The sequence below is a fragment of the Anabaena subtropica FACHB-260 genome (assembly GCF_014697105.1).
Classification (GTDB): domain Bacteria; phylum Cyanobacteriota; class Cyanobacteriia; order Cyanobacteriales; family Nostocaceae; genus Trichormus; species Trichormus subtropicus.
In genome coordinates this window covers 1-57671 of the sequence record NZ_JACJRF010000034.1, presented here as the reverse complement: position 1 = coordinate 57671, position 57671 = coordinate 1, and the positions used below count along the sequence as shown (strand labels likewise).

General features: G+C 40.6%; 56 protein-coding genes and 1 tRNA gene (1 of these 57 running past the window's edge). 23 read left to right on the top strand and 34 right to left on the bottom strand.

Features of this window, described 5'->3' with window-relative positions; translation table 11 throughout:
* A protein-coding gene (gene cas6 / locus H6G18_RS17915) for a type I-MYXAN CRISPR-associated protein Cas6/Cmx6 (protein ID WP_190408453.1) crosses the window boundary here: on the bottom strand, nucleotides 1-648 show its 5' portion. 15 nt of this gene lie to the left of the window's left edge; 648 of the gene's 663 nt are visible here — the first part of the coding sequence; it begins with the start codon at nucleotides 646-648; the stop codon falls past the left edge of the window.
* A 222-nt stretch (nucleotides 649-870) separates the two neighbouring features.
* On the opposite strand from cas6, the gene H6G18_RS17910 reads away from it, so the two are divergent.
* A complete protein-coding gene (locus tag H6G18_RS17910) occupies nucleotides 871-2178 on the top strand; it encodes a TniQ family protein (protein WP_190408452.1) in 1308 nt (435 codons plus the stop codon).
* 160 nt (nucleotides 2179-2338) lie between these two features.
* On the opposite strand, the gene H6G18_RS17905 is transcribed toward H6G18_RS17910, so the two are convergent.
* From H6G18_RS17905 to phnD, 3 genes are all read right to left on the bottom strand, one after another.
* A tRNA-Val gene (locus H6G18_RS17905) sits at nucleotides 2339-2412 on the bottom strand.
* Nucleotides 2413-2476: 64 nt separating this feature from the next.
* Nucleotides 2477-4321, bottom strand: coding sequence for a sensor histidine kinase (locus tag H6G18_RS17900; protein ID WP_190408451.1), 1845 nt, complete (start codon nucleotides 4319-4321; stop codon nucleotides 2477-2479).
* 13 nt (nucleotides 4322-4334) lie between these two features.
* Nucleotides 4335-5228 (bottom strand): phosphate/phosphite/phosphonate ABC transporter substrate-binding protein, encoded by an 894-nt coding sequence (gene phnD / locus H6G18_RS17895; protein WP_190408450.1) that lies wholly within the window; start codon nucleotides 5226-5228, stop codon nucleotides 4335-4337.
* Nucleotides 5229-5765: 537 nt separating this feature from the next.
* Here phnD and H6G18_RS17890 point away from each other — a divergent pair.
* The gene (locus H6G18_RS17890) at nucleotides 5766-6515 is read left to right on the top strand and encodes a DUF561 domain-containing protein (protein WP_190408449.1); all 750 of its coding nucleotides are present in this window, start codon (nucleotides 5766-5768) and stop codon (nucleotides 6513-6515) included.
* Between the two features lie 77 nt (nucleotides 6516-6592).
* On the opposite strand, the gene H6G18_RS17885 is transcribed toward H6G18_RS17890, so the two are convergent.
* On the bottom strand, nucleotides 6593-7741 hold the full coding sequence (locus H6G18_RS17885; RefSeq protein ID WP_190408448.1) for a DegT/DnrJ/EryC1/StrS family aminotransferase: 1149 nt from the start codon (nucleotides 7739-7741) through the stop codon (nucleotides 6593-6595).
* A gap of 259 nt (nucleotides 7742-8000) precedes the next feature.
* On the opposite strand from H6G18_RS17885, the gene H6G18_RS17880 reads away from it, so the two are divergent.
* The 8 genes from H6G18_RS17880 (at nucleotide 8001) to H6G18_RS17845 (ending at nucleotide 15472) form a co-directional block, all read left to right on the top strand.
* Complete coding sequence (locus tag H6G18_RS17880) at nucleotides 8001-8777, top strand: ABC transporter permease (RefSeq protein ID WP_190408447.1); 777 nt, start codon at nucleotides 8001-8003, stop codon at nucleotides 8775-8777.
* Between the two features lie 400 nt (nucleotides 8778-9177).
* Nucleotides 9178-10152 (top strand): peptidoglycan DD-metalloendopeptidase family protein, encoded by a 975-nt coding sequence (locus tag H6G18_RS17875; RefSeq protein WP_190408446.1) that lies wholly within the window; start codon nucleotides 9178-9180, stop codon nucleotides 10150-10152.
* A gap of 218 nt (nucleotides 10153-10370) precedes the next feature.
* Nucleotides 10371-11174, top strand: a complete 804-nt coding sequence (locus tag H6G18_RS17870) for a peptidoglycan-binding protein (protein WP_190408445.1) — start codon at nucleotides 10371-10373, stop codon at nucleotides 11172-11174.
* Nucleotides 11175-11346: 172 nt separating this feature from the next.
* Nucleotides 11347-11544 (top strand): 50S ribosomal protein L35, encoded by a 198-nt coding sequence (rpmI, locus tag H6G18_RS17865; RefSeq protein WP_190408444.1) that lies wholly within the window; start codon nucleotides 11347-11349, stop codon nucleotides 11542-11544.
* Between the two features lie 28 nt (nucleotides 11545-11572).
* The gene (gene rplT / locus H6G18_RS17860) at nucleotides 11573-11929 is read left to right on the top strand and encodes a 50S ribosomal protein L20 (RefSeq protein ID WP_190408443.1); all 357 of its coding nucleotides are present in this window, start codon (nucleotides 11573-11575) and stop codon (nucleotides 11927-11929) included.
* Nucleotides 11930-11941: 12 nt separating this feature from the next.
* Complete coding sequence (locus tag H6G18_RS17855; protein ID WP_190408442.1) at nucleotides 11942-12766, top strand: transporter substrate-binding domain-containing protein; 825 nt, start codon at nucleotides 11942-11944, stop codon at nucleotides 12764-12766.
* 86 nt (nucleotides 12767-12852) lie between these two features.
* A complete protein-coding gene (locus tag H6G18_RS17850; RefSeq protein WP_190408441.1) occupies nucleotides 12853-13377 on the top strand; it encodes a tetratricopeptide repeat protein in 525 nt (174 codons plus the stop codon).
* Between the two features lie 115 nt (nucleotides 13378-13492).
* Nucleotides 13493-15472, top strand: a complete 1980-nt coding sequence (locus H6G18_RS17845; protein WP_190408440.1) for a primary-amine oxidase — start codon at nucleotides 13493-13495, stop codon at nucleotides 15470-15472.
* Between the two features lie 62 nt (nucleotides 15473-15534).
* Here the strand turns inward: H6G18_RS17845 and mnmA are convergent, their stop codons facing one another.
* Nucleotides 15535-16590 carry a tRNA 2-thiouridine(34) synthase MnmA gene (mnmA, locus tag H6G18_RS17840; protein WP_190408439.1) on the bottom strand — a complete coding sequence of 352 codons (1056 nt, stop codon included), beginning with the start codon at nucleotides 16588-16590 and terminating at the stop codon, nucleotides 15535-15537.
* A 479-nt stretch (nucleotides 16591-17069) separates the two neighbouring features.
* Between mnmA and H6G18_RS17835 the strand changes: the two genes are divergently transcribed.
* A complete protein-coding gene (locus H6G18_RS17835) occupies nucleotides 17070-17795 on the top strand; it encodes a hypothetical protein (RefSeq protein ID WP_242040389.1) in 726 nt (241 codons plus the stop codon).
* A 92-nt stretch (nucleotides 17796-17887) separates the two neighbouring features.
* Here H6G18_RS17835 and H6G18_RS17830 read toward each other — a convergent pair whose 3' ends face one another.
* Nucleotides 17888-18334 carry a hypothetical protein gene (locus H6G18_RS17830; protein WP_190408437.1) on the bottom strand — a complete coding sequence of 149 codons (447 nt, stop codon included), beginning with the start codon at nucleotides 18332-18334 and terminating at the stop codon, nucleotides 17888-17890.
* A 105-nt stretch (nucleotides 18335-18439) separates the two neighbouring features.
* On the bottom strand, nucleotides 18440-20635 hold the full coding sequence (gene topA, locus H6G18_RS17825; protein ID WP_190408436.1) for a type I DNA topoisomerase: 2196 nt from the start codon (nucleotides 20633-20635) through the stop codon (nucleotides 18440-18442).
* 269 nt (nucleotides 20636-20904) lie between these two features.
* Between topA and H6G18_RS17820 the strand changes: the two genes are divergently transcribed.
* Complete coding sequence (locus tag H6G18_RS17820; RefSeq protein WP_190408435.1) at nucleotides 20905-21270, top strand: hypothetical protein; 366 nt, start codon at nucleotides 20905-20907, stop codon at nucleotides 21268-21270.
* An 82-nt stretch (nucleotides 21271-21352) separates the two neighbouring features.
* Here H6G18_RS17820 and H6G18_RS17815 read toward each other — a convergent pair whose 3' ends face one another.
* The gene (locus H6G18_RS17815; RefSeq protein ID WP_190408434.1) at nucleotides 21353-22150 is read right to left on the bottom strand and encodes a hypothetical protein; all 798 of its coding nucleotides are present in this window, start codon (nucleotides 22148-22150) and stop codon (nucleotides 21353-21355) included.
* Between the two features lie 188 nt (nucleotides 22151-22338).
* The gene (locus tag H6G18_RS17810) at nucleotides 22339-22701 is read right to left on the bottom strand and encodes a four-helix bundle copper-binding protein (protein WP_190408433.1); all 363 of its coding nucleotides are present in this window, start codon (nucleotides 22699-22701) and stop codon (nucleotides 22339-22341) included.
* Nucleotides 22702-23238: 537 nt separating this feature from the next.
* Here H6G18_RS17810 and H6G18_RS17805 point away from each other — a divergent pair.
* On the top strand, nucleotides 23239-23991 hold the full coding sequence (locus tag H6G18_RS17805) for a TspO/MBR family protein (protein WP_190408432.1): 753 nt from the start codon (nucleotides 23239-23241) through the stop codon (nucleotides 23989-23991).
* Nucleotides 23992-24124: 133 nt separating this feature from the next.
* Here H6G18_RS17805 and H6G18_RS17800 read toward each other — a convergent pair whose 3' ends face one another.
* The 10 genes from H6G18_RS17800 to rimI all read right to left on the bottom strand — a co-directional run bounded on the left by H6G18_RS17800 (nucleotide 24125) and on the right by rimI (nucleotide 33376).
* Nucleotides 24125-24331, bottom strand: a complete 207-nt coding sequence (locus tag H6G18_RS17800; RefSeq protein ID WP_242040388.1) for a hypothetical protein — start codon at nucleotides 24329-24331, stop codon at nucleotides 24125-24127.
* Nucleotides 24332-24490: 159 nt separating this feature from the next.
* A complete protein-coding gene (locus tag H6G18_RS17795; protein WP_190408431.1) occupies nucleotides 24491-24763 on the bottom strand; it encodes a hypothetical protein in 273 nt (90 codons plus the stop codon).
* Nucleotides 24764-25028: 265 nt separating this feature from the next.
* Nucleotides 25029-25346 (bottom strand): hypothetical protein, encoded by a 318-nt coding sequence (locus H6G18_RS17790; protein ID WP_190408430.1) that lies wholly within the window; start codon nucleotides 25344-25346, stop codon nucleotides 25029-25031.
* Between the two features lie 338 nt (nucleotides 25347-25684).
* A complete protein-coding gene (locus H6G18_RS24845; protein ID WP_242040387.1) occupies nucleotides 25685-25864 on the bottom strand; it encodes a hypothetical protein in 180 nt (59 codons plus the stop codon).
* A gap of 10 nt (nucleotides 25865-25874) precedes the next feature.
* The gene (locus H6G18_RS17785) at nucleotides 25875-26054 is read right to left on the bottom strand and encodes an Rpn family recombination-promoting nuclease/putative transposase (RefSeq protein ID WP_190408429.1); all 180 of its coding nucleotides are present in this window, start codon (nucleotides 26052-26054) and stop codon (nucleotides 25875-25877) included.
* 179 nt (nucleotides 26055-26233) lie between these two features.
* The gene (locus tag H6G18_RS24840) at nucleotides 26234-26416 is read right to left on the bottom strand and encodes a hypothetical protein (RefSeq protein WP_242040385.1); all 183 of its coding nucleotides are present in this window, start codon (nucleotides 26414-26416) and stop codon (nucleotides 26234-26236) included.
* Between the two features lie 121 nt (nucleotides 26417-26537).
* The gene (locus H6G18_RS17775) at nucleotides 26538-28796 is read right to left on the bottom strand and encodes a Piwi domain-containing protein (RefSeq protein ID WP_190408428.1); all 2259 of its coding nucleotides are present in this window, start codon (nucleotides 28794-28796) and stop codon (nucleotides 26538-26540) included.
* Between the two features lie 2 nt (nucleotides 28797-28798).
* Nucleotides 28799-29608, bottom strand: a complete 810-nt coding sequence (locus H6G18_RS17770; protein WP_190408427.1) for a PD-(D/E)XK nuclease family protein — start codon at nucleotides 29606-29608, stop codon at nucleotides 28799-28801.
* 291 nt (nucleotides 29609-29899) lie between these two features.
* Nucleotides 29900-32371 carry an ATP-dependent Clp protease ATP-binding subunit gene (locus H6G18_RS17765; RefSeq protein ID WP_190408426.1) on the bottom strand — a complete coding sequence of 824 codons (2472 nt, stop codon included), beginning with the start codon at nucleotides 32369-32371 and terminating at the stop codon, nucleotides 29900-29902.
* 450 nt (nucleotides 32372-32821) lie between these two features.
* Nucleotides 32822-33376 (bottom strand): ribosomal protein S18-alanine N-acetyltransferase, encoded by a 555-nt coding sequence (rimI, locus tag H6G18_RS17760; protein ID WP_190408425.1) that lies wholly within the window; start codon nucleotides 33374-33376, stop codon nucleotides 32822-32824.
* Nucleotides 33377-33469: 93 nt separating this feature from the next.
* Here rimI and lysA point away from each other — a divergent pair, with 93 nt between their 5' ends.
* From lysA to H6G18_RS17745, 3 genes are all read left to right on the top strand, one after another.
* Nucleotides 33470-34867, top strand: coding sequence for a diaminopimelate decarboxylase (lysA, locus tag H6G18_RS17755; protein ID WP_190408424.1), 1398 nt, complete (start codon nucleotides 33470-33472; stop codon nucleotides 34865-34867).
* Between the two features lie 119 nt (nucleotides 34868-34986).
* The gene (gene cdaA, locus H6G18_RS17750) at nucleotides 34987-35952 is read left to right on the top strand and encodes a diadenylate cyclase CdaA (RefSeq protein ID WP_190408423.1); all 966 of its coding nucleotides are present in this window, start codon (nucleotides 34987-34989) and stop codon (nucleotides 35950-35952) included.
* Nucleotides 35949-36698 (top strand): isoprenyl transferase, encoded by a 750-nt coding sequence (locus H6G18_RS17745; protein WP_190408422.1) that lies wholly within the window; start codon nucleotides 35949-35951, stop codon nucleotides 36696-36698. Before cdaA ends, H6G18_RS17745 begins: the two co-directional genes overlap by 4 nt.
* A gap of 58 nt (nucleotides 36699-36756) precedes the next feature.
* Here H6G18_RS17745 and H6G18_RS17740 read toward each other — a convergent pair whose 3' ends face one another.
* The 4 genes from H6G18_RS17740 to dnaK form a co-directional block, all read right to left on the bottom strand.
* On the bottom strand, nucleotides 36757-37029 hold the full coding sequence (locus H6G18_RS17740) for a DUF3143 domain-containing protein (RefSeq protein WP_190408421.1): 273 nt from the start codon (nucleotides 37027-37029) through the stop codon (nucleotides 36757-36759).
* Between the two features lie 6 nt (nucleotides 37030-37035).
* Nucleotides 37036-37539, bottom strand: a complete 504-nt coding sequence (locus tag H6G18_RS17735) for a J domain-containing protein (protein ID WP_190408455.1) — start codon at nucleotides 37537-37539, stop codon at nucleotides 37036-37038.
* A 355-nt stretch (nucleotides 37540-37894) separates the two neighbouring features.
* Nucleotides 37895-38890: a DnaJ C-terminal domain-containing protein gene (locus H6G18_RS17730; RefSeq protein WP_190408420.1), complete on the bottom strand. Its 996-nt coding sequence runs from the start codon at nucleotides 38888-38890 to the stop codon at nucleotides 37895-37897.
* Nucleotides 38891-39083: 193 nt separating this feature from the next.
* Complete coding sequence (gene dnaK / locus H6G18_RS17725) at nucleotides 39084-41141, bottom strand: molecular chaperone DnaK (protein ID WP_190408419.1); 2058 nt, start codon at nucleotides 41139-41141, stop codon at nucleotides 39084-39086.
* A gap of 319 nt (nucleotides 41142-41460) precedes the next feature.
* On the opposite strand from dnaK, the gene H6G18_RS17720 reads away from it, so the two are divergent.
* Complete coding sequence (locus tag H6G18_RS17720) at nucleotides 41461-42309, top strand: M28 family peptidase (protein ID WP_190408418.1); 849 nt, start codon at nucleotides 41461-41463, stop codon at nucleotides 42307-42309.
* A gap of 115 nt (nucleotides 42310-42424) precedes the next feature.
* Here the strand turns inward: H6G18_RS17720 and H6G18_RS17715 are convergent, their stop codons facing one another.
* The 4 genes from H6G18_RS17715 to tyrS form a co-directional block, all read right to left on the bottom strand.
* Nucleotides 42425-43348, bottom strand: coding sequence for a bestrophin family protein (locus H6G18_RS17715; RefSeq protein ID WP_190408417.1), 924 nt, complete (start codon nucleotides 43346-43348; stop codon nucleotides 42425-42427).
* Nucleotides 43349-43513: 165 nt separating this feature from the next.
* Nucleotides 43514-44263, bottom strand: a complete 750-nt coding sequence (locus tag H6G18_RS17710; protein WP_242040384.1) for a hypothetical protein — start codon at nucleotides 44261-44263, stop codon at nucleotides 43514-43516.
* Between the two features lie 8 nt (nucleotides 44264-44271).
* Nucleotides 44272-44988: an orotidine-5'-phosphate decarboxylase gene (pyrF, locus tag H6G18_RS17705; protein WP_190408416.1), complete on the bottom strand. Its 717-nt coding sequence runs from the start codon at nucleotides 44986-44988 to the stop codon at nucleotides 44272-44274.
* Between the two features lie 109 nt (nucleotides 44989-45097).
* On the bottom strand, nucleotides 45098-46294 hold the full coding sequence (tyrS, locus tag H6G18_RS17700; protein WP_190408415.1) for a tyrosine--tRNA ligase: 1197 nt from the start codon (nucleotides 46292-46294) through the stop codon (nucleotides 45098-45100).
* A gap of 174 nt (nucleotides 46295-46468) precedes the next feature.
* Here tyrS and H6G18_RS17695 point away from each other — a divergent pair, with 174 nt between their 5' ends.
* The gene (locus tag H6G18_RS17695) at nucleotides 46469-48391 is read left to right on the top strand and encodes a transglycosylase domain-containing protein (RefSeq protein ID WP_190408414.1); all 1923 of its coding nucleotides are present in this window, start codon (nucleotides 46469-46471) and stop codon (nucleotides 48389-48391) included.
* Between the two features lie 51 nt (nucleotides 48392-48442).
* Here the strand turns inward: H6G18_RS17695 and H6G18_RS17690 are convergent, their stop codons facing one another.
* Both H6G18_RS17690 and H6G18_RS17685 read right to left on the bottom strand, forming a co-directional pair.
* Nucleotides 48443-48766: a DUF1825 family protein gene (locus tag H6G18_RS17690; protein WP_190408413.1), complete on the bottom strand. Its 324-nt coding sequence runs from the start codon at nucleotides 48764-48766 to the stop codon at nucleotides 48443-48445.
* 112 nt (nucleotides 48767-48878) lie between these two features.
* Nucleotides 48879-49841, bottom strand: coding sequence for a J domain-containing protein (locus H6G18_RS17685; RefSeq protein WP_190408412.1), 963 nt, complete (start codon nucleotides 49839-49841; stop codon nucleotides 48879-48881).
* Between the two features lie 247 nt (nucleotides 49842-50088).
* Here H6G18_RS17685 and H6G18_RS17680 point away from each other — a divergent pair, with 247 nt between their 5' ends.
* The 3 genes from H6G18_RS17680 to H6G18_RS17670 all read left to right on the top strand — a co-directional run bounded on the left by H6G18_RS17680 (nucleotide 50089) and on the right by H6G18_RS17670 (nucleotide 51752).
* The gene (locus H6G18_RS17680) at nucleotides 50089-50463 is read left to right on the top strand and encodes an NINE protein (RefSeq protein WP_190408411.1); all 375 of its coding nucleotides are present in this window, start codon (nucleotides 50089-50091) and stop codon (nucleotides 50461-50463) included.
* 83 nt (nucleotides 50464-50546) lie between these two features.
* Nucleotides 50547-51080 carry a helix-hairpin-helix domain-containing protein gene (locus H6G18_RS17675; protein WP_190408410.1) on the top strand — a complete coding sequence of 178 codons (534 nt, stop codon included), beginning with the start codon at nucleotides 50547-50549 and terminating at the stop codon, nucleotides 51078-51080.
* 45 nt (nucleotides 51081-51125) lie between these two features.
* Complete coding sequence (locus tag H6G18_RS17670; protein WP_190408409.1) at nucleotides 51126-51752, top strand: Uma2 family endonuclease; 627 nt, start codon at nucleotides 51126-51128, stop codon at nucleotides 51750-51752.
* Nucleotides 51753-51812: 60 nt separating this feature from the next.
* On the opposite strand, the gene lepB is transcribed toward H6G18_RS17670, so the two are convergent.
* The 4 genes from lepB to H6G18_RS17650 all read right to left on the bottom strand — a co-directional run bounded on the left by lepB (nucleotide 51813) and on the right by H6G18_RS17650 (nucleotide 54941).
* Nucleotides 51813-52385, bottom strand: coding sequence for a signal peptidase I (gene lepB / locus H6G18_RS17665; RefSeq protein WP_190408408.1), 573 nt, complete (start codon nucleotides 52383-52385; stop codon nucleotides 51813-51815).
* 154 nt (nucleotides 52386-52539) lie between these two features.
* A complete protein-coding gene (locus tag H6G18_RS17660; protein WP_190408407.1) occupies nucleotides 52540-53163 on the bottom strand; it encodes a hypothetical protein in 624 nt (207 codons plus the stop codon).
* Nucleotides 53164-53208: 45 nt separating this feature from the next.
* A complete protein-coding gene (locus tag H6G18_RS17655; protein ID WP_190408406.1) occupies nucleotides 53209-54237 on the bottom strand; it encodes a glucokinase in 1029 nt (342 codons plus the stop codon).
* 56 nt (nucleotides 54238-54293) lie between these two features.
* Nucleotides 54294-54941 (bottom strand): histidine phosphatase family protein, encoded by a 648-nt coding sequence (locus H6G18_RS17650; RefSeq protein WP_190408405.1) that lies wholly within the window; start codon nucleotides 54939-54941, stop codon nucleotides 54294-54296.
* A 287-nt stretch (nucleotides 54942-55228) separates the two neighbouring features.
* On the opposite strand from H6G18_RS17650, the gene H6G18_RS17645 reads away from it, so the two are divergent.
* Together H6G18_RS17645 and H6G18_RS17640 are read left to right on the top strand one after the other, a co-directional pair.
* Nucleotides 55229-55546 carry a hypothetical protein gene (locus H6G18_RS17645; protein WP_190408404.1) on the top strand — a complete coding sequence of 106 codons (318 nt, stop codon included), beginning with the start codon at nucleotides 55229-55231 and terminating at the stop codon, nucleotides 55544-55546.
* Between the two features lie 144 nt (nucleotides 55547-55690).
* Nucleotides 55691-57418 (top strand): succinate dehydrogenase/fumarate reductase flavoprotein subunit, encoded by a 1728-nt coding sequence (locus tag H6G18_RS17640; protein WP_190408403.1) that lies wholly within the window; start codon nucleotides 55691-55693, stop codon nucleotides 57416-57418.
* Nucleotides 57419-57671 lie beyond the last annotated feature (253 nt).

Sequence of the window (57671 nt, the reverse complement as noted above, 5' to 3'; positions counted from 1 at the left end):
TTCCTTGCTGCGAGTTGCTGGGACAAATATTCCACACATCATCTTTCGTTTCCCGCCAATTCCCTGTTCTTGCAAAGTTAAGGAATCTTCTGGGTTGAGTTCGCTGATTTTTACGCCAAATCCTCTAATTTCAAACTGTTTCCCTTCTTTATTGATGGTTAATTGTCTTTTTTGAGGTGTTCCATCTTGTCGGGTAAGAAGTTCAATTTTCCCTTGTATTCCTATATTATCCAGTTGGCGTTGAACAGCTTCAATAAAGTTAGTAGTGTCTTGAAACCCTTTAATTATCACTAATCTGGAATAGACACTTTCTGAAGAAATTAACGGTTTGTAGTCGGGAATATCTAGTTGATAAGAATTTTGACCTATATGAAAAGCTTGACCCGCTAAATAAGGATAAATTAAAGGAATTTGTTGATGATGAATCCGAATTTTTAGACGAGATTGAGCAGTGAGTTCAAGCAAATTGTTCCTTGTTGGTATTCCAGCAATTGGATGAATACCAATATTTTTTAGTTCATGTAGTGGAGGACAAGTACGGGATAAAGCAGCATAGGTAATATAACCGTTGTCAAGAGGAATCGGTGCGCCTCTAAGTTTAAAGGTTAGGTCTAGGTAATCTTCGCTGTTTATACTTGTAGCTATCACGGTTAAGAATTTTTAGAAAATTTGATACTAAAGTTTGAAAGAATTACCAATGATTTAACTATAATAATACATTGTAAATTAAGCCGAAAGCTCAGGTCATCAAAGTATAATCTTTATTAAAAAGTTTAGGTTATTTAACAAAAAATTATCTTCATGGACATTGACATAATCCCAATTCAACCCTACTTTGAGAATGAGCTATGGAGTCCAGAGAAATTTCCAATGCTTGAGCGAAGTCGTTTACATCATTTGGAACCGATTGGTATAGGGACTCCTATGGTTGAGAGTTTAACCAGCTATGTGACACGGTTAGCTCATTCTCATGGAGTTGTTGTCAATACATTACTATCAAGAATAGTTAATCCACTCTTACAGCAAACCTTTATTAAAAATTCTAATAGTAGAGGATTAAAACCATTTTTTAACCGTTCTCATGCCTTAAATGGATATGGGATAATGGCTACTGATTTTGTTGAGGTTCTTAATAAATTAACTTTGCACAATCAGCTAGAGTTTTTAACATTGATACCCTTCTCAAACATTTTAGTTACAAAAGGCTTATTACGTTCTCATAAAGCTTGGTGTCCAATATGTTACCAACACTGGAAACAAAATAAACAAATTATTTATGAGCCATTACTATGGTCACTCAATGATGTCAAGATTTGTTTAGTACATCAACATACTCTTGTGCAAAATTGCCCTCATTGTCATAGTCAATTACTTTGGTTAAACTGGAAATCCACGTTAGGCTATTGTTGCCAATGTTTTCAGTGGTTAGGAGGATATTCTAAAAATTCAGTAGTTACTCAGGAGAGATGGGTAGTCGAAAATTTGGGAGAATTTCTTACCAATGCAAATCAGTTATCTTCTGCACTTACTCAAGAGCTTATACCAAAATCTTTCACCCATGTAGTGCATAAAGTTAGTGAAGACAATATAGCTGCTTTTGCTGCAATGCACAAAATCCCTAAAAATACTTTCTGGGGTTGGTATTCAGGTAAAACTCGTCCCTCTTTATTTGCTTTACTGCAAATCTGTTATAGTCTTCAAATATCTTTATCTCAGTTCTTGACACAAGATTTCAATCTATCAACAACCCATTGTCAAAATCTCAAGTTTGACATGAAATATTCTAAGAATATGCGTTCATATCCCAAAATACTGGACTTGGATCATATTGAAAATACCTTGACCAGCATTTTATCTCAAGCAAGAGATCCATTACCAACCATTGCAGAGATAGCCAAACAGTTAAAAATTAATAGACGAGTTATTTCAAGACATTTTCCCTTATTATCCCATCAAATTGTCGTTAAACGTCGCAATTATATGGGTATGTGTCACTTAGCTGCTATTGAGCAGTGTTGTCAAGAAATTATAGAAGCTATTGTCTCACTTCATCAATCAGGAGAATATCCAACTGAGTCTCGTGTGTGTGAGCTGATTCGTAACCCCGGCTATTTTCGTTATAAGAAGGTTCGACTATTCTATAAGAAAACAGTTCAATCTATTTTAAGTAGCTTATGAACTTTCAGGACGAATAGAGATGGTTGATAATTCACATTGATCTTTTTCAAAGTTTTTCAGGCATGATTTTGCCGTTACTGTTTTCAAGCATAGCTTTGCCGTTGCGGCAAACTCAAACTTTAAATCACAAACAAATAATTAGTCACTGTACAACATTCAATGGACGTAACTGGATTCGAACCAGTGACCTCTACGATGTCAACGTAGCGCTCTAACCAACTGAGCTATACGTCCTTAACCACACGATTTATAATCTTAACATACATTCTGTATTAGAGCAAGGTTTTATTATACAAACTCATTCATGGCTAATGTTTGTACTGATAGGCAAAGTGATTAAAAACTCAGTACCTTGGCTCAGTTCTGAGAATAATTCTATTTTACCTTTGTGTTTTTCCATAATTTGGTAAGAAATGCTCAAACCTAAGCCTGTACCTTTGCCTACTGGTTTAGTTGTAAAAAAGGGATCAAATAACTTTTGTCGAATTTCCTTTGGAATTCCTGGGCCATTATCACAAATACTAACTTTAATATAATCTTGCTCTACTCTAGTAGATATAAAAAGACTTTTACTAGTTTGATTATTGCTGTGATCTAATAACGCATCGATGGCATTATTAATAATATTCATAAAGACTTGGTTAAGTTGGGCTGGATAGCATTCAATCATAGGTAAATGTCCATAGTTCTTAATTAATTCAATTCCTAGTTTAAGTCGGTGGTTCAAAATTAGTAGTGTATTGTCAATCCCTTCATGAATATCGACTTCTTTGATATCAGCTTCATCTAGTCGGGAGAAATTACGCAAAGATAAGACAATTTCCCGAATACGTTGAGCGCCTATTTTCATAGAAGACAGTAAATTGACTAAATCTTGACTAACAAAGTTAAAATCAATTTCTTCTATTGTTTCTGCAATAATATGGTGGGGTGTAGGATATTGTTGTTGATATAAATTTATGATGTGAAGTAAATCTTGAATATAATTGTCAGCACATTCAATATTTCCGTAAATGAAATTTACAGGGTTATTAATTTCGTGTGCGATACCTGCTACCATTTGACCAAGTGATGACATTTTTTCAGTTTGAATTAACTGTCCTTGAGTTTCTTGCAATTCCTGTAATGCTTTTTGCAATTCTTGAGTTCGTTCTTCTACTCGTATTTCTAAAGTGTGATGAGCTTGTTTCAGTTCTTGAGTTCGTTCTTCTACTCGTATTTCTAAAGTTTGACGAGATAGTTCTAATTCTTGAGTATAAACTTCTACCCAATTTACTAATTGATTTAAGGATTTAGCTAGTGTTCCTACTTCGTCATTACTAGTAACATTAGCTCTCAATTTAAAATTTGATTCTTGAGTAATTTTTCTAGCAACGTTAGTAACTGTTTGTAAAGGACGGGCAATTAACTTACTAGTTAATAATGCAACTACTATGGCGATCGCCGTAGATAACAATATACCAATACTAATAAGTTTTAAACGCAATTTTCGAGCGTTAATAAAATTATCTTTTGCTTTATTTTTTTGTATTTCTGCATGACTGATCATCAGAATTAATTCGTCTGAAAGCTTTTCAAAACTAATGTCAATATTGGTACTATCTTTCTGTTGTAGTAAAATTGCTAATTGATTTAATGGTAAATTAATAGACTCGATTTTATCCCAAAAAGATTTAATTTTATCACTGTATTGAATTACTATAGATTGATAACCATTTAACAACTTCTCATATTCTTGATAATTTAAGGCTAAATCATGAGGATGAGTCTTGACAAAACTATTGATTTCTGAAATTTGTTGATTAATTTGTTGAATATCTTCTAAAAATCTATTTTTTTCCAATTCTAGCCAAATAGAATCGTTTAAAATCGGAACTAATCTTTGAGGATGCAATCTTGCTTTGCTGACTGCATTTTCTAAATCTTTCAGAAGATATTGTTGTTCGTAAGATAAATTTAATTGTTTATAAGCATTTATCTCGTAGTAATATGCAATTAATGACCCACTGGCTGTACCTATTAAGGTAGTGCTAATGGCAATAGCATAACCATAACTAATTTTTCTGGCAATGCTCCAGTTATAGCTACAATAAATGAGCCGAGCAACAGTTTTTCTAAATTTACTTGGCTTAATACCTATCATTAATTCAATATTATTACTGTTTTAAAAAATTGTCTTGACCAATTTTCTGATAAACTTCACGAATCATATTGTAATCAGAATCTTTGGCTGGTATTAATTCTGAACCTCGATATTTTTGGTTTTCTTTAGCTGTCAACATACTGGAAATGAGTTTTTCTTGATGTTGAATCATGCGCGATCGCATATCAGTAATAAAGTCAGATGTCAATTGATTACTAGCAACAAAGATATCATGAGGAAGCAGAGAACTTTTGAAAATTACCTTAAAATCTTCTTCAGATAAACCTTGGCTTTCTATAACATTTTTATATCTGTCAGATGATACTGTCCAAGCATCTACTTTACCTTGTTTTAAAGCTGATGCTCCATCATCATCTAACATGACAATTTTTACATTAGTTGTTGGATCTAATCCAGCATCTAATAAAAGCTTTGTAGGTACAAGATGACCAGAGGTTGAACCGATTTTTCGCATAGCAACTGTTTTTCCTTTCAATTGTGCCAGTGAATCAATTTTATTATCTGCACTTACAACAAAGATGGAATGGTAATCTTTACGCTTAATAGCAATTATGGGGACGGCTTTTGCTCTAGCATTTAAGATTAGATATTCTGAAGGCCCGGCAAACACTATATCTACTTTCCCTGATAAAAGTGCTGGTACTGCTGCTGTGGGATTATCTACAGGATAAAGTTCTATTTTTATATTTAAAACTTCTTCTAATGTATTACAAAAGTATCCAAAGTCCCGTTTTAAATCCTCAATTCCAGCAACATCAGTAACTGCAAAACTTAGTTTTTTGGGTGATATTATTTTTGATTGTCCTCTAGTATTATCAGCATTTAATTTGGCATTACAACCAGCAATAAATAGTAATGAATATCTGATTAAATTACGCCGTTTCATATTATTAAATGAGAGAGTGTAAGTCAGCGCGTTGAATATATTTATTACTATAAACACAAGTTTAAGCAAACTTGCAACTTTTTTACTTCTGTAAAACTACGTAATTTATATTTTTTATATTAAGATTATATTAAATTTACTAGAAGCAAGGTTAAAGAAAGATTATCAAAAAATAATAAATCAAGATACTAATTGGAAACCAAGTTGATGAAACTAAATTCTTAATTCCTAAGAAGGATGTAAAAATACAGAAATATTAAAATTAAAGAAAGAGATTAATTACTTAATGAATAAAAATGGATTGCATTAGGAATATGGGCAATATTTTAAGTAGGAAAATATATTAATATAATTACACTAAATAACTCTGGAGCGATAAGCTCGCTACTCCAGAGGCTATGGTTTCCAACCGACCGGAGGTCATGGCAGATATTTCAGCTACAATAATCTTCTACTCTTTTTTTAGATGAATTAGTTCTGTCATCATCTGAGGGGCGGTAGAATAAACCTAATTTTCGTAGCTTCAACAGAATAATTATGGCAATGCCTTCTACACTACAACGAGCATTTACCAACCGCCGTGTACTGAAAGTAATTAGCGGTTTGAACAACTTTGACGCTGATCGCGTTGCAGCTATTGTTAAAGCTGCTGAACTTGGTGGTGCGACTTTTGTGGATATCGCTGCCGATCCTGCTTTGGTTCAGCTAGCTAAAAAATTGATCAATTTACCAGTTTGTGTGTCAGCAGTAGAACCAGAGAAATTTGTCTCAGCAGTAGAAGCTGGTGCAGATTTGATTGAAATCGGTAATTTTGATGCTTTTTACGCTCAAGGACGCAGATTTGAAGCTGAGGAAGTATTGGCGCTGACTAAGCAAACTCGCGCTCTCTTACCAGAAATTACCTTATCTGTGACTGTTCCTCACATCCTAGAACTAGATCAACAGGTACACCTAGCAGAAGAACTAGTGAAAGCGGGAGCAGATATTATCCAAACCGAAGGTGGTACTAGCAGCCAGCCTACTCACTCTGGAAGCCTGGGATTGATTGAAAAAGCTGCTCCCACCTTGGCAGCAGCTTATGAAATTTCTCGTGCGGTGTCAGTACCAGTATTGTGTGCTTCCGGTATTTCTAACGTTACCGCACCACTGGCGATCGCCAGTGGTGCTTGTGGTGTTGGCGTCGGTTCTGCCATCAACCAACTCAATAGTGAAGTAGCCATGATTGCTGCTGTGCGCGGCTTAGTGGAAGCTTTGACAGCTACTACAAGAGTGCTAAGTGCTGAGTAGGGAGTGCTGAGTGCTGAGTGGGGAATAGTGAAAAGATTTCCTATTCCCCATTCCTAATTACGAATTACTCACTCTCTTTACACAAGAATATCCTTCAACGCATAAATCACCTGATCTTGCTGTTGGGTTGTCAGTTCAGGAAACATGGGTAAGGATAAAACCTCATTGCAAGCTTGTTCTGCAACTGGTAATTGTCCTGGCTGATAACCGAGATATTGATAAACTGGTTGCAAATGTAAAGGGTAGGGATAGTAAACCATCGAACCTACTTTCTTTTCTTGCAAGCCACTACGTACAGCCTCCCGGTGTGTAGCGCTAGCGCCATTCCGTCCTTCGGTGATAACGCGAATAGTGTATTGATTCCACACACTAATGCCACCTGCTAATTCTTGGGGGGGAATGATACCTGGAATCTGACTAAGGAATTTTTGGTAATAAGCGGCGATCGCTTGTCTTTGCTGATTCCAATGATCGAGATAACGTAGTTTAATCTGCAATATCACTGCTTGGATGGCATCTAAGCGGCTATTAACACCGATTTCCTCATATTGATAACGATGTTTCTGTCCATGTTCCTTGATGATCCGCACCTTAGCAGCAATTTCAGGATCATTAGTGGTAATTGCTCCCCCATCACCACAAGCACCTAGATTTTTCGTGGGGTAGAAGCTAAAACAGCCAATATGTCCGATACTACCAACCTTTTTGCTATCCCAACTCGCCCCTGTAGACTGAGCGCAGTCTTCAATTACTGCTACATTGTGAGCCTCGGCGATCGCCATTAGCACCGTCATATCCACAGGTTGTCCAAATAGATGCACCGGGATAATCGCTTTGGTTTTGGCTGTAATCGCCGCCGCTACTTGCTGTAAATCAAGGTTAAAGGTTGTCGCGTCTATATCAACAAACACTGGCTTTGCACCTACGGAACTGATAACTTCAGCTGTAGCGACGAAGGTGAAGGGTGTAGTGATTACTTCATCGCCTGCACCAATTCCTAAGGCGCGTAAAGCGAGAAATAGAGCATCTGTACCAGAATTACAAGCTACACAATCAGTCACGCCATGATAAGCAGCAAACTGTTGCTCAAAGCTTTCCACTGGGGGTCCGCCAATATAACGCCCAGAAGCCAGTAACTCTACAACTGCTGTACTGACTTCGGATTCTATGGAAGCATATTGCTGCTTGATATCAAAGGCTGGGATAGAACTTAGGCTTTGGATCATGAGTTTTCATTTTGTCTGAAGATACAAAGAATACACTCCGACTGTCAATTTTGACTGGGAAAATTTTCTTGAAAGAAATTTTAAAAGACTGTTGTTCTAGATACGCATTAAACAAGAATTATTACTGAAGTAATTTTATGGGTAAGACTTACAGCAGTGGTAAGTTATGAGTGCCTGTTCGACAACTGACATAGTGGTGGTCAGTTGTCATTTGTCAAAAGAGTTTTGGACTGTTGGCTAATTAGGGGGTAAAGAAGGGATGGAAAATTTGATTAGGTTAGATTTGGTGGATTTGGTGATGGCGGTGGGATTGATGGCGATCGCTATTGGTTTATCTGCCTGGGAAAGACTGGGACTAGAATTCAATTTAGCGATCGCCACTGGCAGAACCATCCTACAATTACTGGTTTTGGGGTATGTTTTAGATTTCATCTTTGCTTTAGACAATCCTTGGGCAGTTTTGGCGATTTTAGGGGTGATACTGACAATTACGGCGATTGTCGCACGAAATCGGATCAGCCAGAAAATTCCTTATGTCTTGCCTTTGGTATGGGGAGCAATTTGCATAAGTACTGCCCTGACAGTGTTTTACACCACCTTCTTAATCATTCAACCAGATAGATGGTACGAACCGCGTTATGTAATTCCCCTGACTGGGATAGTGTTGGGTAATGCGATGAATGCTGCGACGATCGCAGGCGAACGGCTGGTTAGTGCAATGAACACTTTTCCCACAGAAATAGAAACTCATTTGAGTTTAGGTGCAACTCCAGCCCAAGCAGTTAGTCAGTACCGCAAAGAAGCGATTAGAGCCGCCTTACTTCCTACCCTGAATCAAATGATGATTGTGGGTATGGTAGCCATACCAGGAATCACCACTGGACAGTTACTAGCTGGGGTTAACGCCCTTGACGCTGTATCTTATGAGATTTTGATTATTTTCATGGTTGCGATCGCCAATTTGCTAACAACAGTTGTTATCACCAAAGGATTGTGTCGGCAGTTTTTTAACTCTGCCGCACAGTTGGTGAGGTGAGGGATAAAAACTCCATCCCTTTTTGGGTAGATTTTTGTCAGTAGTCAGTAGCAAAAGATGTTTTAAAATTGCTACGCTATTTACCTTTTTTTAGTATAAAGAAATACTTTAGTAAATCTACAAAGAAGCTATGAAACCAGGGTCAAAAACATCTGACAACTGACACTCATTCGCGTAACCTCCTGTAGGGAAGCACAATCAATTATTTTTTGGCAATTCCTCAGCGTGATTTTTAGCTCTTTCTGCCTAATTTAATTTACCGTGACACTTTCAGAATAAGATGTCCGTCTATTTTATGTAAGACATCCATTAAAGTTATAAATTTGACCAAAATCTTTCCTGATAATCTCAGCACAATAATGAAATAGCGAATATCCATAAAGTATCTGACCAATTTTTTATGCTTTTAAAACTAGCCAAAAAAATTACTCTACTTAGCTGTTGTACTTATAGCTGCATTGGTTTAGCCTCTTTAAGTGCAGTACTCAGTACAAATACTAGTGCCTTGACTCAGGTTGTCGGAAATTCTTCAATTCAAAAAAAACCTATTGCAATTCCCATTCCCAGTCCTAGTCCTGTTACTAGTAGCAAATTGATTTGGCCGACACAAGGATATATTTCTCAAGGCTTTCGCCAATATCGACATGAGGGAATTGATATTGCAGGTGCATCAGGAACGCCAATTTTGGCGGCGGCGGGGGGGAAAGTGGTCAAAGCCGGATGGGATGAATGGGGACTAGGCAATGCTATTGAAATTAAACATCCCAACGGTAGCGCCACTGTCTATGGACATAATCGCCGTTTGTTAGTTAGCAAAGATCAACAGGTGAAACAAGGACAAATAATTGCTGAGATGGGATCTACAGGTAACAGTACCGCACCTCATTTACACTTTGAATATTATCCAAATGGGCGAGTAGCTGTTAATCCTACAAGTTTCTTTGCATCTTCAACAGCCAACAAAAATCCATCACAATCTGTTGCTAGTAATGCTGCCAAAGCTCCTCAAGCCACTACTCCCAACATCCCAGTAGCCAAACCCCTAGTAGAACAGGCAGTTTCACCTTCACAACAAATTCCAGTAGCTTTTGCACCCACTATCAATGAGACGAAATGCACTGGTTCCACACTTCTTGAAGGTGAGACCGCAAATGTGTTAGTGAGAGTCTGTGATGAAAATGGGCGGTTATTTTATATCGGTGAGTTAAAACAAAACCCAAACGAGCCAGTCAAAATACCAGCTTGGAGCATTGGACAAAACAGGTATCAAGCAGATAATGGCACTTTCTCTTACGTGGTTAGTCCGGAACAAGTGGAAATTTGGCGTAATGGTAGTCAGCTACGGACTGATAGCTTTTATACTTTTAATAAATAAAAAGCTTCAGACTGACTGTGAGTTTAAAAATGATAGTTTGCTGACTTTTAACTAAAATTTAATCAATAATCAAAATCGGATAACAATCATTTTTATAACTTTTTTTACTTTTTGCTGATACTAAAAAGGAAAACACTTTATGATTATTTAGGAGCCAAAAATAAACAAATCTAGTATTTATTGTCATCTTTTAACTTCTACACATAAGGTGTTTACCAATGGAATTTATTGCTTATTCCTCTATGGTCATTGCCAATAAAGAGGCAAATGGTCAAGCTGAATATCTCGAATATGAACTGCCCAAGTTTAATTTTAGTTGGGGTAAATTATTCAAATCTTCTGCTTGGTTGTCTGTAGCAGGCTTGATGGTATTATTTACAACACTGACCCAAGTTAATGCCGCCTTAGGAGCCTATGTCCGCACTAATGGTAGTTGTCTAAATGTGCGTACCTCTCCCAGCACCAACGCCAGAGTTATAGACTGTATCCCTAACGGGACTCAAATCAACACGATGGGGAGTGTCAATGGTTTTACTCGCCTGTCTAGAAACAGATACGTAGCTGCTAGATGGGTTAGTGGAACATCCGGTGGTCGTCCCATCAACCCTGGCCCTGGCGTTGGCGGTACTGTGACACTGAGCTTTGGTTCTCGCGGCCCAGCTGTTTCAGCCGTGCAAAGAGCGCTTGGTGTTCAACCTACAGGATATTATGGGGCGGTGACAGTTCGTCGTGTACGCCAGTTTCAGGCTAATAATGGTTTACGCACAGATGGTGTAGTTGGGCCACAAACTCGTAATGCTTTGTTTAGAGGCAGTCAACAACCGATTGGCGGCCCCGTAACACTAAGTTTTGGTTCTCGCGGTTCAGCAGTATCAGCAGTGCAGAGAGCGCTTGGTGTCGAACCCACCGGATATTATGGTGAGGTGACAGTCCGCCGAGTGCGCGAGTTTCAAGCTAATAATGGTTTACGTGTAGATGGTGTAGTTGGGCCACAAACTCGCAGCGCCATCTTTAGAAGCTAGTTAGTTGCAACAACCACCTCAAATTAATTCTGGAAACTTAATGATGGGTAATGGGTAATCAGCTCATTACCTTTTATTTATCAGAAAAGTGGCGGGATAAATTTGCCTAACTCTATAGCCAGAGTAACCTAATAGTATATAATGAGGGATTGTGTCGAATTAGAGCCAATCCATGCCTAAACTGAAAACACGCAAAGCCGCATCAAAGCGATTCCGCGCTACAGGTAGCGGCAAAATCGTGCGTCGCAAAGCGTTCAAAAACCACCTTTTAGAACACAAGACCACTGGCAAAAAGCGTAAATTGTCCAAGATGGCAATTGTCAACGAACGCGACGAAGAAAATGTACGTTTGATGTTGCCTTATTTGTAAATTTGTAGGTTTTTTAGGAATTTAAGATATGACTCGCGTAAAACGCGGTAACGTTGCTCGTAAACGCCGCAATAAAATTCTCAAACTAGCTAAAGGTTTTCGTGGTTCTCACTCCACTTTGTTTAGAACCGCCAACCAACAAGTAATGAAGGCACTCCGCAGTGCTTACCGCGATCGCAAAAAGAAAAAGCGCGATTTCCGCCGCCTGTGGATTACCCGCATCAATGCTGCCTCTAGACAACATGGATTGAGCTACAGTCAGCTAATTGGTAACTTGAAAAAAGCCAACATCCAACTCAACCGGAAAATGTTGGCACAACTAGCAGTCCTCGATCCTGCTAGCTTCAGCAAAGTGGCTGAGTTGGCAATTCAAGCTAAAGGTTAAGGGTGGTAACGGATGAATAACGGATGTAACAGATGGCAAATAATTAATCGGTTACATCTGGTATTATCCGCCACTATTATTTGCATTTTCTGCTTGGTGATTTTGGCAACAGGACTCGTTGCATCTGCCGCAGAACTGCCAGAAATTCAACGACGAGGCTATTTAACTGTAGCTGTTAAAGATAACTTGCCTTTATTGGGGTTCAAAGATGCTAACGGCAAGCTTCAAGGTTTAGAAATTGACTTAGCACAACGTTTAGCAACTGATTTATTGGGTAAAGCAGACGCTGTAAAGTTGCAACCTGTAAGTAATAGTGATCGCCTATCTGTAGTATTCAATCATCAAGTTGATATAGCGATCGCTAGGGTGACAGCAACCGAATCACGCTCACGCTTGGTAAGTTTCAGTGTTCCCTATTACATGGATGGCACTTATTTAGTTACTAAAGAGGCTGCTGTACAGCAACTGAGTGATTTAGCAAACCGGAAAATTGCCGTCCTCAATAATTCCAGCACCATTGCCGAAGTACGTTACTACATCCCCAACGCCCAGTTAGTGGGAATTAATTCTTACCAGGAAGGGCAAGCCGCATTAGAAAATAATACCATCGCCGCCTTTGCCGCCGATGGTAGCGTCTTGAGTAGTTGGGTACAACAAAACCCTCAATATCGCCTACTCCCAACAAAATTATCAACAGTACCCTTATCTGTAGTCATGCCCAAGGGATTGCAGTACGATGAACTTAGAAGAGAAGTTAACGAAGCGATCGCCCGTTACATCGCTCAAGGTTGGCTCAAAGAACGTATTAAATATTGGCAACTAGTCAATAGTCAATAGTCATTGGTTACTCACTCAGCACTCCCAACTCCCCAAAAGACTGATAATAGAGATTGAAGCAACTATAATAATTTGATTTGAAGGCAATGGACAACAGTCTAGCGGTTGTTTATCTCTCTGTTTTGGTGGGTTTACTAGCATTCGCAGTTGTGAGTGTGTTCCGCCAGCTGTTTAAAACTCGCAAGCGGGAAAGCTCTTTATCACGACTGCGTAACAAGTTGAGTAAAGACAAGGGTACAGCTCAAGAATATTATGAGTTAGCCTGTATTTATTCAGAAAAAAAAGTATACACACAGGCAATACCTTTGTTTCAAAAGGCTCTCAAAGCAGCAGAGGAAGAAGGAGAAGAAAATACTGCTCCTATTTACAATGGTTTGGGATATGCTTATTTTGCCCAAGAGCAATATGATTTAGCAATTCGTCAGTATAAGGAAGCGCTAAAGTTTAAACCGGATTATGTCGTGGCGCTGAACAATTTGGGTCATGCTTATGAGAGAAAAAAACTGAATGCTCAGGCTTTACAAATGTACGAAGAGGCACTCAAGTTTGCACCCAATAATGCTACAGCTAAACGTCGTGCTGAATCTTTACGGCGCTTAGTTACTGCGTAATACAACGAAATCCCCGACTTCTTCAAGAAGTTGGGGATTTGATTTAACTTTAATTCGGTTTTGGATCTGATTTTGGGAAATAAATAACTATAAATTTATTTCCAGATTTTCCAGAATGATTAAGCAGTTAAGGCTATTTTTTTTGTTAGCTATTACTATCATAGTCTGCTGTGCTATCTCACTTAGATTAATGGGAACAGTATTGGCTCAACAGCCAGTAATTTCTCATCCCCTAACAGCATTGACAGAAGCAGAAATTAAAACGGCTGTGGCTGTGATTAAAAAGGAAAAGCCTCTATCTGACATGGCATTTCCCTTGATTGCTTTGGCAGAACCGGATAAAACCGCAGTTGTGAATTTTACACCTGGTAAAATATTTGAGCGCAAAGCTTTTTTGGTAGTATATGAGCGATCGCAAAATAAAACCTATGAAGCTATTTTTGACTTAAAAAAGCAAAAACTAGCTTCCTGGCAAGAGATACTGAATGTGCAACCTGCAATTTTTAACTCAGAATATCAACTAGCAAGGCAGGTAGTTAAATCTGATACCCGATGGCAAGAAGCGATGCAAAAGCGGGGAATTACAGATTTTAACCAAGTTCAAATTAGTTGCTGGGCTGCGGGAATTTTGAGCGAGGAAGAAGCAGCAAGCGGTAGTCGTCTTTGTCGGACTTTATTATTTTATCAGGGCGATCGCTGGAATTATTACGGCAGTCCCATTGAAGGTGTATTAGCAACGGTTAATTTAAACAAAGGTACAGTTACTAATTTTATCGACCAGGGGATAGTTCCTATCTCCAAGGAAAATTGGAACTATGATTTAGAGTCTTTAGGTAAATTGCTTTCATCACCAAAACTCTTACAGATATTGCAACCCAATGGGAAGAGTTTCCAAATCAAGGATAATGAAATTAGCTGGCAAGGTTGGAAATTTCGTTATTTGATGCACCCGCGTGATGGTTTGGTACTGTATCAAGTAACTTACAACGACGGCGAAAACGTCAGACCCGTATTATACCGCGCCAGCCTATCGGAGATGGTTGTGCCTTACGGTGATCCTGATCCCACTTGGTCGTTTAGAAATGCTTTTGATGTAGGTGAATATAACCTGGGTTTACTGGCAAGCACAATGGAGTTAGGCAAGGAAATCCCTAACAATGGGGTTTTACTTGATGCCGTGTTTGCCAACGAAGAGGGAGAACCCTATCTTATGCCTGGGGTTGTCGGTATTTACGAACGCGATAACGGCATACTTTGGAAACATTATGAGTATAATACTCAACGCAACGATGTGCGGCGCGATCGCCAATTAGTTATGACTATAACTGCCGCAGTTGATAATTATGATTACGCCATCAACTGGATTTTTCACCAAGATGGCACTTTAGAAGTAGAGAATGACTTAACAGGGATTGTCTTAGTCAAGGGAACAGAAGCACAAACCCAAGCTGAAGATAATTCCTATGGAAGGTTGTTAGCCAAAAACATTTTTGGTGTAAATCACCAGCACTTTTTTAACTACCGCCTAGATATGGATGTAGACGGACAAGCTAATACTGTCATGGAAATGAATGTGCAGAGTTTGCCAATGGATAAGAATAATCCTCTAGGAAATGCCATAACAGTTGAAGATACTCCTCTTAAAACCGAAAAAGCTGCTGTGCGTGATTTGGATATGAAACACAGTCGGGAATGGATGATTGCTAGTGCAGATAAAAAGAATAGTTTAGGAGTTGCACCTGCATATATGCTGATGCCAGGAGGTAACACAGTCTTTTTCCCGGTGGAGGGTGGAAAAATTCGTCAGAAGGCAGAGTTTGCCACACACCATGTTTGGGTGACTAAATATAACCCAAGGGAATTATATGCAGGCGGTGATTATCCCAATCAAGCGCCAGCAGGACAGGGTTTACCTCAATACATTGCTGATGATGAATCTTTGACGGCTCAAGATATTGTTTTGTGGTACACAATGGGTATTACTCATGTGCCTAAACCGGAAGATTGGCCTGTAATGCCAGTTCATAAAATTGGGTTTAAGCTTTCTCCTAGAGGCTTTTTCAGCCGCAATCCGGCGATTAATTTAGCTGAATAGAATAAGAATCAATCGTTTTTGGGACATTGCTGAATCATGTCCCTTCATCAATTCTCAGCAGTTCAACTAAACTGTTCAATAATCCCACCACCTAATACTTTGTCGCCGTCATACCACACCGCCGCTTGTCCGGGTGTAATGCTAAACTGTGGTTCATCAAATACTAGGCGGACGCGGGAATTTTCCAGAGGAATTACTGTTACTGGTTCGGGGGAGGAACGATAGCGAATCTGCACGGCTGCGCGAATTGGGGTTGATGGTTCAGCAATGGAAACCCAGTTTACTTGGTTAATTGTACATTCTGGTTGAGTGGCTTTAGTGCGATCGCCTACCACTACCTTATTATTCAGCGCATCTAATTCAACTACATATAGTGGTTCAGCCGCCGCGATACCCAAGCCTTTACGTTGCCCAATTGTGTAATGATGAACACCATCATGTTGTCCCAAAATTTTGCCTGTGGTATCGACAATATCACCTTTTTTGGGAGTGATATATTTATCTAGAAAAGCTCGCATGGAACCGTTACTTTCCACTAAGCATAAGTCTTGGCTTTCTGGCTTATCGGCGGTTTTCAGCCCATGTTCGGCGGCGATGCGGCGAGTATCTGCTTTTTCCATTTCCCCTAGAGGAAACAGAGAAGCCGCAAGTAAATCTTGAGACAAATCATACAGGAAATATGACTGGTCTTTGTTGCGGTCAACAGCCCTTAATAATTGGTAACGTCCAGTTGCTTCATCGTAGCTAATACGGGCATAATGACCAGTAGCGATGCGATCGCATCCTAATTTTTCACGGGCATATTGTACCATTGGGCCGAACTTTACCGTTTTATTGCACTGAGAGCAAGGTAACGGTGTGATTCCAGCACTATAACCAGTCACTAAAAAATCGACAATATTAGATTGAAACACATCCCTCATATCTACAACTTCATGGGGAATGCCCAACTGTTCACAAATATAACCCGCGTCGATCATACCTTCAGAGCAACATTGACCCTTACCTTTCATTAGCCAAAGGGTCAAACCAATTACTTCATAGCCCTGATAATGGAGGATAGCGGCGGCTGTAGAACTGTCAACACCACCAGAAAGACCAACGACAACTTTGTTCATATTTCTAAATTTTGCGCGAGATACCGCTTTGCGGAATTCCAAATTTAAAAATCTACGCTATATAATAATTTTGGCTTGTTTATCTAATAGATTAGTTAGCACCGCACTGTAATCATGGCTATTCCTGAACGGTATTTAAACCAATTTATACAGTTTTACTTTCTACCCGTAGTTTTATAAATTTTTAACTGATCAATTGTAGCATATCTCTCTTCAAAGCCTTATTAGTAAAGCACTTCAGTACCAACAAAACCAACCAAAAACAAAGAATTAGCATAGAGAAGAAAGAATTTCCCCTATCTACAATATCTTTCATCGCTCACAGCAACTGCATATTTTTTCCATGTATCCATTGCCACCTGAGCATACTCCCTTTAAGCTATCACTATAAAGTGCTACTAATTAGTGCCTCAAGGCAATAGTCCATAAATCCTACTATGTCCATTCAGATAACGGGTAAATATATTGCATTGCCTATAATGCCCTTATTATTAGGCAGTTGGTTCACACTAGTTGCTGGTATTAGTCCAGCCCAAGGACAAATCAAAAATAGTGATAGGGTTTTGCTAACTCAAGCTGTATTTGAGAATTTACCGCCACCACCTAACGTCCCAACACAGGGAATAGAATTTAACCAATATCAATATCAACCGAATTATCAGCCTTCTCAACCAGTCCAATATCAATATCAACCTGGGCAAAACTTCCAACGATATTTTGTGTATGTAGAAAATACTGATTCCCAGACTCTGCAACGAGTCAGGCGCATTGAACCGGGTGCTTACATCCGCCAGTACAACGGTCGTTCTGTAATTCAGTCGGGAGTATTTAATCAGCAATCAAATGCCCAACTACGAGTTAGAGAATTAGAGTCATTGGGTATTTATGGTGTCAGAATTGCTGGTGGTGGACAAGAAATACCTAACTATCCGGGTGAAGTCCCTAACTATCCTGGTGGGGGCAATTTTGGTAGTGAACGTTCCAGGTATTATGTAACTATTCCCGCGAAACCAGAAGAGGTTTCTTCAATCGCCAACCGAATTAGGCTAACTGTGAGCAGATATGGTTTAGTAACGGAAAGAAGACAACCACTAGGGCCACACGTAGCCGTCGGGCCTTTTGTGCAACGGACGGAAGCAGAACAATGGAACAATTATCTGCGAAATATGGGATTTAGTAACGCTAGGGTTTACTACGGTAAGTAATTGGGTTCGTAGTGAGGACTTCAGTCCTAAAAGAACAACTAAAGTCCTTACTAATTATTTACATCTAGCTATTTACTAAAAATTCCTCATACCTAACCGTTGGAAAATAAGTCGGGAACATCAAGAATTTTCCACTGAATTAATGCAACAATTATTAAAGTATAGACCGTTGAAGATATAAGTCCAGATAATAATTCTTTTTTGAGATTACGCTCTTTAGGTTCTTTTTGAAAAATATCCTGAGAACCAAATTGCATCATGAGGATGCCGACTACGTTTGATATCCAATAACCGATGATAGAACCAGGCATCAACCAATTAGCCGAAAATAAACTACATACATAACCAAAACCATAGGCAATGGGCAGATTAAATACTAAATCATTCCACCAACATAAAGGAGATAACAGGTATCCCAATATTACAAAGAATCCGCCTCTAAATTTTTTAAAAATATCTGTGTTATCTTCTTGTAACTGCTGTTCGGTGTTTTCTGCTGCGCTGTTTAATTCTTGATTTACTTTTTGGGAGCTTTCCATGAAATTTATTGTTGCTACCAAGTTAGTCTAACGTGGTTTATAAATCATCTACAAGTCTTCACCGACTCAGTTTGATGAATCAATTCAAAATTCAAAATAAATTATTTATAATTCTCCAAACTTAGGACTCCACCAACCTTTTGCTGTGTGGAAATAAGCGACATCTTTATGTTTTTTGTCAGTGCGAGATGGGGAAGAAGAACAACGTAGCATTGTTTTATTTTGTCCATCTTTATTGTAGTGGTACTCTTCCAAAGGCTGTTTACAAACTGGGCAGGGGTACTTAGTCAACTTAGTTGGAGACTTTGCAGAAGTCTTAGTTGCAGAAGGTGCAGAAATAGTATCTTCTGTCTTTTCTGAAATTTTGGCATCTTTCGTTCTAGGGGGTTGCCAATTTTTATTAAATTCATTCCAAAATAAGACGGTATTTTCACAACCGCTAGTGCATTTAAGAAAGTATTTTTTCTTTAGCTTGGTGCTAGGAATTTTGCTGAGAAAATTATTGCAGTCAGGACAACGAGTCCGGCTTTTATCATATTGACGTGCGGTAAAAATTTGCGTCGTCTTGGAGGAATCGACAACTACAGTTTTGGCTTTTGCTAAAGCTGGGGCAAAATAATTTTGATTCCAAGTGGTTAAGTATTGCTGCCAAGCTTGTTTACCTTCAGCGATCGCATCCAGGGCATTCTCCATTTTGGCAGTAAACTCTGCCTCTAGTAAATCCGGTAGGGCTTTTTGTAAAAAATCGTCAACTTCTAACCCTAAATTTGTCGGGTGTAAGTTGTCTTTTGTCAGTTCGATATAGCCCCGTTTCTTGAGGGTGGCAATGGTGGGAGAATAGGTACTGGGACGACCAATGCCTTTACGCTCCATGAGTTGGACTAATTTTGGTTCACTGTAGCGTGGTGGGGGTTGAGTTTGTTTCTTCTCATGACCTGCATTTTCGAGAGTTAGCATTTGCCCTTGTTGCAAGGCTGGTAGAATTGAATCTTTGCTGAGGTTAGGCCAGTAGCGAGTATAACCGAGAAACTCTACTACTTGTCCTCGCGCTTGCCAAAGAATTTGTCCAGACTGGGTAATCACCACAGTTTTCCGCAGTTGGGCTGGACGACATTGAGAAGCGATCGCCCGTTTCCAAATCATCACATACAAGTTAAACTCATCTGTAGACAGTTCTATTCGCAACTGGGCAGAAGGTCGAAATATATCAGTTGGACGAATCGCTTCATGGGCTTGTTGTGCTGTTTTACTACTACGATGTCTAGCAACCTGGGTGGGGACATTTTGGGGGTCATTCTGTTCCAGCCATTGACGCGCACTCTCACAAAACTCTGGACTCAACATTACTGAATCTGTCCGCATATATGTAATCAACCCAGCCTCATATAACTTTTGGGCTACAACCATTGTCTTGTCTGGTGCAAACTTCAACTTTGAACCAGCCGCTTGTTGGAGAGTTGAGGTAATAAATGGTGGAGGTGGTTGACGGTTAACGATTTTCCCCTCATACTGGACAATCTTATGTGGATGATTGCGTGCTTCCCCAACTAAGCGATTGGCTTCTGCTTCCGTCAGTACGCGGGTAGACTCGGTTGCAGTGGTGCTATTTCCCGCCGCATCATCATGAAGCTCAAGTTCTTGTTCTGGAGAGTCTGAACGATTGTTGACTGCACCTTTGTAAAAAGCCCGAAACCCTTCTTGATAGTCAACCCAAACACTCCAATAATCTTGAGGAACAAAGGTTTGAATTTCTCGTTCCCGTTGACAAATCAGGTGGAGTGTAGAACTTTGCACCCTCCCCACACTTTTCGCCCCATTATTTAAGGCCCAAACTAGGGGACTACCCTTATACCCTACCAATTTATCTAGACAATCTCGACACAACCCCGCCCCTACTAAATTGAGGTCAAGTTTGCGAGGATTAGCGATCGCACTCCGTACCGCCGATGCTGTAATCTCTGTATAAACGACTCGTTTCGGTTCTCTCAAACCTAGCACTTCCTTGAGATGCCAAGCAATAGTTTCTCCTTCCCTATCTGGGTCAGTTGCTAACACAACTTCACTCACCTGCTTGGCTGTAGTCTTTAACTGCTGGATAGTTTCTTTTGAACGTTGGTCACGTGGTACATAGTTGCATCGCACACTACTACCATCTATGCTGAACCCCAACGAATCCTCACCTTCATCGCTGAGTTCTCGAATGTGTCCACAAGATGCACGCACAATCCACTCTGAACCCAAAATTTGACTGAGCTTTTTAACTTTACCCGGAGATTCAACCACTAGCAGGCGTTTTGTCATAAACAGTTCAACACACCCTACGGTATCTTGCTAGAAAATTAAAAATTAGTTAACTGAAATTTCAAATTAGCACTGTCAAATACAGTATATTTTAGTATTTGTGTACTATAAAAAATATTTTATCATCTCAAATAACTTCCCCAGGACTACTTTTTGCTTAGTTCTTGATTCTTTCTAGAGAAAGTAGTCTAATTTCTGACAAAAGTTTACTATGTGACTACTGATATAGATGTAATGTATACCGTAGAGGAGCATATAGGTGAGAGCAAATGATGAAAAATCAACAAATTACCTACCCACTGGCTCAAATAAATCTCAATACAAATGAGTTAAGGATTATTCGTCATCGCCGCACAGTTAAGCGTTTGACAAAAGAGCATGATTTTGCATCATGGCTTTTTAGAACTATTACAATTTCCTCGATCATCAGTGCTATTTTGTTCGGCATAGGTGCAATGACTTTTTGGCAGTTAGAGATAAATAGCCAACCAATTCCCACCATCAATAACAAACAAACTTGGCAAACCAAAAAGCATATATGTTTGGGTTGGATGCTAATTGCGTTTTCTAGTTTTCTGGGAAGTGCTTCGTTAGCGAAAAAGCCTGATGGTTTCAAAGTAGTGGAAAAGTCTTGATAGCTGGCTGAAAAATAGAAATCCACAGCCAAAATTTATATGAAAATAAAATATCTTCATATAATCTTACATAGTCCCTAATTCACTCTATCTCTTCACAATGAATTAGTAGCTTTTCCATAGCCTCTGCTAAAGAAATTAAATCAGTCCAAGAAGAACCACTAACTAAACTTTGGGCGTGAGCTAATCGGTTGCGTAATTGTTCAGCAGATTTTAAAAACCGTTCGCCAGAGCGTTTGGATTTTAGTTCTAGTTGTTCCAGTAGTTCTGGTTGATGTAAAACTAATTCTCGCTTATCACAAAACTGGAGATAATCTAATAAATCTGTAGCTTCATTTCTTTCTTGACTTTCTTTCCATAACCTCCGCGCCACCTCTAAACGCTCAGGTTTAAGAATTTTTTGCCAGGAATCTTGAGGATAATAAAGCCGTACTAACCTAAGTAGATTCATTTCCAGTAGAGTAACTAAACCAAATAACAACATTCTCACTGGTGCTTTCTGTAAATCCCCATAGGTAATAATCCCACTTACCTGATTACAATCGAGGACAAACAAACGTGGAATTTGTTGCAAAATGGGTAGTAACTTCATCAGTGGTGTAGAAATGGCAATCAGTTCCTTGGGATGAAACACTCGCTGATAGTCACCACACTTACCAGACTTAACTTGGATTAAACTAGAGCGTTCAACATAGCCAGTAATAGTATCTCCCATTTCCACACCAACAACATCAAAATCTTGCGATCGCATCCAGCCCAAAACCTCTAATACTTCCGCCTCTGCTGGTACAGCTTTCAGGGATTCTGCCACATATTCAATTGTGATATTGTTCTCAAACAAGCCCCGCAAGTCTTGGGAACGGGATTTTAAATGTTTCATCTACCCTTAGCCACAGACATAATTCGTAATTATAGAATTTAACCTGAATTGATAATTATCGTGGCTATTTAAATAACACTCTTGCGTCTGTGGGGAAATTTCCACAATTTCAAACTTCAAACGCCCAGACTAAACAGCCTGAGCGCTTGAATATTAGGTTGCAGAGAAACTTCTGCTAAGTTATGGAATTAAGCAGGCATCATTTGCATGGATCTGCAAGCTTCTGCACATCTGCGACAAGCCATTGCACAGTCCATCATCATTTGATCATCGCTCATTTGCTCACAAGCCATAGCAGTGCGATCGCACATTTCCGCACACAGCATACAAGTGCGTCCCATAAATTCGGAACCACCCATCATCATATTCACGCACATCATGCACATTTCTGAGCAGTCGCGCATCATACCCATCATACTCATGTCCATCTGCATACCGCCCTTGCTCATGCAGTAAGTCATAGTTTCCATGCACATTTTATGACAATCCATACAAGCTTTCATACAGGCTTGCATTTCGGCAGTCATAGATTCAGCCATCATCATCATCATAGGAAATACCTCTTGATTTTTTGATGTACAAATAGCCTTTTACAAGGACTACTCATAACAGTAACCACATCCTTTTAAGGAGTCAATAGTACTTTCAACATAGGGATTTATAAGCCTAGTTTCCCGATAGAATTACTGGTATTTTAAATTTAATCTACAAGGATTTTGGGTGATTCTTGCAGAAGTTCTTACCAATCAAGCCTTGCAAACACCTATAACCAAGTGGAGTTTATTGAAGCTAGTCAAAATTTTCAACCAGAATCAAACATTGAAGTAAAAAATTACTCAAATTAAAGCCATATTTTTTTGACAAAAATATTGAAAAAGCTTTATTAATTTATATGAAGACGGATTTTATTAATTTATATCACCCTTAAGCTAGATGTTAAAAGATATAAATTACACAAAGTTAATCAATTACCCAATTCAAAACTTGATAAAATCTTTTAAATTAGTAATAAATATTATTTTCAGATATCACATTATTATATAATAAATCATTGTTAATAGTTATAGACTATCCGTAATTTATTAATTATGAATCAATCCAACAACAGTGGAATACTTGAACAGTTTGTCAACATAGTAATGGGGATAAAAACTGGTAATCAACAACAATCTCTAAATACATCAACAGCCACTACACAAGAACTAGATATCAAAGCTGTCTTAGTTTATAAACTAGGGACTATCCTCCAAATAGGAGTCATGATTATTGCGTTATTGGGAATGGAAAAATTAATCATGTTGATAGATAAAAATTCTTCTTTTCCCAGTTGGTTTAGCACTTTATTGACTGCATTATTTTTTGCTCTATTAAGTATCCGTTCCCGAATTTTTTCTCTTTTAGATAATACCCGTTCTCGTCAGACATACGACCAAGTAATCAGACCAAGATGGTCTCCTCCACCTTTAGCATTTCCCATAGTTTGGATGATAATTGCAGTTTTGCGGGTAATTTCTTCTGTGTTGGTTTGGCAACAAATGAATCACCAATTTTTAGTACTACCTTTCATTGTGTTTGTAGTACATCTGGCTTTAGGCGATACTTGGAATACGATTTTTACCGTAGAACGGAGACTAGGCGCGGCTGTTCCTGTAGTGATTTTAGGCCCCTGGTTATCTGCTTTAGTTGTGACAGCAATTTATTGGCAAACTAGCCCTGTAGCGGGAATGATTTTATCTTTTTCTTGTGTATGGCTAACCGTAGCAGCTGCATTGGTATTTAGAATTTGGCAGTTAAACGGATCTGAGCCATTGTATCCTGTAAAACTAACACCTGTGGAGTAATAAATCCTCAGAATACACCTTAATCAGGTTTCGCTTCACACATTCAACAAATATTAAAAAGGGTAGGGAAGAATTAATTCTCTACCACTTAATTTATGAAATTAAAACTCTAATATATTACTGTTATATTTAACTATAATTCTTCAATTTCTACTAAACCACCTTCTGTAAATTGGATCGATAGTTCATAGCCATCAAGTAAAGCAGTTTCTAATAATGGCAGCCTTCCTGTTGCCAGCACATGAATTTCTCTTTCTTCTCCATTCCAAATAATGGAGGCTTGATGGACGGGTAAAAGCACTCGGCTATTATCTGCTAAATTTGCATATATATATATCATAAACAAAAGGAAAACCCAAGAGATTAACTGCTGCTGGAGGTAAGGAGAGAAACTCGGTAAAGCCTGTATCAATCACAAATTCAATTGTAAAGTCAGGTTGATTTGGCAATCGAAATATGACATTGACAGTTGCACGCCCATTTTTGATAATACCAGTGATCACCGATAATCACGCTCCATTTCTCCACTAAAGGATGCAGCAACTTTATAACCAATGCGAATTCCAAAAAGTCGAGCAAATCTGTTTTTACTTCGTAGATATTTTGCTGATTCTATCCCCGTTTTATCAACTGCATACTCACCTGTTTCTATGTCAATAATTACCATCTTACCGATGTTTTCTTCTGTCTCTACTTGTTGACGAATGTTATTGTCATATAATTCTTTGGCACGTTTAGCAACTTCTTCGCTGCTTAATAGAATAGCTTGCACTTGTTAATCCTTTTGCGTGATTATGTATTTATTGTCTTGATTACAAGTATAGTTTATTCCTTCTCAAGCCATTGCTCATAACCACACACCAGCAATCTTTCCTTTACATTAGCAATAGCATCAGGTTGGAGAACATCAATAAATTAACAGTAATTGCCGACTTGTGTTTATAGTAGCTTATCAAAATGTCGCGTGCGATCGCACTACTCCAATAACAGCGATAGCTACAGTCAGCTAACACCAATATCATCAAACTTTCCTGAAATCATATCCCTCCACAAGAACCTTTTTCATTGAGACGGAAAGTAACAAGCCAATCAGTAGGATATTTTTGGCGTGCTTTTTTGTCAGCTATATTTTCATCTGGATCAATAAAATAATCACCACTGTTTGGTTCAATCACAATAAACCAGTTGTAATGTTCATCTATTAATTGTGGACACACTTGGTCAAAAACAACACGCGCTTTTTGTCCACGAGTATTTTTTTCAGCTTCCCGTCTAGCTAATTCTTCCGGTGAAATTGTAAATTCTGGAAATATTCTCCCTAGTTGACGAAGGCGAACAGGTTTTGTATTAATCATAGTTACTTTACTCTTCTCAATCGTGTTGGTAATTTATTAATAAGTTTAGCTTACTGTAGGTATCACCTTCTGTAGAGCATAATGAATAACTTCAGTTAAAATAATTCTATAGCTAACAGCCTACCTTCAACTGGCTCATACTCATCTTCTAGTAACCATAACTTAGCTACTTCATAATTATGGCTCTCCTAGACTAGCTATAACAAATTAATACTTAATATCAGGTTAAATCCTTACATAGTCTGGGATTCAAGAGTAATAAAGTAAATTTTTATTAAATCCTTGATTTTATTTTAGCGAAACCTTGTTATATCAGTCGTTTGAGCCATTTTTTAGTGTTAATTTATCAACCCAAGTCTGGGAGAGCCATAATTATTGCTAGAAAATACAACCTTATCACCCTGTTTTGGATCATAAATTTGACAGTTTTTCTTATTATCACAGAGTAATAAAAGAAGGTATGGTGGTGATAACATCGGATCAATCCATACTTCTGTAAATTCCCAGTTATTTGTCATCTTACAAAGACTAGCTCCTTGCTGCTTCTCTGACTACATCTGTATCTAGTTTTAATTTTTCTGCTATTTGCTGAATACTTAATCCTAATTCCAGCAAAATTGGTACTATTTTCAACTTAGCCTGTAGTTCGCCTTCTTCAAATGCTTCTTGATAAACTTTGGTTTCCCGAATCAGGTCTACATTTAACATGGCTTCTACGTCCTCTCGACTAAAATTAAGAAACTTGTAGATAATCTCTTTATCCTCTCCGCGTCTCTGCGTGAGACAAAAACAAAAAAACGGCAGAGAACCGAAATTATAAACCACTGTAAATTCAAAAGAGCTTCAGTAATTTCATCTTCAGCGAAAACAGGAATAGTCCACATTAATTATGAGGATAATTCATCAATCCAATCCTGATAACCACAACTAAGTAAAACTTTCTTTAAATTATTAATAGCTTCAGCTTTGGGAATATCAATTGACTGTACTCGGTATATATTACTGAGTACAACACTATAGTCTTTGCCAATGTAATAGGCGATAACTGCTGCTAAGTTCCTATCTGACATTTCCTCACTTAGTAGTGCTAAAAGCGATTCATAATTTTCTGCTTCAATACCATCAGGAAACGCGCATTTGACTAATTTATAGGTACTTTGTAGATGAGGTGGAATATTTATTTGTATTCTATTATAGCCAAAACTCAGTATCTCCCTCTAACTTACTTGCAGGATATATTCCTCTCAATCGTAATTTTGCTATTTTATGTGAGCCATAAACTGGTTTTGGCAAACGCGGTATCTTTAATGCTCCATAATGTAACAAAGTAAGTTTTAAAGTTGTTTCAACAACTTGTTCTATAGGAGGAGATATTAAAGCTGAGTGGTTTTCACAAATCACTGTTAAGCGTAAAGGTAGAGCAAGTCCCATTTTCTCTGGAACTTGAGTTGTCACTAGAACTGCTTCGCTAGAAGAAATACGTAAAGCCAAACCTTTTTCTGGGGTATTTATGAATTTACCAGCTACAGTATATAGTCTAGGAATACCAGATTTCTTACACTCTACTAATATCAACTTACAGCCAATTGCTTCAGCCCACTCCAACAGATTAAAAATTTCTTGTCCACAAAATTTTCCATCACGATAAATCAGTACTGTTTTTCCTTCGAGTTCATTTTTCGGTAACAATCTTTCTAAAAAGTTTTTAGGAATTTCTTCTCCTTGAATTAAACCATCTTTTAGTCGATAGCGAATAAACTCTCCTTGTTTTCCGTACAGACGAGTACTCGCGCAAGCATTCATAGTCCCAGACAATCTTGTTTTGGACTCTCTCGAAATATCCAAACCAATAAAATTGTCAGCAATCTGTAAAGTCTCTTGCAATACAAAAGGTACATTACCCAACTTAGCCAAAATTCCCGGAACTACCTGTTGAAGTATATTTTTGTAATTAGAAGAATTTTTTAATGTATCTTCATAAATCATTTGGCTAGCTATTTGTTGTTGCAGCAATAGGTCATATATTTTATGATAAAGGCTACCACCATCATCATCATCAGCATTACGATCACTTTGTGGCAGAAAAGTTAAGACTATGTCAGGTGGTGTATTAATTAATTCGTTAACTACTTCTTCTACTTTGGCTCTTGCTTGAGTTCCACTTAAATTTTTTAATGAAGTTGTTTGGGGAGAAACTATACTATTAAATTTATAGTTTTTTAGATGTTGCTTAAGTTGGGAAAAAAAAGTTTCTAAATTCAATTCACAAAGATTAAGGGCAGTAATACGAATTGGTCTTGATATGTCACCAAATTTATTATGACGACGGTAAACACCACCTTGGGACAGTCCTTTCAAAATTCTATTTTGGGTACTAATAGTTCCGTTACCAAACAGCAAAGATGTGTTTTCAATCGCTGTTGCAGGTTGCCAAAATATGTTTTGATAATCACGGCTATTAATACTTCTGCCTAACTGTAATCCATATGTAATTAAAGCATTGTCAGCATTACTTTTATAAGTAATTAACAATTCTGTGCGTTCTTTATAAGAAATTTTAGTTTCTTTAAGCAACTCGCCCCAATCTAATCCAAACCGAGTAACTGTTTCCGAAGTTATGCAAGGACGTAAAGCACTCAGTCCATATTCATATAACTTTTTGTTTTTACCAAATTTTACTGCTACTAGCAGTTCATTTGATAAATCATCTTTTAGAGCTTGTTTACTAACTTCAGTTTTGGCAAGTTCAATTAATTTTTGCCTGTGTTCTAACGATGGTTGTCTAATAATTTTGGTAATAGTGCCGTTACCTTGTACATCATCACGAGAAATAGCGCGAACACTTAGATTAATTAAAAGCTTTTCTGGGTTACTTTTATCTGTATGATTGAGATAAAAATTAGCTAAATTCTTAATTAATAAAAATTTACTTTTAGTAGTTAAAGTAATAGCTGGCTGTAGAACACCATCTATTTCTATAGTTTCTGCCCAAAATTCCGCATTACGTCTCACTTGGACACCATTTTTCGATAACTTGGTTATAGGTAAAAACGGATACGGTTTCGATGTTTTTAAAACTTGAAAAGCCAGTAGGGAAATAACATTTGCTGGTACTGCTTCTGTAAGTGTAACTTCTTGAAGCTGCAAAGTACGATCACTTAAATCTGTCAGCCCTTCTTCAACAACCTGTGCAAGAATATCTTTCCATTCTTGTACTAGAAGACCGAAGGGGTAATTAGGAAGTGCTAAAGCATAAAAATATGGCTTATTCCAAATAACAAATATATGTGGTAAAGTCCGACTCAGGTGGAAACTTAAGCGAATTGCATCTTCCGTTTCTAAATGAGGGTTAAGCTGAAAACATATTATATTTAAGTCTGAGAAATTTAAGGGAAAAATTTCACTAGAGAAAATGATTTGTGGTTGACTCACACTGGCGGTAGTAATCACCTCTAAACCTCACTAACAGAAAATTCACAAATGTAACTAAATTCACAAGAATTACAAGCAACACCAGGATTAGGGGGATATATTTCAGCAAAGTTGCTTATTTCTTGGTAATATCGCTTTTTCTCTAGCTCATGCTGTTTAGCTATATCTGATAACTCTATTTGCAAGAATTTTAGACGCTCTTCACTTGCTGTAATTACGTCAGATGCAGAACAAGTTTCTAAGTTGTAAAATGAAGCAACTAATGGCTGTTGTGGATAGAGATAGCTGGAAGCTAATAAATATACGTAAGCTTGTCGTCGGTCAAAATCTGATTTACCAGTTTTAAAATCCAAAATATGAATAGTACCATCTGGATCTTTAAAAATGCAGTCAGTTGGTGCATAGAGATTGAAACAATAACTACCCTCTTGGATAGTAATAGGCTTAGGATATCCCTCATTACCTTTGCTTAACTGAACAATTTCCTTATTCACTAAAATAGGATTTTTATAATAGTTGTTCAGAATAGAAATTACTCGCTTTTGAATTTCCTCTGAGGTTTGATTTAATTCAATAATCTTGGAAACTTTTTCTACACCTTCATATTGGTACAAAAGTTCAGGATATTTATGAAATTCATAAACTCCACTTTGCGCGAGTTTGCCAATAAGCTGATTCGTGTTGTCTTGTGCCAACAAAGCCTTAACTTTAGGTTCGTAATTGCGAACCTTTTTAAAACCTCGCTTCATATCACAAAACCAGTATTGTTTACCAGCTTGTGCTTTGAATAAAGACCAAAGATTGTAACTGACAGATGGTAATTTGCTCATCAATTACATTGCTGTTTATATTTCTTATAACTCGCTAAAATCTAGAATCATGGGCAAAGTTTCTTGATTTTAGTTAAAAAGAGACTATACACTATCTCAGCAGCAGTAGTCAAAGCTTTATTTAGATAAAAATATCTGGAGCGATCGCTATCTTCTAATTCTTCAAAGTAAGCATAAATAAATATCTTGATCACCCATATCAACAGCAACGGAGAGAGAAACAAAAGCGGTAGAGAAATTTATCCTCTACCGCTTGCTAATTTTTATTTGAGACTCAATCTCAAACTTTAACTATGACTCAACACCTTGGGGTAATAATTCCCGGCGCTGTTGAGAAGTAACTTGCACATTGCCGTTTTCATCAATATCAATGAGGGCGACATCGCCATCCTTGATGCGACCAGACAGAATTTCTTCTGCTAGGCTATCTTCTAACAAGCGCATAATTGCCCGGCGTAACGGTCTTGCACCGTAGCTGGGACTGTAACCTTCTTCGATGAGGCGTTCTTTGAAGCGATCGCTTACTTCTAAAGTTATACCTTTTTCCGTTAGGCGACCAAACACTTCTTTGAGCATGATGTCCGCAATTTCGGTAACTTCCAGCTTGCTCAATTGACGGAAGACGATAATCTCATCTAGACGGTTGAGGAATTCAGGACGGAAGTATTGCTTCAGTTCTTCGTTCACCAAGGAGCGAATGCGGTTGTATTGTGTTTCGGTTTGATCTTCGGAGAACTCGAAGCCGATACCGCCACCACCTTTTTCAATTACCTTGGAACCGATGTTGGATGTCAAAATCAGCAAGGTGTTCTTGAAGTCAACGGTGCGTCCTTTGGCATCTGTTAACCGACCATCTTCCAAAATTTGCAGCAGCATATTGAAGACATCGGGGTGGGCTTTTTCGATTTCGTCGAACAGCACCACGGTGTAAGGACGACGGCGCACAGCTTCGGTTAATTGACCACCTTCGTTATAACCAACATAACCTGGAGGTGAACCAATCAACTTGCTGACGGTGTGGCGTTCCATGTACTCGGACATATCCAAGCGGATCATTGCTTCTTCGGAACCGAAGAAGTAGGAAGCCAAGGATTTTGCCAACTCAGTTTTACCTACACCAGTCGGCCCGGAGAAGACAAAGCTAGCAATTGGTCGGTTGGGATTCTTCAAACCGACACGGGCGCGACGAATTGCTCGTGACACTGCTTTCACCGCGTCTTCTTGTCCGATTAAGCGCTGGTGCAAGGTGTCTTCCATGTGCAGCAGCTTTTCGGATTCAGATTCGGTGAGCTTGTTGACGGGAACCCCTGTCCACGAAGCCACGATGTGAGCAATGTCTTCTTCGGTAACTACAGGTTCTTCACCTTCTGTACCAGAAGCATTGGTCTTGCTTTGGGCGATCGCACGGATTTCGGCTTTGATTTCCATTTCCCGATCGCGCAGTTCCCCAGCTCTATCGAAGTCTTGGGAACGGACTGCATCATCTTTTTCTTTTAAGATTTGGCGCAGTTCTTTATCTAACTCTTTGGCTGCGGGGGGCAGTTGGGAGTTGATTAACCGCACGCGCGAACCTGCTTCATCAACCAAGTCGATGGCTTTGTCTGGCAGATAGCGATCGCTAATATAACGATCAGATAATTTCGCTGCCGCAACTAAAGCTTCATCGGAGATTTTCAGCTTGTGGTGTTGCTCGTAGCGATCGCGCAAACCATATAAAATTTCTATTGTTTCATCGACGGAGGGTTCACCGACCATCACTGGCTGGAAGCGGCGCTCTAACGCTGCGTCCCGTTCGATGTGCTTGCGGTACTCATCTAAGGTTGTCGCACCGATACACTGCAATTCGCCTCTAGCCAAGGCCGGCTTGAGGATATTTGCTGCATCAATCGCACCTTCGGCAGCACCTGCACCGATGAGGGTGTGTACTTCGTCTATTACAAGAATTACATTACCCGCTTGACGAATCTCATCCATGATTTTCTTCAAGCGTTCTTCAAATTCACCCCGGTACTTGGTGCCGGCGACCAATAGACCGATATCCAGTGTCACTACACGCTTATCTTCCAGGATGTCGGGGACATCTTTGTTAGCGATACGTGATGCTAGACCTTCGGCGATCGCGGTTTTACCAACCCCAGGTTCACCAATCAATACTGGGTTATTTTTTGTCCGGCGACCCAAAATCTGAATTACACGCTCGATTTCCTTGGCGCGTCCCACCACAGGATCGAGTTTGTTATCCGTTGCCATTTGGGTCAGGTTCGATCCAAATTCATCCAGAGTAGGTGTTTTGGTGCGTCCCGATTGCCCGGTCGCGGAAACCTCTGCTGTTTCTCCCAGCATTCGGATGACTTGGGTTCTGACTTTAGATAGATCCACCCCAAGATTTTCTAGCACCCTGGCTGCCACACCTTCCCCTTCCCGGATCAGGCCCAACAGCAGATGCTCGGTGCCAATGTAGTTATGCCCTAATTGGCGCGCTTCTTCTAGGGATAGTTCCAGAACCCGCTTTGCCCGTGGCGTAAACGGAATTTCCACAGCCACAAAGCCTGAACCCCGGCCTATGATTTTTTCTACCTCAATGCGGGCATCTTTGAGATTGACACCCATCGATTTCAGCACCTTGGCCGCAACTCCCGTACCTTCCCCGATCAGACCCAAGAGGATCTGCTCGGTTCCGACGAAGTTGTGACCTAAACGGCGGGCCTCTTCTTGGGCCAGCATGATTACCTTAATGGCTTTTTCTGTGAAGCGTTCAAACATGGCATTTTTCCCATCACCTGCGTCGTGCCGGTACGCTGATTTTAGCACAGGCTAAGAGTTTGGATGTCTGTATCTAAAGATAATCAACATCCAAGAGCTATCACACAAGTTGACGGCCTGATTATTATTTGTTTATTACTGTTGCCCTGCCAACTTTACTGAGGAGTTTGAGTTTATCAGCATTTTTGGGCTTGAATAAAATACAGTCGAAGATTAAAACTGTTATTTTAATTAACGATCACAAATATTTATTATTAGCACAGTTGGCATACTACAATCAAGATTATTGTTTGATTAATAATATATTTAAAACGAATAATATTTTTTTATTAAATATTCTGATAAATTAATTTCAGCAAAAATAGATTTTTTCTCATTAACTTAGTTGTTTTCCATATCGACAACCAAGCCAGGGTATGTATTGGGGAGAAGAGAACTGTTGACTATTGACTATTGACTATTAACTATTGACCAAGAATATTTTTCAAGGTCATCCCGAATAATAGTTTCCCAATGTGACAATTTCTCTTGAAATTGGGGATATTGTAAATCTGGAAGCCAGAGAATCAGGGCATCTTCACCGTTATCTTGGTAATAGCCACGCCGCCTTCCTGCTGTTTGGAACCCAAATTTTTGGTATAGAGATATGGCTGCTAAATTAGAAGCTCGAACTTCGAGGGTCGCTCGCTCTAAGCCGCGATCGCCAGCTGTTTTCAAGAGGAAATATAATAAAGCCTGTCCCAAACCTTGACGGTGATATTGGGGATGAACAGCAACAATGGTGATGTGGGCTTCTCCCACAATTGACCAAAAACATCCCATACCCAGCAGTTTGATAGGGGAATTGAGGGAAAATAGACCGAGTAAATCACTGTTGGGACTCTCCAACTCTCTTTGGTAGCCCTCCATAGTCCAAAGTCCACCAAAACAGGCTTGATCCAGTTCGAGGATTGCACTTAAATCCTTTGAGGTGAGGGATTTGAGTTTTAAGTTAGATAAGATCACTTTTATCTTGGATAAGATTACAAACCCTTTGTAAACTGGGATCGGGACAATTAATTCACGCCCGTAATTTGAACAAGGACAACTTATATAGTTATGGTATCGACTCACCCGGCTGGGGTTCAAAATGCTGGTACTCAGTATTTACCTCAAAGGCGCACCACAAGTACAAATATTTCGCCCAACCAGGAACTTTTACCTTTAACTGCTCAAGCTAACAGTCAGGGAAACCTGGAAATTGGTGGGTGTGATGTCACAACTCTAGTTGAGCAGTTTGGTTCACCTCTATATATATTAGATGAAGAAACCCTCAGAACAGCTTGTCAGCAATATCGAGATAGTTTTGCCAAATATTATCCCGGAGAATCTCAGGTATTATATGCTTCCAAAGCATGGAATTGTTTAGCTGTTTGTGCGATCGCCGCCTCAGAAGGCTTGGGAATTGATGTAGTTTCTGGAGGTGAACTTTACACTGCACTAACTGCTGGTGTGAGTCCCGCTAAAATTTACCTCCACGGGAATAATAAATCTCGTGAAGAATTGACCTTAGCCATTGATTCTGGTGTCACCATTGTGGCAGATAACTGGTACGAATTGCGTACATTAGCCAGTTTATCCCAATCAGAACAGCCAATTCGGCTCATGTTGCGGCTGACTCCAGGTATAGAATGTCATACCCACGAATACATCCGCACAGGACACCTGGATAGTAAGTTCGGCTTTGATCCCAACGATTTGAATGAAGTTTTTGAGTTTGTCAGCCAGCAACCAAATCTCAACTGCGTAGGATTACACGCTCATATCGGTTCGCAAATTTTTGAACGCCAACCCCATCGAGATTTAGCATCTGTCATGGTGCAGTGGTTACGAGATGCGAATAAATATGGTTTGAATGTCACCGAATTAAATATTGGTGGCGGTTTAGGAATTAAATATGTAGAATCAGACGATCCACCAAGCATTGATGAGTGGGTGAAGGCGATTTGCGAAGTAGTGCAAGCAGCTTGTGCAGCCGAAAACTTGCCTTTACCAAAACTACTATCGGAACCAGGGCGATCGCTCATTGCCACAAGCTGTGTGACTGCGTACACGGTTGGCTCATATAAAACAATACCGGAAATCCGTACCTACGTCTCTATTGATGGAGGTATGTCTGATAATCCCCGCCCAATTACGTATCAGTCAGTTTATCGGGCAGTCATTGCCAATAAGTTGTCCGAGCCGCACACAGAAACAGTTACTATTGCGGGTAAGCATTGTGAATCAGGGGATATTCTGATTAAAAATGCCCAACTACCAAAAACTGAACCAGGGGATATTCTCGTAGTTATGGCAACTGGTGCGTACAATTACAGTATGGCCTCTAACTATAATCGCCTACCCAGACCAGCAGCAGTTGTAGTGGCAAACGGCGAAGCAAACTTAATTTTGCAGCGCGAGACTTATCAAGACTTGATTCGACAAGATTGTCTACCAGAGAGATTGAAGAATTAGTCTAAAGTCCACAGTCCACAGTTAATAGTCAAAAGTCCATAGACCAATCTTTGTGACTATTGACTATTGACCATTGACTATTGACTATTGACTAAAATTACAAGAGTAATCCAGATGTCATGAGAGATTTATGGAAGCAATGGCTGGCAAACCTGGGATGGTCGCAGTCCTTGCTGCTTGGGACTCTGGATATTGTATTGGTGTTGGTGCTGACGTACATGATACTAGTGATCATTAGTGAGCGTCGGACACTATGGATGGTGCGAGGATTTATTGTCTTAATGCTGGCCTCAGCACTTAGTGGCAGATTTGGTTTACCCCTGCTCAATTTTGTTTTGGAAAAATTGGTGATTGGCTGTGCTGTAGCAATGGCAGTTGCGCTCCAGTCAGAATTTCGCCGTTTTTTGGAACAACTGGGACGCGGTGAATTCCGACAATTATTGCAACCAGCCAATCTGACCATTCCCAAGTCTGATAGTGTAATTGATGAAATTGTGGAAGCGGTTAAGGAACTCTCGAAAAACCGAATTGGAGCTTTGCTAATTTTAGAAACCACTGGCCCCATCGACGAACGAGATTTTTCTGTGCCTGGAGTCAAGCTCAACGCTGATGTTTCCAAGGAACTGATACAGACAATTTTTCAGCCAAAAACCCTATTGCATGATGGAGCAACATTAATTCGTGGCTCAAGGATCGTATCTTCGGGTATAATTTTACCGCTTTCGGGACGCACAGCCTCGCGCCAGTTGGGAACACGCCATCGGGCAGCAATGGGAATTACTGAGCGGGTCGAAAATTGCATCTGTGTCGTTGTATCAGAAGAGACGGGTTCTATTTCCCTAGCGGAAAGGGGAACTCTAAATAGACCCCTGACAATTAGGAAGCTGAAAGAGTCATTAGAGGCTCGATTGTCCCCGATAGTAGATCGGGAAGCTGTTGCTCCTGGGTTGTTCAGTTTGGGTCGTCAGATAGGTGATAAGGCACTAGCACTGGTTTTACGTTTACCCGGTTTACCACGTCTTCGACGCGCCACGCGTAGTTTACTTCCCCGTAGGGATACGACCGCTTCTCGAGATAAAAAATGACAATACAACAAACTGAACTGCAACAATTGCCACCTGATTTAAAACGAGAACTACTGCCCAAACACGTTGCAGTCATTATGGATGGCAATGGTCGATGGGCTAAACGTCAAGGTCTACCCCGAATTATGGGTCATAAACGAGGGGTAGATGCCCTTAAGGATTTGCTGCGTTGCTGTAGAGACTGGGGGATTCAGGCGCTAACTGCCTATGCTTTTTCCACAGAGAACTGGAAAAGACCACAGGAAGAAGTAGATTTTTTGATGACTCTGTTTCAAAGAGTTCTACGTCAAGAACTGCGAGAAATGGTTGAGGAGAATGTGCAAATTCAGTTTGTGGGAAATTTAGTAGATTTACCGCGATCGCTGCAAGCAGAAATTTCCCGTGCTATGGAAGAAACTAAAAATAATCGTGGTATTCGTTTTTCCATAGCTACCAATTATGGAGGAAGGCAGGAGATTTTACAAGCTTGCCGGGCGATCGCGCAAAAAGTCCAGCAAGGTCTGCTACAACCAGATGAAATTAATGAAGAAGTGTTTGAACGTCATTTGTACACAGCCGGAATTTCCGACCCGGATTTGTTAATCCGTACTAGTGGCGAAATGCGCCTCTCAAATTTCTTACTATGGCAGATGGCTTATGGGGAAATCTATATTACCGATACTCTCTGGCCAGATTTTGACCGTGCGGAATTTCATCGCGCTTTATGTGCCTACCAGCAAAGAGAACGGCGATTCGGGAAAGTATAAAAAAAGGGGAGTAGAGAATGGTGAATTTTCCCTACTCCTGACTCACCACACCCCAGTTTTACGGGCCAGAAAATACCGCTTGTTCGATATCTTCCCGACTGAGAGAATATTTAAAAGCGCGTTGAACATCTTGACCATTCTCTCCAGCTTGGACGTAGCGCACTACAATTTGCTCAACATCAAGCCAGAGTTCAGCTTGCCAACTGGGACGTTGTACACGCCAGCAGTGTAGTTGTGTGTCATCTTGTTGACAGCCTTGCTCTTTTAGCCATTGTTCAATTTGTGGCAGAGGATGACTGTATAAGGGAGTGTTAGCAGGAATCAGAGACATAAAGATTCAAAATTTAAAATTAGCCAGAACAGTTAATTGTGACAGATGGGAAATTGATTGTTGTAGCGGTGTTGGGAAAAGTGCATCACCTCGAATAAAGGCAATGGTGATTGCTAGCAGTAGACAACCAAAAATTGTCAAGCCCAAAATAAATAAAGCGAAGATTTCGCCAGAGGAGAGGGGGCGATCGCTCGCATCCAGGTAAGCTGATTTTGAATAGTCGTAAGTGTAGGAGACAGAACGATTTAAATCAGGTGGTGCTTGAATTACACCAAAACGAGAATAACCGATTTTTAAGTCGTAATTTAAACGCCTGTCTGGATTACTGAGAGTGGCGTAAGCTTCATTAATTTGCTGAAATTTTCCAGTAGCAACAGCAGCAGGTAATTCCGTAGTATCAGGGTGATAACGTTTGCTCAGTTCCCGATAAGCGCGGCGGATGTCGATTACCGATGCAGAGGGATGCAGCCCTAACAAGGAATAGTATGTAGGGTTACAGCTTTTTGGCATTGCACCGTTTTGATTCACGGCTGTTTGATTCACTTTGTAATCAAGTTTTTTCTAATATTGTAAACCTGCTACTAGCAATAAAGGTCAATCTTCCATGTCTGACTCTTCCTATGAGCATCTTTCAGTTACGATAAGATTTCATTGCTTGGGTGAATTTTCTACCCAATGACCAAAGCCGCAGACATCAGTACTAGACAAAATTCGGTGACAGTGGGTGAGAGTTATTCCCACAAATTAGCCAAATTGATGATGTAGAGAGCTTGAAGAAAATTTTACGCGAAATTGTTGCCGCCAAAACAATAGAAGAATTACGGTCAATACTTGAGTGCAATTTGTCAAGAAAAATTTTAACCTATTAAATTAAATCAGCACGGGGTTTAAAGGTTTCTATTTGCCGGATCTTTTCATAAAGTTCTCGTTCTTCCTGGCTGATAGTTTTTGGGGTAAGTATTTGAATTTCTACCAATTGATCGCCTCGTTTACCATTGTCGGTAGGGTAGCCTTTATTTGCTAGGCGAAATCTTTGACCAGTCCTGACTCCTGGAGGAATTGTCATTTTTACTGGCCCATCTAGAGTAGGTGCTTCTACTTGTCCTCCCAAGACTGCTTCACTGGGCGTTACTGGTACTTGGCAAAATATATTAGTAGCTTCCAGTTTAAATAATGGGTGGGGTTCGACGGTAATTTTTAAGTAGAGGTCGCCGCCACCTATGCCTTGATTTCGCAGGCGGATAGTTTGACCTGTTACCATACCTGGGGGCATTGTCACTTCTAGCGATCGCCCATCCTCTAAACGAATACGTTCATTACCCCCAGAATAAGCTTTTTCTAAGGGTAAAGTTAATCTTGCCTCAATATCACGACGGGCTGGACGAGGTGGATTTTTGGGAACCGTATATTCAACTCGGCTTTTTGGTGAACGAAACGGATCAGTTGTTGTGCTTTTACTTGCACCATTTTTAGTTTCTCTGCGGCCGCCAACACCGATAACTTGATTCAGAAAATCTTCAAAGTTGGAAAACTGGCTGGGGTCTACATTTTCATTACCGTTGCGTTCTCCAGTCCGGCTATCGCCCCAACCTTTGGTTTTTGGTGTTTGTTTAGGAAAACCTTTTTGTTTCCAATAGCGGCTAAACTGGTCATATTGGGCGCGTTTAGTTGTATCGGATAGCATTTCATAAGCTTCGCCGATAATTTTAAACTTTTCTTCTGCATCCTTATTCCCCGGATTGAGATCAGGGTGATATTGTCTTGCTAACCGCCGATAATTTTTTTTAATTTCTTCACTAGTAGCATCTTTAGTTACTCCCAAAATCTCGTAATAATCACGAAAATTCTGCAAATTCTGCATATTCATTTATTTAACTTTTAAATTTATTTCTGGTAATTGTTATTTAGCAATGGATAATATCATTGACCAATTACTAATTAACAATTACCAATTACCAATTACCAAATCCGTATTCAGGAGGAAGGAAGAGGACAGGGAGAGCAATTGTTTATTTTTTATTTTTTAATTGATTACTCCCCACTCGCTGACAAGACTATAGCCAATCATCATCATCATCCCAGTTATCTTGGTAGCTAGGGCGGGATGATCTGCGGGGTGGACGACTGTCATAGGAAGGACGACTGTCTCGTCCGTAATCTCTACCGTAGTCTCTGCTATTGTAGGAATCCCGTTCTCGATAACTATCTCTGGAAAAATCCCGTTCCCGTTCCTTGTCTTTATCACCAGTAAAGATGTCCTTAATCGTGCCAAACAGATCGTCGTCTTCATCCTCAGCATAATACTGGCGAACTTCTCTATTTAGCTCATACAGAGCATCTTGTAAGTCGGCGTAAGCTTGGTCAATCCCGCGATCGTCATTTTCTTTGAGACTTTCCTTGAGTTCCCGACTAATATTATCAATGCGTTGGCGGCGGTTACGGGCAAACTGCATCCCAAATTCTAAAGCAACTTCTCTAAGTTGTCGTTCTCCTTGGAGAATCAAGGCTTCAGAACGGGTACGTTTTTCTACTCTTTCTTTGCGTTCCCGGTCAACGTCGGCGTATTTTTGGGCATCTTGAATCATCCGGTTAACTTCCGCTTCACTTAAAGTAGAAGCACCTTGGATGGTGATACTCTGTTCTCTGCCAGTGGTTCTATCTAAGGCTGTTACCTGTAAAATACCGTTGGCATCGATATCAAATGCTACCTGAATTTGGGGAATACCTCTTGGTGCTGGGGGAATCCCGTAGAGTTTGAAACGTCCCAGAGATTTGTTATCACCTGCCATTTCCCGTTCACCTTGGACTACGTGAATCTCCACGGAGTTTTGGTTATTTTCGGAGGTGGAGAAGATATCTGAACGGCGGACGGGGATGGTTGTATTGCGGGGGATGAGTTTTTTCATCACGCCACCGATCGCTTCTAAACCCAAAGATAAGGGTGTAACATCCAACAGCAAGACATCCTTGAATTCTCCAGCGAGAATCCCCGCTTGAATCGCTGCACCCATAGCCACCACTTCATCAGGGTTGACATTTTCGCTGGGTTCAATCCCAATAATGTCCCGCACTAGCTGTTTCACCATTGGCATTCTTGTAGAACCACCAACTAGTACGACTTCTTCAATATCATCAGGTCTGAGTCCGGCATCTTTTAGCGCCCGTTTCACTGGGTTGCGGACACGTCCTAATAAGTCAGCACACAAACCCTCAAATTGGGAACGTGTCAGCCTTGTTTCCAAATGCTTGGGGCCGTCTTCCGTGGCGGTGATGAAAGGTAAATTAATATCCGTGACGCTGACAGCAGAGAGTTCGATTTTAGCTTTTTCTGCGGCTTCCATCAAACGTTGCAAAGCTTGGCGATCGCGTCTTAAGTCTACACCTTCTGTTTCTAAAAATTGCTCTGCTAACCAATCGACAATTTTTTTATCAAAATCATTCCCCCCCAGTTGGGTATCTCCACTGGTGGCTTTGACTTCAAATACTCCGTCCCCTACTTCCAAAATCGATACGTCAAATGTACCGCCACCCAAGTCAAATACTAAGATGGTTTCCAGTTCACCCCTGTCTAACCCATAAGCTAGAGATGCGGCCGTCGGTTCGTTAAGAATCCGCAACACTTCTAAACCAGCAATTCTGCCAGCATCACGGGTTGCTTGCCTTTGGGAATCATTGAAATAAGCTGGTACTGTAATTACTGCCCCTGTGACGGCTGACCCTAAGTAAGTACTAGCATCATCAGCCAATTTTTTCAGCACCATTGCCGAAATCTCTTCTGCGGCAAATTCCTTATTGAGACGGGGACAGGCAACTTTAATATTGCCAATTTCATCTTTGCGAATAGTGTAGGGTACACGCTTCGATTCTGGACTAAGTTCGTTATACCTGCGCCCAATAAAGCGTTTAACTGCAAAAAATGTGTTTTGCGGGTTCAGGACTGTTTGCCGCCGCGCCATTTGCCCTACAACCCTTTCGCCTTCTTTACTAAAGCCAACAACAGAGGGGGTTGTTCGCATTCCTTCTGCATTGGCAATCACCACCGGCTTGCCACCCTCCATTACGGCGACTACTGAGTTGGTTGTACCCAAGTCGATGCCGACTACCTTGCCCATGCGTTACTCTTCTCCTACTGTGTCTTACTATATATATTATGATTGGGCAGAACTACCTCTAGCTTTAGCTACGGGGTAAACCTGCCTTAATGGTATAACATTCATCATTAATGGAAAAATCGGAGGAATTACAGCTTGAGGATTTAGTTGCAAGACTAGGATAACATTGACGATGCTTAGTATGTTCTAGCCGTTGTAAATGTTGTAGCCTCATCGTTGAACTTGATTTCATCTTCAAGTTGGGAAATCCACCCTTACCTTAATTGCTGTCTGCTTGATTAATACATAGAAAGTTTAATATTACAACTGTTCTAAACACTTGAATTTAAAAGCAAGATTACACAATCATCTAACACAGATAGCACGAGAACGCGATCCTTATCTAGCGACGGCTGGACATTTCTTTGTCCAAGAATACATTCGTCAAGAACTTTCCCAATGGGGAAGTGTGGAAATCCACACCTTTCAAGTAGGCAATAAATCTTTTAATAATCTCATTCTCAATTTACCGTCCCAATGTGTGCGAAAAAAACAGCCTCTACCACCTATTTTAATTGGCGCACATTATGATGCTGTACCAGGAACGTCGGGGGCTGATGATAATGCTACAGGTGTAGTAGTTTTATTAGAATTGGCGAGAAAGTTTGCGGCTGAACCAGCCAGATATCCTTTGCGCTTGGTGGCATTTGATATGGAAGAATATGGCTTGTTGGGTAGTACCGACTATGCAGCCTTATTACGTCAACAACAACAACCGTTACGTTTGATGATGTCTCTAGAAATGTTAGGCTATCGGGACTCTACACCAGGTTCGCAGAGATATCCTAGAGCTTTGGAACGTTTTTACCCTAGTACTGGCGATTTTATTGCTTTAATTGGCAATTTACGGACTATTGCCGACTTAATTGGCATGAGTCGCAATATTCGCAAAGCTGGGGTATCAAGCCAGTGGCTACCTGTACCAAATCGGGGTTTGATTGTTCCCCAAACTAGATTGAGCGATCATGCACCGTTTTGGGATGTGGGTTATCCAGCAATTATGGTGACGGATACAGCCTTTTTGCGGAATCCTCATTATCATAAAGCCAGTGATGCGATCGCTACCCTCGATTTAGATTTTCTCACAGGTGTGTGTGCAGGTTTGGAAAATGCTATCCGGCGGCTGTGAACAAAGTTATGCCAATTCAAAATTCAAAATTCAAAATTCAAAATTAAGAAAGCCAGACATGACAAAGCTTTGGTTATGGGTATCTGTCGCATTCTTTTCAGTGGTGTTACTTTTTTTAGATCATGACATTTGACGTTCCACCCAATTCAGGAGAGCAAACATAGGGAGATAAAGTAATTAAATCTTCAATATTCCGCTTCATAGTTTTACAAATATCATCTAATGGTAAATCATTAGCATCGTAACCAAAAGGATTTTCTATCTCCAAACCAATAGCTTCAATGCCAAACAAAGTAAAACTCACTAACGATACCACTATACCTGTCCACCAACCCAAACTCTCTACCATTTGAAAAGGTAAAAGAGAACAATATAGTAATAACAATTGCTTGAGATGGATGGAATAAGCCAAAGGTATAGGTGTTTTTAAAATCCGTTCGCAAGCTCCTAAATTATCTACTAAATTGTTTAATAATTGTTGTATAGACATTAACTGATAACTATTTAAGCAATTTTGAGCATACTTTTGCTGTAAATAATCGGCAATCCAAAAGGCTATCTCCAGGGAAGGATTATTCATCCACTGAATTTTAGAATATTTATAAGATGACATTAATTCTTCTAACTCATCATTGACATCTTCTCCACGCAAATGCAATTTGGTAGCCACAGCAAAAGCTACAAGTAAGTTTAAAATTGCTATTTTCTCTTCTTTATCTTTAGGCAATATTTCATCTACGGAAACCCAAATTTGTCGAGCTAGGTTACGAGTATTATTAACTATAGAACCCCAGCATTTTCTCCCTTCCCAAAAACGATCATAAGCTGTATTTGTCCGAAAAACCAGTAATAAACCTAAAACAATACTAGGAATAACACTCCCTAAAATTGGTTGAGATACAGGGAGTTTGAAGTAATATAATAAAGAAACAAAAACTCCAAATAATCCACAATAAATAACTCGTTTATAAATGGCTCTAATAACTGAACCTTTAAGTTGACAAGCCATTTGAATCCAATGCTTTTTTTCAACAATCATCTTTTTGACCTAAAAAATATTGGGCGAACTCATCCAGTAAATATCTGATAATTTAAAAATCTTAAAAATCGCTCTTGTTCAGGAGGGGTATGTATCCCCGAATGTAGACAACCTTCTTTCTGCCCTTTGCCCTCTCTCTCTGCCTTCTTCAACCATTACCCATTGTCATCGCATACGCACGCTTCCTGCCTGACAATCTCGCAACCAAGTTTTGATACCTTGAGCAATACTACCGTTACTACTATCTCGTGGCGGCGATGGTGGCTGTTGTTGGGGATAAGCACCAGTCTGAGTCAGCATCATGACAAAACGCCAGTCGCTGGGAGTTTTTGTTAAAAGTAACCAGTGGAATTCTTGTAATTCCACTGCTTTTTTATCTATATACTGTCTGTGTAAAGTAGTAAAGAAAACTTGTTCAATATCTGATGCAGTGTTTTTTTGCCCATCTGTGTGAGAACCATCAAGCTCTAGGGGCAATGATTGAAATTCAGGTTTACCTGCTACCAGCGTATAGCTATAAATATCACTACTTCTGCGAAGTCGGCGACCGCGTTGAGTGGCACGATTGGCATAGCCAGGTAAATCGCGCAATAACTGAGTAGTTAAAGTCTCTAGACTTTGCTCATGACAAACAAACTTATTCTCAGGCTGTAAAGAGGGTTGAGGAGTGAGATTTTGTGAGAATGCTGTTTTCTCATAACTATTGCTGAAAATCAGCCAAAAACCCAAAGTCAGCAGCCAAAAACCATAACTTGTCTTTTTAACAAAGTTGAGTGCTGTTAGCCTTAGCGGAACGTTTAGCCCATGCTGAGTAATAAATCCTTCCCCTGCTTCCCCTGCTTCCCCTGCTTCCCCTGCTCCCCTGCTCCCCTGCTCCCCTGCCCCCTGCCTCCTGCCTCCTTCCTGCCCTTTCATGTCTACCCTCATGCCACTGTAGTTAACTCTTGAGAAATTCGTTTCCAGGCTAACTCAGGTTCAGTCGCCGCCGTAATTGGTCGTCCAATTACCAAATAATCAGCCCCAGCTTGGAGGGCTTGGGACGGGGTGAGCGATCGCTTTTGATCTCCCGATTCTGCCCATGTTGGACGTACCCCCGGACAAACCAGCACAAAGTCATCCCCACAAATTTGGCGTAAATGTGCCACTTCTTGGGGCGAACAAACAGCCCCATCTAACCCCATTTCTTGCGCCATCAGTGCCATATCTAAGGCATATTCTGGCAATTCTGAAGGAATTTTCAAATCCAAAGCCAACTGTCTGGCAGAAATACTCGTTAGCACCGTCACAGCAATTAACTTGGGTGGTTTAACACCAGCTTCTGCTGCTCCTTCCTGTACTGCCTCTTTCGCAGCCTTTAGGGCATCTCTACCAGAGGTAGCATGAATTGTGATCAAATCTACTCCGTAACCAGCAGCAGCACGACAAGCCCCAGCCACAGTATTGGGGATGTCATGAAACTTCAAATCTAGAAAGATGCGCTTTTGTTTAGATTTCAGTACTTCCAAAATTTTCGGGCCGGAACTAGTAAACAATTCCAAACCAACCTTCCAAAAAGTCACAGGCTCTAATTTATCAATGAGAGCGATCGCGCTCTCTTCATCCGGCACATCTAAAGCCACAATTATTTTGTCATTAGTCATTAGTCATTAGTCCATAGTCATTGATCATTAGTCTTTGCTTCCCCTGCTCCCCCTGCTCCCCCTGCTCCCCCTGCTTCCCCTGCTCCCTGCTCCCTGCCCCTTGCCGCTTCTAAGGAACTAAGCGAACAAACTTGTTTTTACCCACTTGTAACACTCGTCCTAGCAATTCATCGGGCTGCGGGAAGGAGGTATCGGCATCAGAAATGCGATCGCCATCTAAGCGTACTCCACCTTCTTGGATTTTCCGTTTACCTTCCCCTGTACTTTTACACAAGCCAGTAGCACCCAATAAATAAGCTAACTTGACAGGGAATTGGGAGATCCCAGCTAAAGAGAATTCTGGGACTGCACCTTCTTTACCGCCACTTTTAGCAGCTTCTTTGGCTTCATTGGCTGCTTCTTCGCCGTGGTATTGTTTAACGATTTCCCAAGCTAAGAGCATTTGGCGATCGCGGGGATTTTCTGGCAATGTGTCTATGGGTAAATCCGTCAGTAGTTCAAAATATTCTTTCAGCAGTTGATCGGGAACACCTTGTAACTTTTGGTATTTTTGTCCTGGGTGTTCAGATAAACTCACGTAATTACCTAAAGACTTGGACATTTTCTGTACTCCGTCAGTGCCGATCAAAATTGGTAGAAGTACTCCAAATTGGGGCTTTTGACCAAAGTGACGTTGTAAATCACGACCAACAGCAATGTTAAACTTCTGGTCTGTTCCGCCTAATTCCACATCTGCCTCAATAGCAACAGAATCATACCCCTGCATCAAAGGATAAAGGAACTCATGCAGGAAAATCGGATTCTCTTTCTTATAGCGATCGGCAAATCCTTCTTTGGCTAACATTTGCCCCACAGTCATGGTGGCAAGTAACTCAGTAATTTTCCCTAAATCAAGCCGGGAAAGCCATTCTGAGTTATAACGTACCTCTAACCTGCCTGGTGTGTCAAAATCCAAAATAGGACGCACTTGGTCGAGGTATGTTTGAGCATTTTGCTTGACATCTGCCTCTGTCAGTTGGCGACGCATCTCAGACTTACCTGTTGGGTCGCCAATACGTGCGGTAAAATCACCAATAATTAACACTGCTGTATGACCAGCATCTTGAAACCCTCGCAGTTTACGCATTGGTATGCTATGACCAAGATGAATATCGGCTCCTGTCGGGTCAATGCCATATTTTACCCGCAGAGGTCTATCCGTAGTTGCTAGGCGTTTCTCTAGACTCTCAATATCACTTTCAGCATCAGTAGGTTGTGGGAAAACTTCCGCTATCCCACGATGCAGCCAAGAAAAATTATCCGCCATACTTAAGAGATTCGCTATTAACTACGTTTTTTACTAGAAAAGTTGGGCTTTTTATGTTCACAGACAAATTGTCCGTTATTTCATCTGCCAGACTAATATAATTGCAAAAAATTAACCACCCTGCTTCAAAGAATGAATTACAGTAATATTTACAAGTGAGGAAGTGAAATCGCCGTGTCGTCTAGGACTTTTGAACAAAAGCAACCGCAACGTCGTACTTCGTCTGGATTTGAGTTTTTTAAAGGCGTAGGCCAAGTAGCTGGCGGAACTCTATTATCACTGACGATGTTGACAAGCTCCATTGTAGCCGGAGGGCTTGTTGGTTTAGCGATCAGTTTCCGCAATTTACCAGATGTCAGACAGCTACGCAATTTTTTCCCGTCAGAAACAACTTACATCTATGACATCAAGGGCAAACTACTAGCTAGTGTTCACGGAGAAGCTAACCGTGAAGTCGTACCCTTAGATAGAATTTCTCCCAATCTCAAACGAGCTGTACTAGCCAGCGAAGATAGTCATTTCTATAATCACCACGGGATTAACCCCACTGGTGTAGGGCGTGCTGTCGTCACCAACTTGGCTGCTGGTGGTGTGAAAGAGGGCGGTTCTACCATCACCATGCAGTTGGTGAAAAACCTATTTTTAAGCCGTAGGCGTGCCTTTACTCGTAAATTAGCTGAGGGAGTACTGGCAATCCGCTTAGAACAAATTCTCACTAAAGACCAAATTTTAGAAATGTACCTCAATCAAGTTTATTGGGGTCATAATAATTATGGTGTGCAGACAGCAGCACGTAGTTACTTTAATAAGTCAGCCGAGAACCTAACCATAGCTGAATCGGCCATGATGGCGAGTTTAATCCCAGCACCAGAAGAATATAGCCCATTTGCTAATAGAAAGTTGGCGTACCAGAAACAAAAAGAAGTTTTGGGGCGGATGCTGGAATTAAACTGGATTAGCCAGAAAGAGTATGATGATGCGCTCAAGGAAGAAATTACATTTGGGAGAATTAGATCATTCCAAGGTAGTGCGCTGCCTTACATAACCAACACTGTGTCCCAGGAATTAGCTAAAAAGTTTGGACGTGAGACCCTGCTTAAGGGTGGTATGCGGGTACAAACCACAGTTGATGCTAATTTCCAAACGATGGCAGAAGACACTGTGAAAAAGTGGCATAAAAATTTACTAGGTCAAGGTTTAAGTAGAAACCAAATTGCACTTGTAGCAATTGATCCCAGGACTCACTTTGTCAAAGCCTTAGTAGGTGGCGTAGACTCTAGAGGTAGTGAGTTTAACCGAGCTACACAAGCTTTACGTCAACCAGGATCTTCCTTTAAACCGTTTGTCTATTATGCTGCTTTTGCGACTGGTAAATTTGCACCTGATAGCACGGTGATAGATGCTCCAGTCAGATATCGTGATGGAAATAATTGGTACACTCCCAGAAACTACGATGGTGGTTTTAGTGGTGCTATGTCAATTCGGACTGCTCTAGCTCAATCACGGAACATTCCCGTAATTAAACTAGGTAAAACCATCGGCATGAATAAAGTGGTGGAAACTTGCCGCATCTTGGGTATTATGAGTCCGATGGAACCTGTGACTTCCCTGCCACTAGGTGCAATTGGTGTCACACCAATAGAAATGGCTAGTGCTTATGCGACTTTCGCCAATTATGGTTGGCAATCGCCGCCAACAGTCATTGCTCGCATTACCGATAGCAGTGGCAATGTTTTATTAGACAATACTCCCAAACCCCAGCTAGTTTTAGATCCTTGGGCATCAGCTGCCACTATAGATGTGATGCGCTCAGTGGTCACTGATGGTACTGGTAAAGGTGCTGCCATTGATCGTCCATCTGCTGGTAAAACAGGCACAACTTCATCTGAAAAAGATATTTGGTATGTGGGTACCGTGCCACAGTTAACAACTGCTGTCTGGATAGGTAGAGACGATAACCGACAACTAGCCAGTGGTGCAACTGGTGGTGGGATGGTAGCTCCTATATGGCGTGAGTTTATGACTAAGGCGCTCAAAGGTGTACCAGTTCAAAACTTCAGACCACCTTCTCAATTTCCGCGTCCTAAGGCAAATTAGGGGGGTACTGAGTGGGGAGTAAAGAATTATTCTTCTGCTCCCCTGCCCCTTTTAAGTCTGTTTCTCTAGCTCCGATTTCATCCTCTCCAGAGTCATATTCATCTGATCAAACATCTGTTGAGGAGTGATGCCAAACTGATTCAATTGAGTTTTGAGCTGCTCTACAGTCATTTGTGCCATAAAGTCTTCTGAAAGCTCGAATCGCTTCATAAAGACGCGATAGCGATCCATCATTGCTTCCATTTGCTCAATAAATAACTTTTTACCCTCACGGTCAAATTTGCCGTAGTTGTTGCCTAGTTGAATCAGTGCTTGATAATCTTCAAACAACTGTTTTGCTTCTTGCTGAACTATCTCAGAGTCAAAGAATCCCATGTGCCTCTACTGGGCTGAGTAATATCACTCAGCAGCTTATAGTTTTGCCTCTATTTTCATTCTAGTCTAGGGGATTCACTTTAAAAACAAACTTCGGTCTCAGTACGGTTTCTTACCGAGATTTCAACACTTGACTCAAGTTAGTTTCTACTTTGGTAACGAATTTACCTAATAAGGCAGCAATACCTAAAGCCTTCGCAAGTGATGGCGGATCGATATTATCAATACAGTTAATTTTTAAAAAGTTAGCATATTTTAAAGCTAGTTGCTGCTGCGGATTAAGTTTCAAGGCTTGGCGCATATAAACTTTTGCCATCCCCGGAAAATTCTGTCGCAGATGCACGAAACCTAATAAGGCATAATAATCGCTGTTACTTGACTCTAGCTTGATTGCATCTCGTAGTTCCTGCACAGCTAATGCCCATTGACCTTGTTTAGTATACTGAATAGCGCGCTGATAGTGCCGTTGAGCATAATTTATAACTGCGGGCTTGACATTAGTTTTCTGATCTAAAGTGATTTCTTGTACCTGCACCTCTATAGGTGGAGATTTTTGTTTGGGTTTTACAGATGGATTTACTTGCAAAATCATAGGTTCCGACTTCTGCAAGCATAGGTAAATTCGATTTAAGGTAATTATTTGTTTAGTTATCTGATGGGATTTGTGCAGAGATTTGTACTGGGCTTCTGCATAAGAAGCGATCGCTTCTTCATAAAATAACTCGGCTTCTCGTGCAGACATTGCCATGAGTTCTTTGGCTGGGGAACTCTGCACAGACTTCGACTGTTTTTTCCAGGCGATCGCTTCTAACCTGAGTGACTCTAAAATGCTAGTACGCTTGTGCTTATGCTTCAATTGCTCGTGAGCAGGGTTAACTAAGCAGGTAAAAATTGTCGTTGCTAATTTTTTCTCCAAATTATTATTGTTAGTGTAGCGATCGGGATGTAGCAGTTTTGCTAAAACGTGATAACGATTGAGGATTTTTCGCTCATCAGCAGTCACAGCAATCCCTAAGACAGCATAGGGGTCAGAGAGTTGTTTTAGCCATTCTGCGGGGATAAAAGTCTGTGACATTTTATTAGGGTTTGCAGATGAAAACTTTAAGATAGCATCGAAGAATGGGGAGTGGGGAGTGGGGAATAGGAATTGGGGATTAAGATTAGGTGAGGTCTATATGAATAAAATAAGTTCATTCATATATATATTTTGTTAGGTTAGACAGTCTGAATTTTGTAATGCTGCATTGATTAGGGTGTTTGGCTATTGGCTACGATCGCTGTCTGATTGACAAAACTGTAGTAGTGGTAAATTAATAGGGGATATGTTAACTAAGCGTAAAAGTCGAAGCGTTGCCGCTATTTTAGCTTTTGCTGGGACGGTGAGCATTTCTGGATTACATAAGTTTTATTTAGGACAGCCAGTTTGGGGGTTGTTATACGTTTTACTTTCTTGGACACCTATTCCTAAGGTAGCTAGTGCTATTGAGGGGGTCTGGTACTTAGCCCAAGATGAAGAAGCTTTTGATCGTAATTTTAATTTGGGTAAACCAGCAGTCAAACAATCCCCCTATGTAGTGAATCAGGTAGGAGCGATCGCTGATGCTTTACGGGAATTAGATACTCTACGTCAAGATGGCTTGATTTCCGAGTACGAATTTGAACAAAAGCGCCGCCAGTTGCTTGATCAGATTTCTTGATGGAGAGTAAAAAGATGCAGAGGGACAGGGTGCAGAGAGAGGAAGAAGAGAACTGTTGACTATTGACTATTGACTATTGACTAATGACTAATTGGCTTCCTTGGAATTCTAGGGTACAAAAACTTCGTGTCAAGCTGCTGAATGACCCCTACTATCGACTACAGTCTGGGGAGGAAATTCAGATTGCAGCACAATTGGGAATTCGTATTGATGCTAACCAAGCAACTGTCGATGATTGGTTGCGGCTACCGGGGTTGTCGATTCACCAAGCGCGATCGCTAGTTGAACTCTCTCGTTCTGGTGTTAAATTTTACTGTATTGAAGATATTGCTGCGGCTTTGGGGCTACCAGTACCACGACTGGAACCGTTAAAGCCTTTATTAAATTTTAGTTATTATGACCACGAATCCCTAGTTGGTTCTACACAATTAGTTAATGCCAACACCGCCTCAGTTGAAGAGTTAGCCCAAATACCATATATCGATGTCTCTTTAGCCCAAGCAGTGATAGAAAATCGGGTGTCGGTTGGGGTTTACCGTAACTTGGCTGATTTCCAGCGAAGATTGCAGCTTTCTGGTGAGGCGATCGCTCAGTTAATGTATTTTCTCAGGTTTTAATATCAAGACAAGATTTATTCTTACTAGTGCAAAGAGCATAAGTTCATGACTCAAGCCTTAATCAAACCGATAACTTTTGATGAATTTATTGCTTGGTATCCAGAGAATACGGGACAACGCTATGAACTACATGATGGGAAAATTGTAGAAATGCCTAAACCAACAGGTAAACATTCAAAAATAGCTGGATTCCTCTCTGGTAAATTATTTATAGAAATTGAACGCTTGCATCTGCCTTATTTCATCCCGAAAGAATGCGTTATCAAGCCAGCGCAAGAGTCAGGATATGAGCCAGATGTTATTATTTTAGATGAGCAAAAAGTTGGTAGTCTGGAACCTAGATGGGAGAGGGAATCTATCATTACAATGGGAACATCTATTCCTTTAGTCGTAGAGATTGTTTCCACTAATTGGGAAGATGATTATGCTAGAAAATTAGAAGATTATGAATTATTGGGAATTCAAGAATATTGGATTGTGGATTATTTAGGTTTAGGTGGTAGGAAATTTATCGGTAATCCTAAACAACCAACTTTTTCTGTTTACTCATTATTTGATGGAGAATATCAAGTTAATCAGTTTAGAAGTAATGAACGAATCATGTCACCAACTTTCCCAGAATTAAGTTTGACTGCTGGAGAAGCTTTTCAAGCTGGTGGACTCCAGCGATAGGTGTCTGGGATAGTCAGTAGCCAGTGGGAGCAACTAACAACTGACAACTACCTCTAATCGCTAAATTATTCCCACACGATCAGGCGGCCAAAAGCGAAATACGGCTCTACCAATGATATTTTCTTTTGGTAAAAAGCCCCAGTAGCGAGAGTCATTACTATTGTTGCGGTTGTCTCCCATGACAAAGAATTGACCTTCTGGGACTTTGACTGGTGGAAATGGTTGACTGGGTGGTTCAGCAATGTAGTCTTCTGGTAATGGTTGCCCATTCAGGTAAACTTTGCCACCTTTAACGCTGATGATTTCTCCTGGTGTACCAATTACCCGTTTGATAAAGGCTTGGTCTTTGGGATATCCCCGGCGTTGTAGTTCTGCGGGTGGCTGAAAAACGACAATATCCCCAGTTGTTGGCTGCTGAAAATTGTAAGAGACTTTTTCCACTACTAGGCGATCGCCTTCATATAAAGTAGGAACCATCGATTCAGAGGGTATGTAGCGGGGTTCGGCGATAAAAGTCCGAATCAATAGGGCTAAACATAAAGCGATCGCAATCAGCGTTAAATTTTCTTGCCAACCACGCCATGCTTTTGATGGCGCAGGGGATTGTTTTGTATCACTTTCCTGAGGATTCATAGAAGTTTTCGGCCAGTTGAATTAAGTAAAACCAATACTTTGATTATTCTATTAGGACTTACGCAGCCAAATTCTTCGCTTTGTCAGGGTATGGGGTATGAAACTATGAGGGTGTAAGGGAAAGAAAAAATTTACCCCTACACCACTGCATTTTTCACTTTTTCAGGACTAATTGGAAGGAATTGAGATATCCGGTAATGGTTTTAGCTAAAGTCTGTTGCTGTTTTTTAGTAGTTATAGCCATTACTTGATACAAGCGTCCCTCAGCCACATAAATTCTACTTCTGGTAATCTTACCGCCAGAGTTAATGTAAGCAATTTCCTTGCCTGGATGACCGTTAGAACTGCGAATATTGCGCTGATTTAACAAATTACTTTGTGTAGTCTTTAGCGCCATATCCCGGACGTTATTCAAAATTTCTTGGGGATCTGTCATTTGCCCATAACTATGGGGAAATTCGTTGTATACCACTAAATAGGCAACTTCCTGTTTTGGGGGTTGGGCTAAAAATACCTCTAGGTTAATTTCCCCCATGTAAGTTTTTTGGGTTTGAGAATCCTGTTTGGGTATTCCTGGCATTAACACAGAAAAGCGCCCATCTGGTGCAGTAAACAATTTCCATTCTGACTGCACTGGTTGAGCAATAGGTGGTTTCTTTTGAGACACTGTTGCTTTGGCTGGCACATTAGGACGTTTAGGCTGACGTGCTTCTACAGTCATGGAGCCACTGCAAACTAAGGTAGCGGCGATTAATGGTAAAACAAATTTTCGTGTCATAGTTTTGGCATTCGCAGATGCTGATATTACTGATGATGCTAGCTGTTATAACCTAGCAGCACACAAAGCAGCACCTATTAGCCCCACTTGTTGATTGAGAATGATATGTACGGGTATTTCTGCCAGCAGGGGGCGCATTCTGCCTTTTTGACTGAAATTGAGTAAGAAATTGCTGTTTTCAATCAAGGGCAGGATTTTAGGTGCAATTCCACCTGCAATGTATAAGCCGCCATAAGGTAGGAGTTTGAGGGCAAGATTTCCGGCTTCTGCACCGTAAGCATCAATAAATAATTGCAAAGTTTGTTCCGAGAGGCGATCGCTTCCTTCGAGTGCGGCTTTACCAATAGCTGCACCAGGATCGACGGTTTTTTCCGACTGTCCTGCTTGTTGTTCCCAGGTGCGGACAACTTGAGCAATTTCTGGCGATTCTGTACCTAATTTGCGATCGCGTAAAAATTGGTAAATGGCGACAATCCCCTGTCCAGACACTACTCGTTCCACAGACACGCGCTGGATATCATGTTTATCCAGTAGATATTTTAATAGCTGAAACTCTAATTCGTTGCGGGGGGCAAAATCGGCGTGTCCACCTTCAGAGGGGAAAACTTGATAGTGATTGCCCTGTTTAATTAAAAAACCTTGGCCTAATCCCGTACCAGCACCAATAATAGCAATGGGTGCTTCGGGTTTGTTTTTACCAACTTGCAAAGTTAGCAAATCTTTCTTACTTAAACCAAAAATCCCATAACCAACAGCAGCAAAATCATTAATCAGAGAAATTAACGGGATACCCAATTCTTGTGCTAACCGTTCAGTATCCAAAAACCAAACTAAGTTGGTTAGCTTGGCAGTATTATTCACCACTGGCCCGGCGATCGCAAAACAAGCCTTTTCGGGTGTGCTGGGTACATTAGCCTTAGCTAAAAATTGCTGCACCATCGGCACTAAATCGGGAAAATCCCCACTATGGTAACTTTCCTCATAAATACTCTGCAAACCCGATGAGTCGGAGATTTCCACTAATCGCAAAATAGTTTTCGTCCCGCCAATATCTCCTGCTAATAACAAAGTCATAAAACTTATCAGTAAATTAGTGAGTGATCAATAGTCATTAGTCCATAGTCAACAGTCTATGCAAACCGAATAACTTCCTCTACCTGAGCCAAATGAGAAGTGTCTCCCTTTAGTTCTAGCAACCAATCAGGGCCGTAACGCACAACTTTGACTAAGGAACATAAAGAAGCCTTGACTTCAGTTTTGGCAATTTCCCCCACCAGTCCCATTGCAGCCCCCAGTACAGAAGCGCCATGTGCTACTAGCAATATGTTATCTGGGAAGAATTCAGTCACCAAGCATCTAGCTGTTTGTCCCGAACGCGCTCTTACTTCTTCGTGGGTTTCGGGATAGTTTGCAGCGATGCGTGCTGTATAACTAAGATCAATCCTGGGAAATAATTCTACCAACGCTGAACTTGATAGTCGTTCTGGTTCTTCTGTCATCCAAGCTGGATTGAGCCATTCACTCAACCCTGTCTCTAGATTAATCGGCAAATCCAAGACTTCTGCTACTGCGTTGGCTGTTTGTACCGTTCGCAGAAAAGGAGAAGCGAAAATATGACCGATTTTTTCTCCTCTCAAACGTTGAGCTAACTGTCTAGCTTGTACGATACCATCATCAGACAAGGGCGGATCATAGCGTCGTTCTGCGGTGAGAAACCAATCGGGGTTAACAAAGTCGAGGCGGTTGGCGTGTCTTGCAATCCAGACTATTTGACTCATGGGTTTGGTTATTCAGGCGAATTGAATTCGCTTCACACAAAAACAGACACCCAAAAAGACGGGTGCAAACCCAATATATGACAAATCATGTAATCTTTTGTAATAAATCAATAGTCAATACTTATTCTCTACTCTGCACGCTGCTCATTACCCCGCTACCACTAACAGCACTCAGCACCAGATTTATGAAGTGATATTACAAACCTTGCAAAAATATTGAGAAATTGTCTGCCAGCCAAACATGGTTCTAACGTAGAACCTATAGGAGAGCCTTGAGGCAAGCATAAATGAGCAAAAATAATAATCAAAACTATCGTTTTGTCTGCACTCTGACCTTTGGTGATATCTACGGTCAAATAATTGTTTGGTTAATTACGATTACTCTGAGTTTGGCATCAGCATTAGCACTCATGGGTGCTAGGCGACCAGTATATGCTTTAGCAACTGTGGGTCTTGTCGTGCTGCTATCGCTACCTTTCTTGTTGTTTGCATTTGTAACTACATTGTTAAATCATATTGAAGTAACTGCTGTAGAACCAGGAACTAAAACCGAACCTATCCCCGGTAATGTTTCCCAACAACAACCTGTACAAGCCACCAGTTGACAATATTACTTAATTTTGCATTTTGAATTTTAAATTTTGTAACTTCTCTGTCTACTGGCAGAGAATTTTTTTTAGAAATGGAAAACTGCTCAGTGAATCACATCTCTACAATAGAACAGCAGTGTTTTGCAGTCGGTGGCTAATATGCTAGAGCATGATGTGATTATTGTCGGGGGTGGGCTGGCGGGATGTCGGGCGGCTGTGGAAATTGCCCGTACTGACCCTAGTTTAAATGTTGCAGTGGTCGCCAAAACTCACCCGATTCGTTCCCACTCTGTTGCAGCTCAAGGTGGTATGGCTGCATCACTAAAAAATGTTGATTCTACTGATACTTGGGAAGCTCACGCTTTTGATACTGTCAAAGGTTCTGATTATTTAGCAGATCAGGATGCAGTGGCAATTCTGACTCAAGAAGCCCCAGACGTGGTAATTGACCTAGAACACATGGGTGTTTTATTTTCACGTCTCCCCGATGGTCGCATTGCTCAACGGGCTTTTGGTGGACACTCCCACAACCGCACCTGTTACGCAGCTGATAAGACTGGTCACGCAATTCTCCATGAATTGGTAAATAATTTGCGGCGTTATGGTGTGCAGATTTACCAAGAGTGGTATGTGATGCGCCTGATTTTGGAAGAAAATGAGGCTAAGGGTTTAGTCATGTACAGCCTGTTAGACGGGCATATTGAGGTTGTACGGGCAAAAGCAGTGATGTTTGCCACGGGGGGTTATGGTCGCGTTTATAACACCACCTCCAATGATTACGCCTCTACTGGCGATGGCTTGGCGATGAGTGCGATCGCCGGTTTACCTCTGGAAGATATGGAGTTTGTTCAATTCCATCCCACTGGTTTGTATCCTGTTGGGGTCTTGATTTCCGAAGCTGTGCGGGGGGAAGGAGCGTATTTAATTAATAGTGAAGGCGATCGCTTCATGGCGAACTATGCACCCAGTCGCATGGAACTAGCCCCCCGTGATATTACCTCACGGGCGATCGCTTACGAAATTCGCGCTGGACGTGGTGTGAATTTAGATGGTAGTGCAGGCGGCCCCTTTGTCTATCTGGATTTGCGCCATATGGGCAAAGAAAAAATTATGAGTCGCGTTCCCTTCTGCTGGGAAGAAGCCCACCGCTTAGTTGGTGTGGACGCAGTGACTCAACCAATGCCAGTCCGTCCGACAATTCACTATTGTATGGGTGGTATCCCAGTGAACACCGATGGTAGAGTCCGCAGCAGTGGAGATGGCTTAGTTGAAGGCTTCTTTGCTGCTGGTGAGACATCTTGTGTATCCGTCCACGGAGCAAATCGTCTAGGTAGTAATTCCCTATTAGAATGTGTAGTTTATGGTAAGCGGACTGGGGCGGCGATCGCGCAATATGTGCAGAAACGTAAGTTACCTTCTATAGATGAGCAAGGTTACATCACACAAGCCCAGCGAGAAATCCAAGCTTTACTAGAACAGCCTGGAAAATACCGGATTAACCAAGTCCGCCAAGACTTCCAAGATGCTATGACCGAGTATTGTGGCGTTTTCCGCACTCAAGAATTAATGAGTCAAGGTTGGCAGAAAATATCAGAAATACAACAAAAATATAGTCAAGTATATTTAGACGACAAAGGTAGTTGCTGGAATACAGAACTAGTAGAAGCCTTAGAATTGCGGAGTTTAATGGTAGTTGGACAAACTATTTTGGCATCAGCTCTCAATCGTCAAGAGAGTCGTGGCGCACACTTCCGCGAAGATTACCCCCAGCGAGATGATACCAATTTCCTGCAACACACTATGGCTTACTATTCACCCGCAGGGATTGACATTCAATATCGTCCAGTGGTGATTAATATGTTTGAGCCAAAGGAAAGGAAGTATTAAATAAGTCGGATTTCCCCTCTGAGAAAGAGGGGAAATGCTATCTGTTGGTAACCGACAATCCCCTCTGATGAACCAAAGGAATATATGCTTACCTGTAGGTTGTATTGTCCGATCGCCTGAACTATGCTCACTCAATTTCCTATTTCCCATCTAGACATCCACAAGGGTACTCCCGCCACACCTCCCCGGTTGGCGGTGAGGGGAATTGTGGGATGATTGGAGGGGGTCAACCCCCCTTCAATCATCAGGACTA

Excerpts from the sequence above, each read along its gene's own strand:
- H6G18_RS17910 (WP_190408452.1), top strand. The coding sequence starts at position 871 with ATGCTTGAGCGAAGTCGTTTACATCATTTGGAACCGATTGGTATAGGG.
- H6G18_RS17900 (WP_190408451.1), bottom strand. The coding sequence starts at position 4,321 with ATGATAGGTATTAAGCCAAGTAAATTTAGAAAAACTGTTGCTCGGCTC.
- phnD (WP_190408450.1), bottom strand. The coding sequence starts at position 5,228 with ATGAAACGGCGTAATTTAATCAGATATTCATTACTATTTATTGCTGGT.
- H6G18_RS17890 (WP_190408449.1), top strand. The coding sequence starts at position 5,766 with ATGGCAATGCCTTCTACACTACAACGAGCATTTACCAACCGCCGTGTA.
- H6G18_RS17885 (WP_190408448.1), bottom strand. The coding sequence starts at position 7,741 with ATGATCCAAAGCCTAAGTTCTATCCCAGCCTTTGATATCAAGCAGCAA.
- H6G18_RS17880 (WP_190408447.1), top strand. The coding sequence starts at position 8,001 with ATGGAAAATTTGATTAGGTTAGATTTGGTGGATTTGGTGATGGCGGTG.
- H6G18_RS17875 (WP_190408446.1), top strand. The coding sequence starts at position 9,178 with ATGCTTTTAAAACTAGCCAAAAAAATTACTCTACTTAGCTGTTGTACT.
- H6G18_RS17870 (WP_190408445.1), top strand. The coding sequence starts at position 10,371 with ATGGAATTTATTGCTTATTCCTCTATGGTCATTGCCAATAAAGAGGCA.
- rpmI (WP_190408444.1), top strand. The coding sequence starts at position 11,347 with ATGCCTAAACTGAAAACACGCAAAGCCGCATCAAAGCGATTCCGCGCT.
- rplT (WP_190408443.1), top strand. The coding sequence starts at position 11,573 with ATGACTCGCGTAAAACGCGGTAACGTTGCTCGTAAACGCCGCAATAAA.
- H6G18_RS17855 (WP_190408442.1), top strand. The coding sequence starts at position 11,942 with ATGAATAACGGATGTAACAGATGGCAAATAATTAATCGGTTACATCTG.
- H6G18_RS17850 (WP_190408441.1), top strand. The coding sequence starts at position 12,853 with ATGGACAACAGTCTAGCGGTTGTTTATCTCTCTGTTTTGGTGGGTTTA.
- H6G18_RS17845 (WP_190408440.1), top strand. The coding sequence starts at position 13,493 with ATGATTAAGCAGTTAAGGCTATTTTTTTTGTTAGCTATTACTATCATA.
- mnmA (WP_190408439.1), bottom strand. The coding sequence starts at position 16,590 with ATGAACAAAGTTGTCGTTGGTCTTTCTGGTGGTGTTGACAGTTCTACA.
- H6G18_RS17835 (WP_242040389.1), top strand. The coding sequence starts at position 17,070 with ATGCCCTTATTATTAGGCAGTTGGTTCACACTAGTTGCTGGTATTAGT.
- H6G18_RS17830 (WP_190408437.1), bottom strand. The coding sequence starts at position 18,334 with ATGGAAAGCTCCCAAAAAGTAAATCAAGAATTAAACAGCGCAGCAGAA.
- topA (WP_190408436.1), bottom strand. The coding sequence starts at position 20,635 with ATGACAAAACGCCTGCTAGTGGTTGAATCTCCGGGTAAAGTTAAAAAG.
- H6G18_RS17820 (WP_190408435.1), top strand. The coding sequence starts at position 20,905 with ATGATGAAAAATCAACAAATTACCTACCCACTGGCTCAAATAAATCTC.
- H6G18_RS17815 (WP_190408434.1), bottom strand. The coding sequence starts at position 22,150 with ATGAAACATTTAAAATCCCGTTCCCAAGACTTGCGGGGCTTGTTTGAG.
- H6G18_RS17810 (WP_190408433.1), bottom strand. The coding sequence starts at position 22,701 with ATGATGATGATGATGGCTGAATCTATGACTGCCGAAATGCAAGCCTGT.
- H6G18_RS17805 (WP_190408432.1), top strand. The coding sequence starts at position 23,239 with ATGAATCAATCCAACAACAGTGGAATACTTGAACAGTTTGTCAACATA.
- H6G18_RS17800 (WP_242040388.1), bottom strand. The coding sequence starts at position 24,331 with ATGATATATATATATGCAAATTTAGCAGATAATAGCCGAGTGCTTTTA.
- H6G18_RS17790 (WP_190408430.1), bottom strand. The coding sequence starts at position 25,346 with ATGATTAATACAAAACCTGTTCGCCTTCGTCAACTAGGGAGAATATTT.
- H6G18_RS24845 (WP_242040387.1), bottom strand. The coding sequence starts at position 25,864 with ATGACAAATAACTGGGAATTTACAGAAGTATGGATTGATCCGATGTTA.
- H6G18_RS17785 (WP_190408429.1), bottom strand. The coding sequence starts at position 26,054 with ATGTTAAATGTAGACCTGATTCGGGAAACCAAAGTTTATCAAGAAGCA.
- H6G18_RS24840 (WP_242040385.1), bottom strand. The coding sequence starts at position 26,416 with ATGTCAGATAGGAACTTAGCAGCAGTTATCGCCTATTACATTGGCAAA.
- H6G18_RS17770 (WP_190408427.1), bottom strand. The coding sequence starts at position 29,608 with ATGAGCAAATTACCATCTGTCAGTTACAATCTTTGGTCTTTATTCAAA.
- H6G18_RS17765 (WP_190408426.1), bottom strand. The coding sequence starts at position 32,371 with ATGTTTGAACGCTTCACAGAAAAAGCCATTAAGGTAATCATGCTGGCC.
- lysA (WP_190408424.1), top strand. The coding sequence starts at position 33,470 with ATGGTATCGACTCACCCGGCTGGGGTTCAAAATGCTGGTACTCAGTAT.
- cdaA (WP_190408423.1), top strand. The coding sequence starts at position 34,987 with ATGAGAGATTTATGGAAGCAATGGCTGGCAAACCTGGGATGGTCGCAG.
- H6G18_RS17745 (WP_190408422.1), top strand. The coding sequence starts at position 35,949 with ATGACAATACAACAAACTGAACTGCAACAATTGCCACCTGATTTAAAA.
- H6G18_RS17740 (WP_190408421.1), bottom strand. The coding sequence starts at position 37,029 with ATGTCTCTGATTCCTGCTAACACTCCCTTATACAGTCATCCTCTGCCA.
- H6G18_RS17735 (WP_190408455.1), bottom strand. The coding sequence starts at position 37,539 with ATGCCAAAAAGCTGTAACCCTACATACTATTCCTTGTTAGGGCTGCAT.
- H6G18_RS17730 (WP_190408420.1), bottom strand. The coding sequence starts at position 38,890 with ATGCAGAATTTGCAGAATTTTCGTGATTATTACGAGATTTTGGGAGTA.
- dnaK (WP_190408419.1), bottom strand. The coding sequence starts at position 41,141 with ATGGGCAAGGTAGTCGGCATCGACTTGGGTACAACCAACTCAGTAGTC.
- H6G18_RS17715 (WP_190408417.1), bottom strand. The coding sequence starts at position 43,348 with ATGATTGTTGAAAAAAAGCATTGGATTCAAATGGCTTGTCAACTTAAA.
- H6G18_RS17710 (WP_242040384.1), bottom strand. The coding sequence starts at position 44,263 with ATGAAAGGGCAGGAAGGAGGCAGGAGGCAGGGGGCAGGGGAGCAGGGG.
- pyrF (WP_190408416.1), bottom strand. The coding sequence starts at position 44,988 with ATGACTAATGACAAAATAATTGTGGCTTTAGATGTGCCGGATGAAGAG.
- tyrS (WP_190408415.1), bottom strand. The coding sequence starts at position 46,294 with ATGGCGGATAATTTTTCTTGGCTGCATCGTGGGATAGCGGAAGTTTTC.
- H6G18_RS17690 (WP_190408413.1), bottom strand. The coding sequence starts at position 48,766 with ATGGGATTCTTTGACTCTGAGATAGTTCAGCAAGAAGCAAAACAGTTG.
- H6G18_RS17685 (WP_190408412.1), bottom strand. The coding sequence starts at position 49,841 with ATGTCACAGACTTTTATCCCCGCAGAATGGCTAAAACAACTCTCTGAC.
- H6G18_RS17680 (WP_190408411.1), top strand. The coding sequence starts at position 50,089 with ATGTTAACTAAGCGTAAAAGTCGAAGCGTTGCCGCTATTTTAGCTTTT.
- H6G18_RS17675 (WP_190408410.1), top strand. The coding sequence starts at position 50,547 with ATGACTAATTGGCTTCCTTGGAATTCTAGGGTACAAAAACTTCGTGTC.
- H6G18_RS17670 (WP_190408409.1), top strand. The coding sequence starts at position 51,126 with ATGACTCAAGCCTTAATCAAACCGATAACTTTTGATGAATTTATTGCT.
- lepB (WP_190408408.1), bottom strand. The coding sequence starts at position 52,385 with ATGAATCCTCAGGAAAGTGATACAAAACAATCCCCTGCGCCATCAAAA.
- H6G18_RS17660 (WP_190408407.1), bottom strand. The coding sequence starts at position 53,163 with ATGACACGAAAATTTGTTTTACCATTAATCGCCGCTACCTTAGTTTGC.
- H6G18_RS17655 (WP_190408406.1), bottom strand. The coding sequence starts at position 54,237 with ATGACTTTGTTATTAGCAGGAGATATTGGCGGGACGAAAACTATTTTG.
- H6G18_RS17650 (WP_190408405.1), bottom strand. The coding sequence starts at position 54,941 with ATGAGTCAAATAGTCTGGATTGCAAGACACGCCAACCGCCTCGACTTT.
- H6G18_RS17645 (WP_190408404.1), top strand. The coding sequence starts at position 55,229 with ATGAGCAAAAATAATAATCAAAACTATCGTTTTGTCTGCACTCTGACC.
- H6G18_RS17640 (WP_190408403.1), top strand. The coding sequence starts at position 55,691 with ATGCTAGAGCATGATGTGATTATTGTCGGGGGTGGGCTGGCGGGATGT.